Source organism: Pseudomonas sp. NPDC089554 (assembly GCF_050280645.1).
In the GTDB taxonomy this organism is placed as follows: Bacteria; Pseudomonadota; Gammaproteobacteria; order Pseudomonadales; family Pseudomonadaceae; genus Aquipseudomonas.
This window is the reverse complement of record NZ_JBNNVR010000002.1, coordinates 56272-111222: the sequence shown is the minus strand read 5'-3', so window position 1 is coordinate 111222 and position 54951 is coordinate 56272. Positions and strand designations below refer to the sequence as shown.

At 63.2% G+C, this 54951-nt stretch carries 55 protein-coding genes, 1 tRNA gene and 3 pseudogenes (2 of these 59 cut by a window edge); 34 read left to right on the top strand and 25 right to left on the bottom strand.

Annotated elements, in window-relative coordinates; genetic code table 11:
* The 6 genes from ACQKPE_RS01395 to ACQKPE_RS01370 all read left to right on the top strand — a co-directional run.
* A protein-coding gene (locus ACQKPE_RS01395) for a sugar ABC transporter ATP-binding protein (RefSeq protein ID WP_427662981.1) crosses the window boundary here: on the top strand, positions 1-469 show its final stretch. The gene continues 1085 nt to the left of window position 1, outside the view; only the last 469 of its 1554 coding nucleotides appear in the window; its start codon lies off the left edge, out of view; the stop codon is at positions 467-469.
* Positions 466-1461: an ABC transporter permease gene (locus ACQKPE_RS01390; protein WP_427662980.1), complete on the top strand. Its 996-nt coding sequence runs from the start codon at positions 466-468 to the stop codon at positions 1459-1461. The genes ACQKPE_RS01395 and ACQKPE_RS01390 overlap by 4 nt, the downstream gene beginning before the upstream one ends.
* Before the next feature lie 4 nt (positions 1462-1465).
* A complete protein-coding gene (locus ACQKPE_RS01385) occupies positions 1466-2488 on the top strand; it encodes a LacI family DNA-binding transcriptional regulator (RefSeq protein ID WP_427662979.1) in 1023 nt (340 codons plus the stop codon).
* Between the two features lie 9 nt (positions 2489-2497).
* A complete protein-coding gene (rbsK, locus tag ACQKPE_RS01380) occupies positions 2498-3406 on the top strand; it encodes a ribokinase (protein WP_427662978.1) in 909 nt (302 codons plus the stop codon).
* Positions 3403-3807: a D-ribose pyranase gene (rbsD, locus tag ACQKPE_RS01375; RefSeq protein ID WP_427662977.1), complete on the top strand. Its 405-nt coding sequence runs from the start codon at positions 3403-3405 to the stop codon at positions 3805-3807. Before rbsK ends, rbsD begins: the two co-directional genes overlap by 4 nt.
* A 72-nt stretch (positions 3808-3879) precedes the next feature.
* Positions 3880-4899, top strand: a complete 1020-nt coding sequence (locus tag ACQKPE_RS01370; RefSeq protein WP_427662976.1) for a nucleoside hydrolase — start codon at positions 3880-3882, stop codon at positions 4897-4899.
* On the opposite strand, the gene ACQKPE_RS01365 is transcribed toward ACQKPE_RS01370, so the two are convergent.
* Positions 4871-5083, bottom strand: a complete 213-nt coding sequence (locus ACQKPE_RS01365; RefSeq protein ID WP_427662975.1) for a hypothetical protein — start codon at positions 5081-5083, stop codon at positions 4871-4873. The two genes, ACQKPE_RS01370 and ACQKPE_RS01365, sit on opposite strands and share 29 nt — an antisense overlap.
* Positions 5084-5370: 287 nt before the next feature.
* Between ACQKPE_RS01365 and ACQKPE_RS01360 the strand changes: the two genes are divergently transcribed.
* A complete protein-coding gene (locus tag ACQKPE_RS01360) occupies positions 5371-5694 on the top strand; it encodes an I78 family peptidase inhibitor (protein ID WP_427662974.1) in 324 nt (107 codons plus the stop codon).
* 76 nt (positions 5695-5770) lie between these two features.
* Here the strand turns inward: ACQKPE_RS01360 and ACQKPE_RS01355 are convergent, their stop codons facing one another.
* On the bottom strand, positions 5771-5983 hold the full coding sequence (locus tag ACQKPE_RS01355; protein ID WP_003179963.1) for a cold-shock protein: 213 nt from the start codon (positions 5981-5983) through the stop codon (positions 5771-5773).
* A 161-nt stretch (positions 5984-6144) separates the two neighbouring features.
* Positions 6145-6447 (bottom strand): hypothetical protein, encoded by a 303-nt coding sequence (locus ACQKPE_RS01350; RefSeq protein ID WP_427662973.1) that lies wholly within the window; start codon positions 6445-6447, stop codon positions 6145-6147.
* Between the two features lie 323 nt (positions 6448-6770).
* On the opposite strand from ACQKPE_RS01350, the gene thrS reads away from it, so the two are divergent.
* The 9 genes from thrS to ACQKPE_RS01305 all read left to right on the top strand — a co-directional run bounded on the left by thrS (position 6771) and on the right by ACQKPE_RS01305 (position 14247).
* Positions 6771-8693, top strand: coding sequence for a threonine--tRNA ligase (thrS, locus tag ACQKPE_RS01345; RefSeq protein WP_427662972.1), 1923 nt, complete (start codon positions 6771-6773; stop codon positions 8691-8693).
* Positions 8693-9244, top strand: coding sequence for a translation initiation factor IF-3 (gene infC, locus ACQKPE_RS01340; RefSeq protein WP_427662971.1), 552 nt, complete (start codon positions 8693-8695; stop codon positions 9242-9244). The genes thrS and infC overlap by 1 nt, the downstream gene beginning before the upstream one ends.
* A 61-nt stretch (positions 9245-9305) precedes the next feature.
* Positions 9306-9500, top strand: coding sequence for a 50S ribosomal protein L35 (gene rpmI, locus ACQKPE_RS01335; RefSeq protein WP_009394045.1), 195 nt, complete (start codon positions 9306-9308; stop codon positions 9498-9500).
* A gap of 28 nt (positions 9501-9528) precedes the next feature.
* Positions 9529-9885 carry a 50S ribosomal protein L20 gene (gene rplT / locus ACQKPE_RS01330; protein ID WP_003250671.1) on the top strand — a complete coding sequence of 119 codons (357 nt, stop codon included), beginning with the start codon at positions 9529-9531 and terminating at the stop codon, positions 9883-9885.
* A 110-nt stretch (positions 9886-9995) separates the two neighbouring features.
* Positions 9996-11012 (top strand): phenylalanine--tRNA ligase subunit alpha, encoded by a 1017-nt coding sequence (gene pheS, locus ACQKPE_RS01325; RefSeq protein ID WP_375097789.1) that lies wholly within the window; start codon positions 9996-9998, stop codon positions 11010-11012.
* Positions 11013-11044: 32 nt separating this feature from the next.
* Positions 11045-13426 carry a phenylalanine--tRNA ligase subunit beta gene (gene pheT, locus ACQKPE_RS01320; RefSeq protein WP_427662970.1) on the top strand — a complete coding sequence of 794 codons (2382 nt, stop codon included), beginning with the start codon at positions 11045-11047 and terminating at the stop codon, positions 13424-13426.
* A gap of 4 nt (positions 13427-13430) precedes the next feature.
* The gene (ihfA, locus tag ACQKPE_RS01315) at positions 13431-13733 is read left to right on the top strand and encodes an integration host factor subunit alpha (protein ID WP_009394049.1); all 303 of its coding nucleotides are present in this window, start codon (positions 13431-13433) and stop codon (positions 13731-13733) included.
* Complete coding sequence (locus ACQKPE_RS01310; protein ID WP_043213594.1) at positions 13714-14070, top strand: MerR family transcriptional regulator; 357 nt, start codon at positions 13714-13716, stop codon at positions 14068-14070. The genes ihfA and ACQKPE_RS01310 overlap by 20 nt, the downstream gene beginning before the upstream one ends.
* Before the next feature lie 100 nt (positions 14071-14170).
* A tRNA-Pro gene (locus ACQKPE_RS01305) sits at positions 14171-14247 on the top strand.
* Between the two features lie 245 nt (positions 14248-14492).
* Here the strand turns inward: ACQKPE_RS01305 and ACQKPE_RS01300 are convergent.
* Positions 14493-14897, bottom strand: coding sequence for a hypothetical protein (locus ACQKPE_RS01300; RefSeq protein WP_427662969.1), 405 nt, complete (start codon positions 14895-14897; stop codon positions 14493-14495).
* 437 nt (positions 14898-15334) lie between these two features.
* Between ACQKPE_RS01300 and ACQKPE_RS01295 the strand changes: the two genes are divergently transcribed.
* Both ACQKPE_RS01295 and ACQKPE_RS01290 read left to right on the top strand, forming a co-directional pair.
* Positions 15335-15571, top strand: coding sequence for a hypothetical protein (locus tag ACQKPE_RS01295; protein ID WP_427662968.1), 237 nt, complete (start codon positions 15335-15337; stop codon positions 15569-15571).
* A 51-nt stretch (positions 15572-15622) separates the two neighbouring features.
* A complete protein-coding gene (locus ACQKPE_RS01290) occupies positions 15623-15925 on the top strand; it encodes a DUF3077 domain-containing protein (RefSeq protein WP_427662967.1) in 303 nt (100 codons plus the stop codon).
* A gap of 266 nt (positions 15926-16191) precedes the next feature.
* Here the strand turns inward: ACQKPE_RS01290 and ACQKPE_RS01285 are convergent, their stop codons facing one another.
* Genes ACQKPE_RS01285 through ACQKPE_RS01275 form a run of 3 tightly spaced genes read right to left on the bottom strand, consistent with a single transcriptional unit; the run spans position 16192 to position 19030 of the window.
* A complete protein-coding gene (locus tag ACQKPE_RS01285; protein WP_427662966.1) occupies positions 16192-17595 on the bottom strand; it encodes a sensor histidine kinase in 1404 nt (467 codons plus the stop codon).
* On the bottom strand, positions 17522-18208 hold the full coding sequence (locus ACQKPE_RS01280) for a response regulator transcription factor (RefSeq protein ID WP_427662965.1): 687 nt from the start codon (positions 18206-18208) through the stop codon (positions 17522-17524). The genes ACQKPE_RS01285 and ACQKPE_RS01280 overlap by 74 nt, the downstream gene beginning before the upstream one ends.
* A 6-nt stretch (positions 18209-18214) precedes the next feature.
* Positions 18215-19030 (bottom strand): MipA/OmpV family protein, encoded by an 816-nt coding sequence (locus ACQKPE_RS01275; protein ID WP_427662964.1) that lies wholly within the window; start codon positions 19028-19030, stop codon positions 18215-18217.
* 156 nt (positions 19031-19186) lie between these two features.
* Here ACQKPE_RS01275 and ACQKPE_RS01270 point away from each other — a divergent pair, with 156 nt between their 5' ends.
* The 4 genes from ACQKPE_RS01270 (at position 19187) to ACQKPE_RS01255 (ending at position 27616) form a co-directional block, all read left to right on the top strand.
* Positions 19187-20368, top strand: a complete 1182-nt coding sequence (locus ACQKPE_RS01270) for an efflux RND transporter periplasmic adaptor subunit (protein WP_427662963.1) — start codon at positions 19187-19189, stop codon at positions 20366-20368.
* A complete protein-coding gene (locus tag ACQKPE_RS01265; RefSeq protein ID WP_427662962.1) occupies positions 20365-23457 on the top strand; it encodes an efflux RND transporter permease subunit in 3093 nt (1030 codons plus the stop codon). Before ACQKPE_RS01270 ends, ACQKPE_RS01265 begins: the two co-directional genes overlap by 4 nt.
* Positions 23454-24434, top strand: coding sequence for an aspartyl/asparaginyl beta-hydroxylase domain-containing protein (locus tag ACQKPE_RS01260; protein WP_427662961.1), 981 nt, complete (start codon positions 23454-23456; stop codon positions 24432-24434). The genes ACQKPE_RS01265 and ACQKPE_RS01260 overlap by 4 nt, the downstream gene beginning before the upstream one ends.
* 182 nt (positions 24435-24616) lie before the next feature.
* Positions 24617-27616 carry a type III effector HrpK domain-containing protein gene (locus ACQKPE_RS01255; protein ID WP_427662960.1) on the top strand — a complete coding sequence of 1000 codons (3000 nt, stop codon included), beginning with the start codon at positions 24617-24619 and terminating at the stop codon, positions 27614-27616.
* Positions 27617-27692: 76 nt separating this feature from the next.
* On the opposite strand, the gene ACQKPE_RS01250 is transcribed toward ACQKPE_RS01255, so the two are convergent.
* Positions 27693-28298 carry a TetR/AcrR family transcriptional regulator gene (locus ACQKPE_RS01250; RefSeq protein ID WP_427662959.1) on the bottom strand — a complete coding sequence of 202 codons (606 nt, stop codon included), beginning with the start codon at positions 28296-28298 and terminating at the stop codon, positions 27693-27695.
* Between the two features lie 243 nt (positions 28299-28541).
* Here ACQKPE_RS01250 and ACQKPE_RS01245 point away from each other — a divergent pair.
* Together ACQKPE_RS01245 and ACQKPE_RS01240 are read left to right on the top strand one after the other, a co-directional pair.
* A pseudogene (locus ACQKPE_RS01245) lies at positions 28542-29363 on the top strand (cache domain-containing protein); the annotation flags it as partial.
* Between the two features lie 363 nt (positions 29364-29726).
* Positions 29727-30221: pseudogene (locus ACQKPE_RS01240) on the top strand (methyl-accepting chemotaxis protein); the annotation flags it as partial.
* 28 nt (positions 30222-30249) lie between these two features.
* On the opposite strand, the gene ACQKPE_RS01235 reads toward ACQKPE_RS01240, so the two are convergent.
* From ACQKPE_RS01235 to ACQKPE_RS01225, 3 genes are read right to left on the bottom strand one after another with little or no spacing between them, the layout of a single operon-like run.
* Positions 30250-30966, bottom strand: a complete 717-nt coding sequence (locus tag ACQKPE_RS01235; RefSeq protein WP_427662958.1) for an HNH endonuclease — start codon at positions 30964-30966, stop codon at positions 30250-30252.
* A complete protein-coding gene (locus tag ACQKPE_RS01230) occupies positions 30963-33251 on the bottom strand; it encodes an AAA family ATPase (RefSeq protein ID WP_427662957.1) in 2289 nt (762 codons plus the stop codon). The genes ACQKPE_RS01235 and ACQKPE_RS01230 overlap by 4 nt, the downstream gene beginning before the upstream one ends.
* A 49-nt stretch (positions 33252-33300) precedes the next feature.
* The gene (locus tag ACQKPE_RS01225; protein ID WP_427662956.1) at positions 33301-34254 is read right to left on the bottom strand and encodes a GlxA family transcriptional regulator; all 954 of its coding nucleotides are present in this window, start codon (positions 34252-34254) and stop codon (positions 33301-33303) included.
* A gap of 390 nt (positions 34255-34644) precedes the next feature.
* On the opposite strand from ACQKPE_RS01225, the gene ACQKPE_RS01220 reads away from it, so the two are divergent.
* Together ACQKPE_RS01220 and codA are read left to right on the top strand one after the other, a co-directional pair.
* Positions 34645-34935 carry a DUF3077 domain-containing protein gene (locus tag ACQKPE_RS01220; RefSeq protein ID WP_427662955.1) on the top strand — a complete coding sequence of 97 codons (291 nt, stop codon included), beginning with the start codon at positions 34645-34647 and terminating at the stop codon, positions 34933-34935.
* 103 nt (positions 34936-35038) lie between these two features.
* The gene (codA, locus tag ACQKPE_RS01215) at positions 35039-36277 is read left to right on the top strand and encodes a cytosine deaminase (protein ID WP_427662954.1); all 1239 of its coding nucleotides are present in this window, start codon (positions 35039-35041) and stop codon (positions 36275-36277) included.
* 13 nt (positions 36278-36290) lie between these two features.
* Here the strand turns inward: codA and ACQKPE_RS01210 are convergent, their stop codons facing one another.
* Positions 36291-36773, bottom strand: coding sequence for an Lrp/AsnC family transcriptional regulator (locus tag ACQKPE_RS01210; RefSeq protein ID WP_427662953.1), 483 nt, complete (start codon positions 36771-36773; stop codon positions 36291-36293).
* Positions 36774-36918: 145 nt separating this feature from the next.
* On the opposite strand from ACQKPE_RS01210, the gene ACQKPE_RS01205 reads away from it, so the two are divergent.
* From ACQKPE_RS01205 to ACQKPE_RS01195, 3 genes are all read left to right on the top strand, one after another.
* Positions 36919-37551 carry a LysE family translocator gene (locus ACQKPE_RS01205; RefSeq protein ID WP_427662952.1) on the top strand — a complete coding sequence of 211 codons (633 nt, stop codon included), beginning with the start codon at positions 36919-36921 and terminating at the stop codon, positions 37549-37551.
* A gap of 55 nt (positions 37552-37606) precedes the next feature.
* Positions 37607-38350 carry a sulfite exporter TauE/SafE family protein gene (locus ACQKPE_RS01200; RefSeq protein WP_427662951.1) on the top strand — a complete coding sequence of 248 codons (744 nt, stop codon included), beginning with the start codon at positions 37607-37609 and terminating at the stop codon, positions 38348-38350.
* Positions 38351-38427: 77 nt separating this feature from the next.
* On the top strand, positions 38428-39150 hold the full coding sequence (locus tag ACQKPE_RS01195) for a hypothetical protein (RefSeq protein ID WP_427663030.1): 723 nt from the start codon (positions 38428-38430) through the stop codon (positions 39148-39150).
* Between the two features lies 1 nt (position 39151).
* Here the strand turns inward: ACQKPE_RS01195 and ACQKPE_RS01190 are convergent.
* The 5 genes and pseudogenes from ACQKPE_RS01190 to ACQKPE_RS01170 all read right to left on the bottom strand — a co-directional run.
* Positions 39152-39607: pseudogene (locus tag ACQKPE_RS01190) on the bottom strand (SDR family oxidoreductase); the annotation flags it as partial.
* Between the two features lie 102 nt (positions 39608-39709).
* Positions 39710-40645 (bottom strand): cyclase family protein, encoded by a 936-nt coding sequence (locus tag ACQKPE_RS01185; RefSeq protein WP_427662950.1) that lies wholly within the window; start codon positions 40643-40645, stop codon positions 39710-39712.
* Between the two features lie 125 nt (positions 40646-40770).
* On the bottom strand, positions 40771-41757 hold the full coding sequence (locus tag ACQKPE_RS01180) for a zinc-binding dehydrogenase (protein ID WP_427662949.1): 987 nt from the start codon (positions 41755-41757) through the stop codon (positions 40771-40773).
* A 112-nt stretch (positions 41758-41869) separates the two neighbouring features.
* Positions 41870-42277 (bottom strand): SRPBCC family protein, encoded by a 408-nt coding sequence (locus tag ACQKPE_RS01175; protein ID WP_427663029.1) that lies wholly within the window; start codon positions 42275-42277, stop codon positions 41870-41872.
* Between the two features lie 72 nt (positions 42278-42349).
* The gene (locus ACQKPE_RS01170; protein WP_427662948.1) at positions 42350-43780 is read right to left on the bottom strand and encodes a PLP-dependent aminotransferase family protein; all 1431 of its coding nucleotides are present in this window, start codon (positions 43778-43780) and stop codon (positions 42350-42352) included.
* A 339-nt stretch (positions 43781-44119) separates the two neighbouring features.
* Here ACQKPE_RS01170 and ACQKPE_RS01165 point away from each other — a divergent pair, with 339 nt between their 5' ends.
* Complete coding sequence (locus ACQKPE_RS01165) at positions 44120-45532, top strand: amino acid permease (protein ID WP_427662947.1); 1413 nt, start codon at positions 44120-44122, stop codon at positions 45530-45532.
* Positions 45533-45592: 60 nt separating this feature from the next.
* Here the strand turns inward: ACQKPE_RS01165 and ACQKPE_RS01160 are convergent, their stop codons facing one another.
* The 8 genes from ACQKPE_RS01160 to ACQKPE_RS01125 form a co-directional block, all read right to left on the bottom strand.
* The gene (locus tag ACQKPE_RS01160) at positions 45593-45976 is read right to left on the bottom strand and encodes a tautomerase family protein (RefSeq protein ID WP_427662946.1); all 384 of its coding nucleotides are present in this window, start codon (positions 45974-45976) and stop codon (positions 45593-45595) included.
* 102 nt (positions 45977-46078) lie between these two features.
* Positions 46079-46540: a GNAT family N-acetyltransferase gene (locus tag ACQKPE_RS01155; RefSeq protein ID WP_427663028.1), complete on the bottom strand. Its 462-nt coding sequence runs from the start codon at positions 46538-46540 to the stop codon at positions 46079-46081.
* Between the two features lie 81 nt (positions 46541-46621).
* Positions 46622-46792: a hypothetical protein gene (locus ACQKPE_RS01150; protein WP_427662945.1), complete on the bottom strand. Its 171-nt coding sequence runs from the start codon at positions 46790-46792 to the stop codon at positions 46622-46624.
* A gap of 105 nt (positions 46793-46897) precedes the next feature.
* A complete protein-coding gene (locus tag ACQKPE_RS01145; RefSeq protein ID WP_427662944.1) occupies positions 46898-48172 on the bottom strand; it encodes a hypothetical protein in 1275 nt (424 codons plus the stop codon).
* 129 nt (positions 48173-48301) lie between these two features.
* Positions 48302-48706, bottom strand: a complete 405-nt coding sequence (locus ACQKPE_RS01140; protein ID WP_427662943.1) for an ACT domain-containing protein — start codon at positions 48704-48706, stop codon at positions 48302-48304.
* A gap of 103 nt (positions 48707-48809) precedes the next feature.
* Positions 48810-49481 (bottom strand): phytanoyl-CoA dioxygenase family protein, encoded by a 672-nt coding sequence (locus ACQKPE_RS01135; protein ID WP_427662942.1) that lies wholly within the window; start codon positions 49479-49481, stop codon positions 48810-48812.
* A gap of 66 nt (positions 49482-49547) precedes the next feature.
* On the bottom strand, positions 49548-50159 hold the full coding sequence (locus ACQKPE_RS01130) for a hypothetical protein (RefSeq protein WP_427662941.1): 612 nt from the start codon (positions 50157-50159) through the stop codon (positions 49548-49550).
* Between the two features lie 111 nt (positions 50160-50270).
* A complete protein-coding gene (locus ACQKPE_RS01125; RefSeq protein WP_427662940.1) occupies positions 50271-51278 on the bottom strand; it encodes a GlxA family transcriptional regulator in 1008 nt (335 codons plus the stop codon).
* Positions 51279-51538: 260 nt separating this feature from the next.
* On the opposite strand from ACQKPE_RS01125, the gene atzF reads away from it, so the two are divergent.
* The 4 genes from atzF to ACQKPE_RS01105 all read left to right on the top strand — a co-directional run.
* Complete coding sequence (gene atzF, locus ACQKPE_RS01120) at positions 51539-53341, top strand: allophanate hydrolase (RefSeq protein WP_427662939.1); 1803 nt, start codon at positions 51539-51541, stop codon at positions 53339-53341.
* Positions 53342-53391: 50 nt separating this feature from the next.
* Positions 53392-54114, top strand: coding sequence for a GntR family transcriptional regulator (locus ACQKPE_RS01115; protein ID WP_427662938.1), 723 nt, complete (start codon positions 53392-53394; stop codon positions 54112-54114).
* Positions 54115-54190: 76 nt separating this feature from the next.
* Positions 54191-54403, top strand: a complete 213-nt coding sequence (locus ACQKPE_RS01110; protein WP_427662937.1) for a PLDc N-terminal domain-containing protein — start codon at positions 54191-54193, stop codon at positions 54401-54403.
* Positions 54404-54520: 117 nt separating this feature from the next.
* Positions 54521-54951 carry the 5' portion of a GNAT family N-acetyltransferase gene (locus tag ACQKPE_RS01105; RefSeq protein WP_427662936.1) on the top strand. It continues 73 nt past the right edge of the window, so the window shows 431 of its 504 coding nt (coding positions 1-431); its start codon is at positions 54521-54523; its stop codon lies beyond the right edge, outside the window.

Here is a 54951-nt window from a genome sequence, read left to right as displayed (position 1 = left end):
CCTGGGTGCGGTGTCCCGCGCCGGGGTGCTCGACGCCGAGGCCGAGCAGGCCCTGGCCGAGCGGCAGATCAACGCCATGCGCATTCGCAGCGCTGGCGCCAGCCAGGCGGTTGGCGAGCTGTCGGGCGGCAACCAGCAGAAGGTGGTGATTGGCCGCTGGCTGGAGCGCAACTGCCAGGTGCTGATGTTCGACGAGCCTACCCGTGGCATCGACGTGGGCGCCAAGTTCGACATCTATGGCCTGCTGGCCGAGCTGGCTCGCCAGGGCAAGGCCTTGCTGGTGGTGTCCAGCGACCTGCGCGAACTCATGCTGATCTGCGACCGCATCGCCGTGCTCTCCGCAGGCCAGTTGATCGACACCTTCGACCGCGATACCTGGAGCCAGGACCAGATCCTCGCCGCCGCCTTCGCCGGTTACCAGAAACGTGACGCACTGCTGCACGAAGCAGCTCCCAGGATGGACGTATGAAAACCCCTTCCCTCGACACCGCCGGCAGCCGCCCGGCACGCCGCAGCGGCACCTACTACGGCCTGGGTACCTACCTGGGCCTGGCCGGGGCGCTGCTGGCGATGATCGTGCTGTTCTCGTTCCTGAGCAGCCATTTCTGGTCGTACAACACCTTCAGCACCCTGGCCAACCAGATCCCCGACCTGATGGTGCTGGCGGTGGGCATGACCTTCGTGCTGATCATCGGCGGTATCGACCTGTCGGTCGGCTCGGTGCTGGCCCTGGCGGCGTCCACTGTGAGCGTCGCGATTCTCGGCTGGGGCTGGAGCGTACTGCCCGCCGCGCTGCTGGGCATGGCCATCGCGGCATTGGCCGGCAGCATTACCGGCAGCGTCACCGTGGCCTGGCGCATTCCGTCGTTCATTGTCTCGCTGGGCGTGCTGGAAATGGCCCGGGGCCTGGCCTACCAGTTCACCGACTCGCGCACCGCCTACATCGGCGATGCCTTCGCCTGGTTCTCCAACCCCATCGCCTTTGGTATCTCGCCTGCGTTTCTCATTGCCCTGGCGGTGATCGTCCTCGCCCAACTGGTGCTGACGCGGACCGTGTTCGGCCGCTACCTGATCGGCATCGGCACCAACGAAGAGGCGGTGCGCCTGGCCGGTATCGACCCGCGCCCCTACAAGATCGGTGTGTTCGCCCTGATGGGGCTGCTCGCGGGCCTGGCTGCGCTGTTCCAGATTTCGCGCCTGGAGGCTGCCGACCCCAATGCCGGGTCCGGCATGGAGCTGCAAGTGATCGCCGCCGTGGTAATCGGCGGCACCAGCCTCATGGGTGGGCGCGGCTCGATCATCAGCACCTTCTTCGGCGTGCTGATCATTTCCGTGCTGGCCGCAGGCCTGGCGCAGATCGGCGCTTCCGAACCCACCAAGCGCATCATCACCGGGGCGGTCATCGTCATCGCCGTGGTGCTCGACACCTACCGTAGCCGGCGCGCGAGCCGGCGGACCTGACATCATGGCTACCATCAAAGACGTTGCGGCACTCGCAGGCATTTCCTACACCACGGTTTCCCATGTGCTGAACAAGACCCGGCCAGTCAGCGAGCGGGTGCGCCAGAAAGTGGAGGCAGCCATCGCCGAACTGGACTACGTGCCCAGTGCCGTGGCCCGTTCGCTCAAGGCGCGCAGTACCGCGACCATTGGCCTACTGGTGCCCAACAGCGTCAACCCGTACTTCGCCGAGTTGGCGCGGGGCATCGAGGATGGCTGCGAGCGCAACGGCTATTGCGTGATCCTGTGCAACTCCGACGACGACCCGAAGAAGCAGCGCAGCTACCTGCGCGTGCTGCTGGAAAAGCGTGTCGACGGGCTGATCGTCGCCTCGGTGGGTGAAGACCGCGACCTGCTTGAAAGCCTGAGCAATGTGCGCACCCCCATGGTCATCGTCGACCGCGCCCTGGACGGCGTGAACGCCGACCTGGTGCGCATCGACCACCAGCAGGGCGCCTACCTGGCGACCCGCCACCTGCTCGAACTGGGGCACCGCGATATCGCCTGCATCGGTGGGCCGATCGACACCGGCGTCAGCCAGCTGCGCGTGGCCGGTTTCCGCCGCGCCATGGCCGAAGCCAATGTGACGGTGGCCAACGACCGCGTGCTGCACAGCGATTTCACCAGCCCCGGCGGCCATGCCGCTGCGGCGCGCCTGCTCGAGGGCGAGCAGCGGCCTACGGCGATTTTTGCGGGTAACGACATGATCGGTTTCGGCGTATTGCGCGCTGCTGCCGAACGCAATATCGACGTGCCTGGCCAGCTGTCGGTGATCGGCTTCGACGACATCGAACTCAGCCGCTACATCTACCCGCCGTTGACCACGGTCGGCCAGTCGATTCGCGAGCTGGGCGAGAGCGCTGCGCAATTGTTGCTGTCGCGCATCGCCGCCCCCCAGGGTGGTACCGAGCAACGCATCGTCGCGCCGCGCATCGTGCTGCGCGAATCCACCGGGCCACGCCCGGACCTGTTCACTGATTACCGCTAAGGAATACCCATGCATGCCAAGGTCGTAGTGGTCGGTAGCCTCAACATGGACCTCGTGGCCCGTGCCGATCGCTTGCCGCGAGGCGGCGAGACGCTCGCCGGCGACAGTTTCTTCACTGTGCCCGGCGGCAAGGGCGCCAACCAGGCGGTGGCCGCTGCGCGCCTGGGCGCCAGTGTGGCGATGGTCGGCAACGTCGGTGACGATGCCTATGGCCTGCAGTTGCGCCGGGCGCTGGAGGTGGAGGGCATCGATTGCCAGGCAGTGACGGCCTGTGCAGGGGTGTCCAGTGGTGTGGCACTGATCGTGGTGGATGCCGCCAGCCAGAACTCCATCGTCATCATTCCGGGGGGCAATGGCCTGCTCAGCCCTGAAAGCGTGCAGCGTTTCGATGCCTTGTTGCAGAACGCCGAAGTGGTCATCTGCCAGCTGGAAGTGCCGCCCGCTACCGTCGCCTGGGTACTGGCCCGAGGTCGTGAGCTGGGCAAGACAGTCATCCTCAACCCTGCGCCGGCCAGTGGCCCGCTACCAGCGGACTGGTTCGCCCATATCGACTACCTGATCCCCAACGAAAGCGAGGCCGAGGCGCTGACCGGGCTGTCGGTGAACGACCTTGAGAGTGCCCGCAAGGCCGCAGAACAACTGCGCCAGTTGGGTGCCGGCAAGGTGATCGTAACCTTGGGCGCCCAGGGTGCGCTGTTTGTCAGCGAGGATGGCAGCCAGCATTTCCCAGCCACGCCGGTGAAGCCGCTGGACACCACCGCTGCTGGCGACACCTTCGTGGGCGGCTTTGCCGCTAGCCTGGCGCGCGGGCTGGAGGAGGGCGAGGCGATCGTCTGCGGGCAGCGCGCCGCTGCGATTTCCGTTACCCGGGCTGGCGCCCAACCCTCGATTCCCTACCTGGCGGAGTTGGCCGAATGAAGAAGACCGCACTGCTCAATATTGCCCTGTCGCGCACCATCGCCGGGCTTGGCCATGGCGACATCCTGGTGATCGGCGATGCCGGGCTGCCGGTGCCGCCGGGCGTTGAATTGATCGACCTGGCCGTGACGCCGGGTATTCCCGACTTCGCCAGTGTGCTGCGCGTGGTGCTGGCCGAGATGCAGGTGGAACGGCATGTGCTGGCCGAGGAGATCTTCCAGGCCGGGCCGCCGGGGCTCGCTGAGGTCGAGGCCTTGCATGGCCAGGGCCTGCTGGGCCAGCGCCAGCGTTTGCGCCATACCGAGTTCAAGGTGCTGAGCCAAAGGGCCAAGGCGGTGGTGCGCACGGGGGAGTGCCAGCCTTACAGCAATATCGCATTGGTGGCGGGCGTCACCTTTTAGCTCAAGTGGCCGCTCCCACAGGAGGGAAGTTGCCCTTTCGTTTATCAATCACAAGGCAACAAGGAGTGTTGAATGCTGATCCAAACCGCCAAACGTTTGCTGCAAGGAGCCATCCTCATGTCTACCCTCGCAGCCGCCGCCATCCACGCCGCCCCCCGTGACCTGATCATCGACACCGACCCCGGTGCCGACGATGTGGTCGCGCTGTTCCTGGCCATGGCGTCGCCCGATGAGTTGAAGATCCGCGCCATCACCACCGTGGCCGGCAACGTTCGTCTCGACAAGACCTCACGCAACGCCCGCCTGGCGCGGGAATGGGCGGGGCGCGAGGATATCCCGGTGTACGCCGGTGCTGGCCGCCCGCTGGTGCGCACGCCTATCTACGCCGCCGACGTGCATGGCGAAGAAGGCCTGACCGGCGTGCCTGTGCACGAGCCCAAGCAGGGGCTAGCCAAGGGCAATGCCGTGCAGTATCTGGTCGACACCCTCGCCAACGCCGAGCCGCACAGCGTCACCCTCGCCATGCTCGGCCCGCAGACCAACCTGGCCCTGGCGCTGATCCAGCAGCCGGACATCGTCAAGGGCATCAAGGAAGTGGTGATCATGGGGGGCGCGCATTTCAATGGCGGCAATATCACTCCGGTTGCCGAGTTCAACCTGTACGCCGACCCGCATGCTGCCGAAGTGGTGCTGGGCAGTGGCGTCAAGCTCACCTACCTGCCGCTGGACGTGACCCACAAGGTCATCACCAGTGATGCGCGCCTCAAGCAGCTGGCGGCCGTTGGAAATGGCGCGAGCCAGAAGGTGGTGGACATCCTCAATGCCTACATCAAGTACGACATGGACAAGTACGGCATGACCGGCGGCCCGGTGCACGACGCCACCGTCATCGCCTACCTGCTCAAGCCTGAGTTGTTCAGCGGCAAGCAGATCCACATGACCGTCGACAGCCGCGAAGGCCCGACCTTCGCCCAGACCGTGGCCGACTGGTACGGCGTGCTCAAGCAGCCGGCCAACGTGATGTGGATCGAGAACGGCGATGCCCAGGGCTTCTTCGACCTGCTCAGTACGCGCTTGGCTCGATTGAAGTAGCCTCGTGTGACGCGTAGCGCTCGAACACCTGGTCGATGAAGCTGCGCGCTGCCTCGTTGCCGCGGTCGCGCACCAGCAGGTCGATGGCGATCAGAAGCAGTTCCTCGGGGGTGCCAGGGCTGTAGGCGCTCTGGCCCTCGGCCCATTTGACCTTGATGTCGGCGTCGATGCTGTGGTTGCTCATGGAGGGTACTCGCTGCGGGGCCGGATGTCGGTCGAACACCGCTCCTGGCGTTCGCAGGGGAGGCAAGGCGCGCTCCACATCTTCGAAGTAAATCATGCCTTTGCGTCGGTTGCCCTGCGACTTAAGAATAAGCAGCGCCGGTGGCCTAACCATCGGTGCGGTGCAAAATTCCGACACGATTGCCTTTGGCCTCGCCGTGCTGGATCAGGCAGACTTGAGCGGTTTTGCAACAAACTGTTGGTGGAACGGTCGGATAAGACAGTTCCCGAAATCGATTAGGAGGATTCATGTTCCGTACCCGCGCTTCCCTGGCGACCCTGCTGGTGGCTGCTGTCCTGGCTGGTTGCAGCACTGGCGGCTCTTCGGGTGGCGATAAAGCCGCGCCGCAAGCCCCGGTCGCCAACGATGGCCGCTGCAATGCCAGCGGCGCCGATTTCGCCATCGGCAAGCCGGGCACCCCGGAGCTGCTGGAGCAGGCGCGCAAGGCTACGGGCGCGCAAATGGCGCGTATTCTTCACCCGCATGACGTGGTGACCCTGGAGTACCGCTCTGATCGCCTGAACCTGAATGTCGACGAGCAGGGCAAGGTGAGCCGCGTCAACTGCGGTTGAACTGGCCACGCAGCGCTGAACCCCGCCCATAAAAAAACCCGCCTGTGAAGGCGGGTTTTTTACAGCTTTATCCGAATTACTCCGGACGAACCTGCGCAGCCTGCATGCCTTTCTGGCCTTTTTCAGCCACGAAGGAAACAGTCTGGCCTTCTTTCAGGCTCTTGAAGCCGTCGGATTCGATGGCCTTGAAGTGAACGAAGAGGTCGTCGCCGCCGCCTTGTGGGGTGATGAAGCCGAAGCCTTTCTCATCGTTGAACCATTTGACGGTGCCGGTTTGGCGATTGGACATGAGGTGAATCTCCAGAAACGTTATTTATTCGATGTGCGATGTCGCCGAGGCTTCGTGCACCCGTGACATCATAGTCTAATTCTTCGTACATAGCGCTCTTTACCTTAGCCATATAGTGATCCAGAGCAAAGAAGGCGCTGTCGTTTAGGCTCGTCGGGTCATCATTTTGGCTTGCAGGCGGCCTGCACAGCGGCTTGCGCGCGCTGCATCAGCTTGGCGTCAACGCCGTCCTTGCTGTCCAGGTCCAGGATCTCCTTATCGGTGAAATTCTTTTTGATGGCTTGCGCGCCGCAATCGCAGTGCTTTTTCGCAGTCGCTGCGTCCACGCCTTGGCCGCTGGCTACCTGCGTGCATTGGGTCATGTAGGCGGCCTCCTTCCCTGGGGGGAAGTTGCCCGCGTTGGCCGCCAGTGGCAGCAGCAAGGCCCCGACAGCGGCCAGGGGCAGAAGAGACTGAAGTCGCATAACCAGACACTCCTTGGGTTAGGTCTCATCAAGAGTAGGATGCTTCAGAAGGTCTGATAGGAATTTTCCCGCACAAGTTCACCGCAGCGGCGTAATTTCCAAATATTTCTGCGTGCTCTACAGCCCGCGTGCTAGCATGCTCGGCTTGCGGTTCACCCTTGCTGCCGCATTTTCCCAGTCACTCTGGTTCGTCCCTGCATGGCCGAAAGGCTTCTGCCACTGTGAGGCAGGCTTTCCTCCGGGAAAGGCAGGTCGGATCTTGTACTGGCTCATCCCAACCCACGTGACCTTTGGTAGGGGTCACCACTAGGAGAGGAGGCGCCATGCCCATTATTACTCTTCCCGATGGCAGTCAACGCACGTTCGACCAGCCAGTATCCGTAGCCGAAGTCGCTGCCTCCATTGGCGCAGGCCTGGCCAAGGCCACCCTGGCCGGCAAGGTCGACGGCAAGCTGGTCGACGCTTGCGACAAGATCGACCACGACGCCACCCTGCAGATCATCACTCCTAAAGATGAAGAAGGGCTGGAGATCATCCGTCACTCGTGCGCCCACTTGATCGGCCACGCCGTGAAGCAGCTGTACCCGACCGCCAAGATGGTGATCGGCCCGGTGATCGACGAAGGCTTCTATTACGACATCGCCTACGAGCGTCCTTTCACCCCGGATGACCTCACCGCCATCGAGCAGCGCATGCAACAGCTGATCGAGAAGGACTACGACGTCATCAAGAAAATGACCCCGCGCGCCGAGGTCATCGACGTGTTCACCTCCCGTGGCGAAGACTACAAGCTGCGCCTGGTCGAGGACATGCCGAACGAGCAGGCCATGGGCCTGTACTATCACGAAGAATACGTCGACATGTGCCGCGGCCCGCACGTGCCGAACACCCGCTTCCTCAAGGCATTCAAGCTGACCAAGCTGTCCGGCGCCTACTGGCGCGGCGATGCCAAGAACGAGCAGCTGCAGCGCGTCTACGGCACTGCATGGGCCGACAAGAAGCAACTGGCCGCCTATATCCAGCGCATCGAAGAAGCCGAAAAGCGCGACCACCGCAAGATCGGCAAGCAGCTCGACCTCTTCCACCTCCAGGAAGAAGCCCCGGGCATGGTGTTCTGGCACGCCAACGGCTGGACCATCTACCAGGTGCTCGAGCAGTACATGCGCAAGGTCCAGCGCGAGAACGGCTACCTCGAGATCAAGACCCCGCAGGTCGTCGACCGCATCCTCTGGGAGCGCTCCGGCCACTGGTCGAACTACGCCGAGAACATGTTCACCACGTCCTCGGAAAGCCGCGACTTTGCAGTGAAGCCGATGAACTGCCCATGCCACGTGCAGGTGTTCAACCAGGGCCTGAAGTCGTACCGCGACCTGCCGCTGCGCCTGGCCGAGTTCGGCGCCTGCCACCGCAACGAGCCGTCTGGCGCGCTGCACGGTATCATGCGTGTACGTGGCTTCGTGCAGGACGACGCGCACATCTTCTGCACCGAAGAACAGGTGAAGAAGGAAGCCGCCGACTTCATCAAGCTGACCCTCGACGTCTATAAAGACTTCGGTTTCACCGACGTTGCCATGAAGCTCTCCACCCGTCCGGCCAAGCGTGTCGGTTCCGAAGAGCTGTGGGACCGCGCCGAAGGTGCCCTGGCCGACGCCCTGAACGAGTCGGGCCTGGAGTGGGAATACCAGCCGGGCGAGGGTGCGTTCTACGGTCCGAAGATCGAGTTCACCCTGCGCGACTGCCTCGGCCGTAACTGGCAGTGCGGTACCCTGCAGTACGACCCGAACCTGCCAGAGCGGCTCGATGCCAGCTATATCGCCGAAGATAACAACCGTAAGCGCCCGGTCATGCTGCACCGCGCCATCCTCGGTTCGTTCGAGCGCTTCATCGGCATGCTGATCGAGCACTACGCCGGCGTGTTCCCGGCTTGGCTGGCGCCGACCCAGGCGGTGATCATGAACATCACCGACAAACAGGCCGATTTCGCCCTCGAGGTGGAAAAATCCCTGAACGGTAGCGGTTTCCGTGCCAAGTCCGACTTGAGAAATGAGAAGATCGGCTTTAAAATCCGCGAGCATACTTTGCTGAGGGTCCCGTACCTTTTGGTTATAGGGGACCGCGAAGTCGAAACGCAAACCGTCGCTGTGCGCACTCGCGAAGGCGCCGACCTGGGCTCGATGCCGGTCGCGCAGTTCGCTGAGCTGCTTTCGCAAGCGGTTTCCCGGCGTGGTCGCCAAGAATCGGAGTAATGACTATTAAGCGTGAAATGAGAAACGATAAACGAACTGCCCCGAAGGCCCCGATCAACGAGAATATCTCGGCACGCGAGGTTCGTTTAATTGGCGCCGATGGCGAGCAGGTTGGCATCGTCTCGATTGATGAAGCGCTGCGCATCGCTGATGAAGCGAAGCTGGATCTGGTGGAAATCTCCGCTGACGCCGTCCCACCTGTCTGCAAGGTGATGGACTACGGCAAGCACCTCTTCGAGAAGAAGAAGCAAGCCAACGAAGCGAAGAAGAACCAGAAGCAGATCCAGATCAAAGAAATCAAGTTTCGTCCAGGGACGGAAGAAGGGGATTACCAGGTAAAACTACGCAACCTGGTACGTTTCCTTACCGATGGGGACAAGGCCAAGATCTCTCTGAGATTCCGCGGCCGTGAGATGGCCCACCAGGAGCTGGGGATGGAGCTGTTGAAGCGGGTTGAAGCTGACCTGACCGAATACGGCACCGTCGAACAGCATCCTAAGATGGAAGGACGCCAGCTTATGATGGTCATCGCTCCCAAAAAGAAGAAGTAATCTCCCGGGCACGGCAGGCCTGATGATTATTGTGTAATTTTATCGAATGCGGAGTTCCAACATGCCAAAAATGAAAACCAAGAGCGGTGCTGCGAAGCGTTTCCTGAAAACCGCTTCCGGCTTCAAGCACAAGCACGCTTTCAAGAGCCACATCCTGACCAAAATGTCGACCAAGCGTAAGCGTCAACTGCGTGGTAGCAGCCTGCTGCACCCGTCTGACGTTGCAAAAGTCGAGCGCATGCTGCGCGTACGTTAATTCTGGTCAAAGATAGAGGAAGTTACTCATGGCTCGTGTAAAGCGTGGCGTCATCGCTCGTAAGCGTCACAAGAAAATTCTGAAACTGGCTAAAGGCTATTACGGCGCACGCTCGCGCGTATTCCGTGTTGCCAAGCAGGCGGTCATCAAGGCAGGCCAATACGCCTACCGCGACCGTCGCCAGAAGAAGCGTCAGTTCCGCGCTCTGTGGATCGCTCGTATCAACGCCGGTGCGCGCACCAACGGCCTGTCCTACAGCCGTCTGATTGCTGGCCTGAAAAAAGCGTCGATCGAAATCGACCGCAAGGTTCTGGCTGACCTGGCAGTGAACGAAAAAGCGGCGTTTGCTGCGATTGTCGAGAAAGCTAAAGCCGTCCTGGCTTAAGTACCCGCGACAATCATCCGGCGGTGCTCTGCGCCGCTGGGTGTAAAACGTCATCGATAGGGGAAGAGCCTTCAAAGCTCTTCCCCTATTTTCGTATCTGGAGTCTGTACATGGAAAACCTGGACGCGCTGGTCTCCCAAGCCCTCGAGGCCGTGGAACGCGCTGAAGACATCACTACCCTGGAACAGATCCGGGTCCAATTCCTCGGCAAGAAAGGCGAGCTGACCCAGGTGATGAAGACCCTGGGCAACCTGCCAGCCGACGAGCGCCCCAAGGTCGGTGCGCTGATCAACGACGCCAAGGAGCGCGTCACCGACGTGCTCAACGCACGCAAGGCCGCCTTTGAAGAGGCCGAGCTGAACGCTCGCCTGGCCGCCGAATGCATCGACGTGACCCTGCCCGGTCGCGGCCAGGCCACCGGTGGCCTGCACCCGATCACCCGTACCCTCGAGCGCATCGAGCAGTTCTTCACCCACATCGGCTACGGCATCGCCGAAGGTCCTGAGGTGGAAGACGACTACCACAACTTCGAAGCGCTCAACATCCCCGGCCACCACCCGGCCCGGGCGATGCACGACACCTTCTATTTCAATGCCAACATGCTGCTGCGCACCCACACCTCGCCGGTGCAGGTACGGACCATGGAGTCCAGCCAGCCGCCCATTCGCATTGTCTGCCCGGGCCGCGTCTACCGCTGCGACTCGGATATCACCCACTCGCCGATGTTCCACCAGATCGAAGGCCTGCTGGTCGACCGCGACATCAACTTCGCCGACCTCAAGGGCACCATCGAAGAGTTCCTGCGGGTGTTCTTCGAGAAAGAACTGGCGGTGCGTTTCCGTCCTTCGTTCTTCCCCTTCACCGAGCCATCGGCGGAAGTCGACATGGAGTGCGTGATGTGCTCCGGCAAAGGCTGCCGCGTGTGCAAGCAAACCGGCTGGCTGGAAGTGATGGGCTGCGGCATGGTGCACCCGAACGTGCTGCGCATGTCTGGCATCGACCCGGAAGAATTCCAGGGCTTCGCCTTCGGCATGGGCGTCGAGCGCCTGGCCATGCTGCGCTATGGCGTCAACGATTTGCGTCTGTTCTTCGACAACGACCTGCGGTTCCTCGCGCAATTCCGCTAGGCCACGATCGACGCACTTTCTAGGAGAACAGCATGAAATTCAGTGAACAGTGGCTGCGCGGTTGGGTAAACCCGCAAGTCTCCCGTGACGACCTGGTCGCCCGCCTGTCCATGGCCGGCCTGGAAGTCGACAGCGTCACCCCGGCTGCCGGCCAGTTCAGCGGCATCGTGGTGGGCGAGATCCTCGCCACCGAGCAACACCCGGACGCCGACAAGCTGCGCGTCTGCCAGGTCAGCAACGGCCAGGAAACCTTCCAGGTGGTCTGCGGCGCGCCGAATGCACGCCCAGGCATCAAGATCCCGTTCGCCATGATCGGTGCCGAACTGCCAGGCGACTTCAAGATCAAGAAGGCCAAGCTGCGCGGCGTCGAGTCCTTCGGCATGCTGTGCTCGGCGGCCGAACTGCAGATCAGCGAAGAGAACGACGGCCTGCTGGAACTGGCTGCCGACGCCCCCGTGGGTGAAGACATTCGCCAGTACCTGAATCTGGACGACGCCAGCATCGAGATCGGCCTGACCCCGAACCGTGGCGACTGCCTGTCCATCGCAGGCCTTGCCCGTGACGTCGGCGCCCTGTACGACGCCCCGGTCACCCGCCCAGTGGTGCCTGCCGTACCCGCCGCCCATGACGAAGTGCGTCCGGTCGAAGTGTCGGCTCCGGCCGCCTGCCCACGTTACCTGGGCCGCGTAATCCGCAACGTCGACCTGAGCAAGCCGACCCCGCTGTGGATGGTCGAGCGCCTGCGCCGCAGCGATGTGCGCAGCATCGACGCCGCCGTCGACATCACCAACTACGTGATGCTCGAGCTGGGCCAGCCGATGCACGCCTTCGACCTCGCTGAAATCAACGGCGGCATCCGCGTGCGCATGGCCGAGGAGGGCGAGAAGCTCGTCCTGCTGGACGGTCAGGAAGTGGCGTTGCGTAGCGACACCCTGGTCATCGCCGACCACGCCCGCGCCCTGGCTATCGCCGGCGTGATGGGTGGCGAGCACAGCGGCGTGAATACCGAGAAGACCCGCGACCTGTTCCTGGAAAGCGCCTTCTTCGAGCCGGTTTCCGTCGCCGGTAAAGCCCGTTCCTACGGCCTGCACACCGATGCCTCGCACCGATACGAGCGCGGCGTGGACGCCCAGTTAGCTCGCGAAGCCATGGAGCGCGCCACCGCCCTGGTGCTGGAGATCGTCGGCGGCGAAGCCGGCCCGGTCATCGAAGCCGTCAGCGAAGCCCATCTGCCCAAGGTTGCTCCGGTGACCCTGCGCGCCGAACGCATCACCCAGATGCTCGGCATGGAGATGGACACCGCCCAGGTCGAGCAACTGCTCAACGCCCTCGACCTGAAAACCACGGCCAGTGGGGCAGGGCAGTGGACCGTTGAGGTGCCAAGCCACCGCTTCGACATCAGCCTGGAAGTCGACCTGATCGAAGAGCTGGCCCGCCTGTACGGCTACAACCGCCTGCCAGTGCGCTACCCACAAGTCCGCCTGGCGCCGAAGGCCCGCCCGGAAGCCCGTGGCGAGCTGCCGACCCTGCGTCGCCTGCTGGTCGCCCGCGGCTACCAGGAAGCCATCACCTACAGCTTCATCGACCCGAAACTGTTCGAGCTGTTCAGCCCCGGCGTACAGCCGCTGTTGCTGGCCAACCCGATCTCCAGCGACATGGCCGCGATGCGCGTGTCCTTGTGGCCGGGCCTGGTCAAGGCGCTGCAACACAACCTCAACCGCCAGCAAGACCGCGTACGCCTGTTCGAAAGCGGCCTGCGTTTCGTCGGCCAGCTGGGCGACCTCAAGCAGCAGCCGATGATCGCCGGCGTGATCACCGGCAGCCGCCTGCCTGAGGCCTGGGCCAACGGCCGCGACGCCGTCGACTTCTTCGACGTCAAGGCAGACGTGGAAGCCCTGCTGGGCTACTCCGGCGCCCTGGCCGAGTTTACCTTCACCGCAGGCCAACACCCCGCCCTGCACCCCGGCCAAACCGCCCGCATCGAGCGCGACGGCCAGGAAGTCGGCTACCTCGGCGCCCTGCACCCAGAGCTGGCCAAGGCCCTGGGCCTGGAGCGTCCGGTGTTCGTCTTCGAGCTGGTACTGGGTGAAGTGGTACAAGGCCGCCTGCCGAAATTCAGCGAGCTTTCCAAGTTCCCGGAAACCAGGCGTGACTTGGCGTTGATCGCAGGTCGTGATGTAGCTTCTAGCTCCGTGCTTGAAGTAATTCGTGACAATGCAGGCGAATGGCTCACAGACCTCAGGCTGTTTGACGTCTACCAGGGTAAAGGTATTGATCCTGATAGAAAAAGCCTGGCCGTCGGCTTGACCTGGCAGCATCCATCGCGCACTCTTAACGACGATGAGGTGAACACTACCCTGCAAAATATCCTCACCTCGCTTGAACAAAGGTTGAACACCACGTTAAGGAAATAACGGTATGGGTGCTCTGACGAAAGCTGAGATGGCCGAAAGGCTGTACGAGGAGCTGGGGCTCAACAAGCGCGAGGCCAAGGAGCTGGTCGAGTTGTTTTTCGAAGAAATTCGACACGCGCTTGAAGATAACGAGCAGGTCAAGTTGTCCGGTTTCGGCAACTTCGACCTTCGCGACAAACGCCAGCGGCCGGGCCGCAACCCCAAGACAGGGGAAGAAATCCCGATCACCGCACGGCGCGTCGTCACCTTTCGTCCAGGGCAGAAACTGAAAGCCCGGGTTGAGGCCTATGCTGGAACCAAGCCATAACGACGAGCTGCCCCCCATCCCGGGCAAGCGCTACTTCACCATCGGTGAAGTTAGCGAACTCTGCGCGGTGAAACCGCACGTGTTGCGGTACTGGGAACAGGAGTTCCCGCAGCTCAACCCAGTCAAGCGACGTGGGAATCGGCGGTATTACCAGCGCCAAGACGTGCTGATGATCCGCCAGATCCGCGCATTGTTGTACGACCAAGGCTTCACCATCGGCGGGGCGCGTTTGCGGCTCTCCAGTGATGAGGCCAAGGATGACACCACCCAGTACAAGCAGCTGATTCGGCAGATGATTGCGGAGTTAGAGGATGTGTTGGTGGTGTTGAAGAAGTGACCAAGGCCTGAGGAAAATGGAATTTTTTTAAAAAAAGCTTCCATTATTCAAAAGGTTAGGGTAGATTCTTCACCGTTCTCAGCGGTAACGAGAATGATGTCGGGGCGTAGCGCAGCCCGGTAGCGCACTTGCATGGGGTGCAAGGGGTCGAGTGTTCGAATCACTCCGTCCCGACCAAAAAAACCCTAAAAAATCCAGCCATCGCAAGATGGCTGGATTTTTTTTTGCCATTCAATGCATGATGAGTTTTCGTCTCGAAGCCTGCTTGGCTAGGTGAAAGGCACTTTCCTTTAGCTGCGACCCTTATACCGTTTAGACGTGATTTTAGATCTCACCCCCACTATTACGTGTTGAAGCGGGGCGTCTCAACACGTAGGACCTCAACCTACTCCACCTAAGTCTTGAGTGATGTTAGAATGCCGTCATCGTGTGGAGAGGTGTGAGAGAATAGATAAAGTTTCCAAGAGCACCACATTATTGCTCTTCGGTCTGCAAAGAGTTCTGCAAAGGATCTGATATGTCGTTTTCTCTGGATGAAAAGATAGTAAGCCAAATAGCTTCGCTACACCGGCCAGCTCAACGACAACAAAGCCACGCTTGCGCAAATAGCTATTTGTTGGATGCCCGCCTGAGAAATCGCTCACAGGAGTGCCGGTTGCGAGAGAGACAATTTTCTTTGCAGGGTACAGGGCATCACCCACCTGTATCGCATATCGATGGGCGCGGTTACCTTCCCACCCCAGCCATTCGCGTCTCCCTCGAAAATCACGGTCAAACGCCTGCAAAGCTTGATCTATTCGCTCCTTCGAAACGGCTTTGATTGACACAGGATGCATCCTATTTCGGCAATGGCTGTAGGAAATTTCCCTATGTTCGCCAATGCCTCGTAGCGTTTCAAGCGCTCATAACCAGATGCTACCGCCCGGAGCGAGAAAGCCAGGGCTATGCCTTGGCTGGTCTGGACTGACTCAGATTTTCCTTCTTCTATGTAGTACGTTTCCGAAACATACTCCTACCGCCTTTCAGCCATTGCAGCCGTCCTATCTGCCATCTAGTCTCGCCCAGTCGCTACCGACTCAGCGACACGGCTTTGACAGGCCGTTGCCGATGAAAGGATTACACGTACGCGCTTATGGCGGCGGTACGTGGGGCACTTCGTGTGCGCCGGGTTCCTTCATCCTCGGTCTGTCAACCCACGTACGGCTGCCACCCTTCTGTTTGACAGCAGAGTTTTGGCGGCTCCATCTGATGAAGGAGTATCACCATGCTAAAGATCGTCCCCGACCCACCATTACTCGCCTCAATCTCCCTCCACATCCTCGAAGACCTCCTGGTCCAGCTCTCCGAGCACCTGCTCTGCGCTCACTCCATCGCCCACCAAGCCATCCAACTCGATCCGCGTCCCCCAGGCCATCACCTGACCATGGCCACTCTCCACGAGCTGGACAGCGCTCGCTCCCTACTAGAACAAGCCCTGGCCCACGCCCAACCCCGCGACTGAGCCCACCTCAAACCAGGCGCTGCCCGGGGCAGTAGCCACAGGAGAAGCATCATGGACAAGGAAACTCCACTCATCCCCGCCATCACCACCACCGGCGTAGGTGCCTTCGGCGGTACCGACCGCCCCGGCACGGCCCACCCGCTGTTCCGCGTCGTGGAAGGCCATTCGCTACACTACGCCCTCGAACAAGCCACCTTGCTGATGTGCGCCGTGCACAGTCTTTGCGACCTGGCCCTGGACGAGGTGGACGATTCGCCGACGCTGCTAACTGCCGTGCGCTACCTTAGTGGCATGGCCAAGGCTCTGACTCAGGATGTGAACCATGGGCTGATGATTCAAGCCCCTCGCGAGTAAAACCCAGCGGCGAGCTCGAGTGAGGTGGGTGGTGGTCAATGCCAGTCAGTAACGGCACGAGCACGTTGATGGGGCTGCTTTGCAGCCCTTCGCGGCGGTTCGGCGCCCCGACAAGCCCGCTCAGGTAGCGCGCCGCGCTTGAAAGCGGTGGAGAGTTTGTGGGCTGGCGGGCGCTGGGCCGCTACAACATGGCTCAATTGTTAGTGGTGCAAAAAGGCCGTTTCAGATGCGACTTCTGAAACGGCCTCGGAAGCTATGCGCTTCAATCAACTCGCATGCGACAGCCAAAAGCGCAACCCAGGCTCCGCCCGCTCAGCCTCTATCCGCCACCCATGCGCCAAGGCAATCTCCTTGCAGATCGCCAACCCCAACCCCGCCCCAAGGTCTCGACGATGGGGCGCCCGCCAGAACCGCTCGAACAACAGCGGCAGTTGCTCGACCTCCACCCCAGGCCCCTGGTCACGCACGCTCAACGAAGCAGCCTGTATTTCCACACTGACGACCGAGCGTGGCGGCGCATGCTGGATGGCGTTCTCCAGCAAGTTCTTCAGCAACGTGAACAGCGCCCCCCGGTCTGCATTCCATGCCACATCCTCTGTGGCGCAAACCACGAGATGCACATTGGCCGCCTCACTGGCACGCCGCAGATACGCCACCACTTCCTCAGCCACATCCTGCGGCCGCACACGGCTGAAGAGGTAGTTGTTCACCTCACTGGCTTCTGCCAGCAACAACAACTGCTGCACCTGCCGACTCATATATTCGACATCACTCAACAGCGCATCCCGCTGCCCACCAGGGCTATCCCTGAGCTCGATCTGCGCCCGAATCAACGCCAGCGGCGTCTTCAGCTCATGCGCCGCGTTGCCCAGAAACTCCTGCTGCACCCGATAACCATGCTCCAGCCGATCCAACGCCTGGTTGAAGCTACGAACCAACGGAGCAATCTCCGAAGGCACCGCCTCGGTGCTCAGCCGCGAACGCAAGGACCGGGGCGAAATAGCCATGGCCGACGCCGAAACCTCCTGCAACGGCTGAAGGGTAAAGCGCAAGATGATGTAGGCAAACACCGCAAAGGTCAGCAACGACACCAGGCTGAACAAGAGAATGCCGTCACTCACCAGCGGCAGGGCAACGCGGTGCAGAAGCGCCATGAACCGCGTGCTGACCATCACTTGCAGGTACCAGGTCCTGTCGCCATGAACGATAGGCTCGGTCGCGCCGTAGAACCGTCCGCCCTGGTGTTCGAACTCGAAGCGGGCGCGCTCCAGGCGCTGAAGTTCGCCGTCCACAGGCCATATCCGCGCATCGGTATCCGAGCGCAACACCACAGCGCCGGTATCGTCGAGCACGCGGTAGGCGCCTTCGTTTTCCAGGTCGAACGCCCAGCCGACGAATTCCATGTCGTCCAGCTGAAAGCCAACCGGCCGGCCTGTGTCGTCGAAGCGCATTTCCCTGGCCATGGCATCCGGCAGGTCGTTGAAGTCCCAGCGTTGCAGCAGGCCGTCCTGCAACACCCAGGTGGCGGCCAGCACCAGCAGGGTCACGCTGAGCAGCATGCCGGCCAGGTACGCCAGGAGGATCTTCAGCCTCAGGCTATTGGTCTGAATCTTTTTCACGAAGCGCATAGCCAAGCCCCCGGATATTGACGATGCGTTGGCAGGAACCAATGGCCAGCAGCTTGCGGCGGATGCGATGCAGGGCCACGTCCAGGGCATTCGGCGTGACGGCTTCGCTCAGGCCCCAGGCGGCGGCCTCCAGGGTGGCGCGGCGTACCACTTCCTCTGGCTTGCGCAGCAACAACAGCATGATGTGCATTTCTGCGGGGGCGAGGGTGATGCTTTCGTCGGCGCAGCACAGCGCACCGGCGTCCGGGCGTAGGGTGAGGTCGCCGTGGGCCAGGTGCAGGGTGCGAAACTCCACGGGGCGGCGCAGCAGGGCTTTGACCCTTGCGACCATTTCGTCCATGGCGAACGGCTTGGGCAGGTAGTCGTCGGCGCCGGCGTCCAGGCCCTGCACGCGGTCGTGCAGGGCATCGCGGGCGGTCAGCACCAGGCAGGGCAGGCCGATACCGGCACTGCGCAGGCGGGCCAGCAGGGTCAGGCCATCGCCGTCGGGTAGGCCGCGGTCGAGGATGATGGCCTGGTAGGGCACCTGCTGGATGGCCGCCCAGGCGGTGTCGATGCGGCTGACCACATCGACGGCGATGCCCGCTGCCGACAGGCCCTTGCAGGTCAGTTGGGCCAGGCGGTCGTGGTCTTCGATCAGGAGTATTCGGCTCATGCTCGCTCAGAAACGGTAGATATAACCGAAGGTCACGTTGTTCTGGCTCGACCGGTCCACCAGCGGGCTGTCCTTGATACCGCTGGACAGGCTGGACGCCTCCACATCCATGAACATCGAATGGTGTTTGTCGAGCATGTACACGCTGCGCACGCCGATTTCGGCATTCACGCCGGACTTGCCGTCATACGCCGCGCGGTCGAAACGGGCTTCATCCTGGCGTACGCCGAAATAGTAATCGACGTATTTTTTATCGTACCAGTTGGCCCCCAGGCGCGGCGTGATCATCACGTCGTTGCCGATGTGCCAGGTGCGCTCCAGGCCCAGGCTGACGCGCTGGCCCTTGCTGTTGCCGGACACATCGCCCAGCCATTCGGCGCTGAGGTCCGCCCAATCGTTCTTCCACGTCACCCGTCCGCCGCCCCAGAAGCCGCTCTTGCGCTCGCGCATGCCTTCGAGAATGCGGGCGTCGTCATCTTCGTAGCCGCTGCCATCGAACTCGCCGACCAGGCTGAAATCGAGCTGCTGTGAGTCGCTGAGTTCAAGGCTGGGCAGCTTGAAGGCGATGCCGGGGCCGACGATTTCGATGTAGTCGTTCTCGTACTGGATCAGCGGCAGCACGTCGGTTTCCCGGTCGCGTCCCTTGTACGGGGTCTTCTCGCTTTTCACGCCCACCCCAAGCGCCCAGGAAGAGCCGCCGTCGCGGCCTTGCTCGGCGGCGGCGTGGGGGCTGTACCACTGTGCGACGGCCAGCAGGCTGAGCCCTGCCAGGCTGAGGGCGCTGGTCGACAAGCGTGGCGTGTTTGCATCGAGGCGGGGCATGGGCCGGTTCCTTGCTGAGTGATGGAGCCGCCATGCTCGGTGTCCTCGACTTACCCAACACTTACCCGCACCAAGGGTTTTTCCGCACGGCCGGTAAGTATCCAGAAAGCCACGAGGCGACACAGTCCCCCCACTGCAAACGAACAGGAGGGGCACATGTTGCCAATCGCGCCATCACCCCATGCATTACCCGTGGCCAGGCGCCCAGCCTTGAGGGTGACGGGGCGTCGTCAGCGGCTTGCATTGGCGTTGGTGCTCTTGGCCTGCGCCGGTGTGGGCATCGTCGCTCTGCTGGCTGAGCCGCAGGCGCCTGCGCCAGGGCCTGCGTTGGCCGAAGCGGGTCAGCCTGCGCTCAGCGTGGCGGTGACGCATTTACAGACCACGACCCTGCCAACGCGGGTGTTCGCCAATGGCGATATCGGCGCGTGGCAAGAGGCGAGCATCGGCACCGAGGCGAATGGCCTGCGCCTGGTAGAGGTGGCGGTGAATGTCGGCGACCGGGTCAAGCGCGGCCAGGTGCTGGCGCGCTTTGCGTCGCAGACGATAGAAGCGGAGCTGGCCCACAGCCGCGCAACGGCCGAAGAAGCCCAGGAAGTGCTGGTCGAGGCGAGCGCCAATGGCCAGCGCGCCCGCACCCTACAGGAAAGTGGTGCGCTGTCGGCGCAGCAGATCCAGCAGTACCTCAGCGCTGAACGCACGGCGCAAGCGCGCCTCGATGCGGCCAGGGCGATGGTGCGTACCCAGCAACTGCGCCTGGCGCAAACCCAGGTACTGGCCCCGGACGATGGGGTGATTTCCGCACGCACCGCCACCTTGGGCGCCGTGCTGCCAGCAGGCCAGGAGCTGTTCCGGCTGATCCGCGGCGGCCGCATCGAATGGCGCGCGCAGGTGTCGGCGGCGGACCTGGTGCGTCTGCAACCGGGGCAGCCCGCCAGGGTAACCGGCGCAGGGGGCGAGATAGTCGAAGGGCGGCTGCGCATCCTCTCGCCGATGGTCGACCCCCAGACGCGCAATGGCCTGGTCTATGTCGACCTGCCGCCCAGCGCAGGGCTGCGCGCCGGCATGTTCGCCCGTGGCGAGTTCGACCTGGGCAGCCGGCAGGCGCAGACCTTGCCACAGCGCGCCGTGCAGATGCGTGATGGCTTCGACTATGTGCTGCGCATCGGGGCGGATTCACGGGTGACCCAGTCCAAGGTCAGCACCGGGCAGCGCGCAGGCGAGCGGGTGGAAATCCTCGACGGGCTGAGCGCCGAGGACCGTGTGGTGGCTTCTGGCGCGGCGTTCCTGGGCGAGGGCGATCGGGTGCAGGTCGTTGCCGATGGCGGGAGTGCGCAATGAACTTTAATGCCTCGGCCTGGGCCATTCGCAACCCGGTGCCAGTGATTCTGCTGTTCGTGTTGTTGAGCGTGCTTGGGCTGATGGCCTTCTCGGCCCTGAAAGTGCAGAACTTCCCGGATATCGACATCCCCACGGTGACCGTGTCCGCCTCACTACCAGGGGCCTCGCCGGCGCAGCTGGAAAACGAAGTGGTGCGGCACATCGAGGACTCCCTGGCCACCTTGCAGGGCATCAAGCATATCCAGAGCCGCCTGACCGATGGTGAGGTCGACATCACTGTCGAGTTTCGCCTCGACAAGCCTACCCAGGAGGCGGTGGACGATGTGCGCGACGCGGTGTCCCGGGTACGGGGTGACCTGCCTGGCGACCTGCGTGACCCGGTGATCAAGAAGGTCGAACTGGCTGGCCTGCCGATCCTGACCTACAGCATTGCCTCGCTGGGCATGGACGACGAGGCGTTGTCCTGGTTCGTCGACAACCAGGTCAGCAAGGCGCTGCTGGCGGTGCCGGGGGTGGGCAGTGTCGCGCGGGTCGGCGGGGTCAGTCGTGAGGTGCGGGTCAGCCTCGACCCTGCGCGGCTGCTGGCGCTGAACACCACGGCGGCCGATATTTCCCGGCAGTTGCGCCAGGTTCAGCAAGAGGCTTCAGGTGGGCGGGTCAGCCTTGGGCGTTCGGAGCAGTCGGTGCGTACCCTTGCGACCGTGCACACGGCGCAGGAAATCGCCGCGCTGGAATTGGTGCTCAGCGATGGCCGGCGAATTCGCCTGGACCAGGTCGCCACAGTCAGCGACACGGTGGCTGAGCCCCGTTCGGCGGCGTTTCTCGATGGCGCTGCGGTGGTGGGCTTCGAAATCGTCCGGGCCAGGGGGTATGGTGAGCTAGAAGTCGCAGAGGGCGTGCGCAAGGCACTGGATTCGATACGCAACCGCCATCCGGGCGTCAGCATCAGCGAGGTGTTCAACCTCGTCGACCCGGTGGCCGAAAGCTATTCGAGCTCCATGCGCCTGCTGTACGAAGGCGGCGTGCTGGCTGTGCTGGTGGTGTTGCTGTTCCTGCGTGATGGGCGGGCCACGTTGGTGGCTGCGGTGGCCTTGCCGCTGTCGGTGATACCCACCTTCGCGCTGATGCACCTGATGGGCTTCACGCTCAATATCGTGACTTTGCTGTCGCTATCGCTGGTGGTCGGGGTGTTGGTCGACGACGCCATCGTCGAGATCGAGAACATCGAGCGCCACCTGCGCCTGGGCAAGACGCCGTTCCAGGCATCCTTGGACGCCACGGCCGAGATTGGCCTGGCAGTGGTGGCGACAACTTTCACGCTGATCGCCGTGTTCCTGCCGACAGCCTTCATGAGCGGCACGGCAGGCAAGTTCTTCGTGCAGTTCGGCTGGACGGCGGCGGTGGCGGTGTTCTTCTCGCTGGTGGTGGCCCGCCTGCTCACGCCGATGATGTCGGCCTACTTGCTGCGTGCGCCGCAGCGTGCTGCACCCCGTGAGCCGGTCTGGCTACCGCTTTACCTGCGTTGCGCCAGTGCCTGCCTGCGTCATCGCGGCATCACCGCTGTGTTGTCCCTGCTGTTGTTCATCGGCGGGCTTGGGTTGGCGCAGCTGTTGCCCGGTACGTTCATTCCCGCCGATGACGATGCACAAACCCAGGTCACCCTGACCCTGCCGCCGGGCAGCGAGCTGCGCGACAGCATCGCCCTGGCCGAGCAGGCACGCCAGGTGCTGCGGCAGAACCCGCAGGTGCTGCGGGTCTACACCGCCATCGGCAGCGGCAGTGCAGGTGGCGACCCGCATGACCCGGCCGCTGCCAGCGATATGCGCAAGGCGGTGCTCACCCTGAGCCTGGTTCATCGTGACGAACGCGGCGGGGTACGCAAGCAGGCGATCGAGCAGCAGTTGCGCGATGCCTTGAGGGTGCTGCCTGGTGTTCGCGTGAAGGTCGGCATGGGCGATTCGGACGACAGCTACGAGCTGGTGTTGTCCGGTGAGGACAGCCAGCTGCTGGCGCGTCACGCCCGCCAGGTCGAGCGCGAGTTGCGCAGTATCACCGGTATCGGCGCGGTGACCTCCAGCGCCAGCCTGGTACGGCCGGAATTGCAGGTCAGCCCCGACTTCGCCCGGGCCGCCGACCTGGGCGTGACCTCGGCGACCATCGCCGAGACCTTGCGAATCGCCACCTTGGGCGACTACGAACATGAGCTAGCCAAGCTGAACCTGAGCGATCGCCAGGTGCCGGTGATGGTCAGGCTCGACGAAGCAGGGCGCCACGACCTGCAAACCCTGAAGCGCCTGCCGGTGCCCGGCGCCCAGGGCCCGGTGGTGCTGGAGAACGTCGCCACCCTGAAGATCGCCAGCGGCCCGACGGAAATTTCCCGGCTGAACCGCCAGCGCAACGTCAATTTCGATGTGCAACTCAATGGCCTGCCCATGAGCGAGGTGGAGCAGGCGGTGATGGCCTTGCCGAGCATCCGCCAACTGCCTGCGGGCATCGGCCTTGGCGTGCTGGGCGACGCCGAGGCGATGCAGGAAATGCTCAGCGGCTTCGCCATGGCCATGCTCACCGGTGTGCTGTGCATCTACATGGTGCTGGTGTTGCTGCTCAGGGGCTTCATGCAGCCGGTGACCATCCTCGCCGCACTGGTGTTGTCGGTGCCTGGGGCGATCCTCGCGCTGTTCCTCACCGGGTCGTCGTTGTCGATGCCGGCGATGATCGGGCTGATCATGCTGATGGGCATCGCCACCAAGAACTCGATCCTGCTGGTCGACTACATCGTCATCGCCCGCCAGGTGCACGGCCTCGCGCGCACTGCCGCGATCCTCGATGCCTGCCGCAAGCGGGCCCAGCCCATCGTGATGACCACCCTGGCCATGGGCGCCGGGATGTTCCCGGTGGCCCTGGGCTGGGTCGGTGACCCGAGTTTTCGCGCGCCGATGGCCATTGTGGTGATCGGCGGGCTCATCACCTCGACCTTTCTCAGCCTGCTGGTCATTCCGGTCATCTACAGCCTGGTGGACGACGGCGTGCAGTGGGCTTTCCGGCGCTTTGCCAGCGCGTCGTCACAACCCTCGGAGCACTCTGCATGACAGTCGGTTTCAGTACCTTGGCCCTGGTGGCCATCGCGTTGTATTCGGCGGGCGCCATGGCCTATGTCTACCGCTGGCGTGGCCGCACGCGCTACGCCAGCCTCTCGCAATACCTGCGCAAGAGCTGGCCGGTGTTCGCGCCGTTGAACTGCCTGATGTACCTGGGTACGCGGCAGTCGGGGCGCCGCGCGGTGCTGGAGGCCGACTACCTGGAAGGCATCCAGGTGATCCGCGACAACTGGCGGGTCATCCGCGACGAAGCGCTGGCGCTGTATGTCAGCGGCGCGTTCGAGGCGATCAAGGCGCCGGGCTCGGTGGGGTATTACGACGTGGGTTTTCGCACCTTCTACAAACGTGGCTGGAGCAAGTTCTACCTGAAGTGGTATGGCACCACGCACCTGTCCGCACGGCGTTTGTGCCCTAAGACCCTGGGGCTGCTCGAGCAGGTGCCCGGTGTGCGCGGGGCGATGTTCTCGGTGCTGCCGCCAGGCGCAGCACTGAGCCTGCACGCCGACCCCATGGCCTGCTGCTTGCGCTACCACCTGGGGCTTTTGACGCCCAATTCTGCGCTGTGCAGCATCACGGTCGACGGGGTGTCGTGCGCCTGGTTCGATGGCCAGGATTTCGTGTTCGACGAAACCTACCCGCACCATGCACGCAACGATACCGGCGGGCCCCGGCTGATTCTGATGTGCGATGTCGACCGCCCGATGAATGGGCTGGGGAGGGTGGTCCAGCCGATCTACCGGCTGATCGCCAAGGCGACCTTGGTGCCCAATACCCCGGAGGATACGCGGGGGTTGTTCAGTGCCTTGTTCTGCAAGCTCGCGCCGCTGCGGCAGAAATCGTTGAGTGTGCGAGAAGGGCGGCCACGTACCTACAGGCTGGTGAAGTGGGCGATCAATGTGGTGTTGCTTGGCACCTTGATGGCTGTGGTGTTCGCGCCGTTCTACGTGGTGGAGGTCGCGCTTTTTTGAGCCCGTGTCGCCGCCAGCCACGCTTTCACAACGTTTCACAAGCGACGCCAGCCCAGCAACGCCGGGCCCTTGAACGGCGGTACGGCGCAACCCCGGTTGCGCCTGTCATCGGTCGGTCATCTGCATCCCTTCCCCTGTAGGCCACTTCACTTCATCAGCGCTACACACAGGGAGAGTCGCGTATGTCCACGTCGGTTTCCAACGCCCCCGAGGTCAAGTCTGCCCCCAAGAAAGACGCCCAGGCCGAATGGGGCAGCGCCGTCGACCGCGCCAAGGCCAGGGATGCGGGCATCGAGTGGCAGCGCCCTAGCGACGATAACCGCTCGGCCCAGCAGATCATCGACGACAACCCGCTGCTGAAGAACCTGGGCAACCAGAGCGGCGTGAAGGACAAGCTCAAGGAGCGGGTCGGCGATTTCGAGCGCGATGCCGACGCCGCCTACCGCGCTGTCCAGGTGCTGAACCATGTCGAGCGCTTCGACGAGTCCGGCGCGCGGCTGGTCGGCGACGATATCAACAACGACAAGATCAACGGCTTCAGCAAGGACGGTGATGCCTACTATGGCACCGAGGCCGGGCGTCTGCAGGACTTTGGCAAGTACGGCTGGGGCAACCTCAAGGGCGAGCTCCAGCATGTGAGCGCGGTGAGCGACGACGCCGCCGCCCGTGAGCAGGCCGAAGCAGCGGGTATTCAGTGGCAGCTTCCGGAGGGCGACAAGCGTTCTGCCCAGGACATCATCGACGCCAACCCGCTGCTCAAGAACCTCGGCAACCAGAGCTTCGTCAAAGACATGCTCAAGGAGCGCGTTGGCGACTTCGAGCATGACGCCGATGCCGCCCACCGCGCCATCCAGGTGCTCGACCGGGTGGTGGGCTTCGATGGCGATGGCAAGGCGCGTAGCGGGGAGGGCGTGGCCAACTCGAGCATCGACGGCTTCACCAAAAGCGGTGAGGCCAAGCACGACACCGAGGCCGGGCGTTTGCAGGATTTCGGCAAGTATGGCTTCGAGTCATTGCCCAAGGCCCAGGCCCCAGACCAGCTCGAAGGCTACAAAAGCTACCTCGAGGCCAACCCCGACGCCGACGCGGGCTCCAAGCAGACCGCGCAGTACGCGGCGATCGTGCAGGCCAGGTTCGACTCCATTGCCGGCAAGACCGGCGCTGGCAGCACACTGACCCAGCAGAACATCAAGGACTACCTGCGCGACAACCCGCAGTTGAGCAAGCAGGAACAGGAAGCGCTGAACTTCTTCAGCCAGCCAGGCGCCTTCAAGCTGCTCGACACCGCCGCCAAACCGCTGGCCGGCAGCGCCGATGGCAAGGTCAGCCGCGAGGACGTGAGCAGCTGGCTCAGCGCCTCGACGCCCAAGGATGCGCAGGGCCTGACCGACCTGCTGACCACCGTCGCGGCGGGCAATGTCACCAGCAAGGTGGACACCAGCAAGCTGGATGACGACGTGTTCAAGAACCCGGGCAACTACAGCGCTGAGCAAAAGGCCGCGGTGCTGCTCGACTTGCAGGAGGCGCAGAAGCTGGTGGTCGGTGGCGCCAATGCGGGCATGTGGGGCGACGACTACGGCAAGGTGGCCATCGCCAACCGCTCCGGCGCGGTGTGGGAGCCGGAGAAGCTGATGCAGGACATCAGCGAGCACATTTCCATCCTGCAGAACGATAAGCCTACCGCCGAGTACCTGAAAGAAGCGGGCGACGAGGCGATCAAGACCTTGTTCGAGCAAAGCCCAGGCCTGAAGGACGCGGTTACCAAGACCTATGAAGACCAGGTGGCGTCCGGCAAGGCGCTGGACAAGGCCTGGGAGGCCGCCACCGTCGATGGCAAGACCGACCAGACCGCCGCGCTCACCCAGTTCTACGCCACCGCATCGAGCCTGCAATCGATGCTGGGCATCGACGACCCGAAAGCGATCCAGACGGTGGTGAGCAAGTCTGCCCATGGCGACGATTTCAAGAGCTTCTACAAGGACCAACTGGCCAGCGGCGACCGTCTTCGCGAGCTGATGAAGGAGCACACCCCCGAGCAGGCGGTGTCGGCCTTCAGCATGGAGGCGGCGCTGTACAACGCGGCTTTGGACCCAGAGTTCACCGCGCAGTACGACAAGCAGTTCAACGACAACTTCTCCAGCATCGTCCAGGAAAACCTGTTCAAGGACGCCAGCTTCGACGACCTGAAAACCGCCTTCGGCAAGGACGGCACCGACGAGCTGGACGAAGACAAGGTGCGCAAGCTGGTCGACCAGATGCGCAGCGAAAGCCCCGAGCTGCTGATGAACCAGGACGGCAGCGTGGCCACCACCGACCAGGTCATTGCGGGGTTCCGTGGCAATTGGGACATGCTGCGCCAGGGCACCAAGGCGCTGGACAAGTTCGACAAGCTGGAGAAATTCGACCCCAATGGCTCGGCCAAGGGCGCCTACGGCAGTGGGGTGTTGCACGGGGTGAGCGGGCTGTTCCTGTCGGGGGTGACCATCGCGCGCGGGGTGCAGAACGGCAACAAGCTCACCGACCGCAATATCGTCGATATCGCCACCGGCTCGGTGCAGACCGCCACGGTCTTGATCGAAGGCGGTACCAAGGGCTACCAGACGCACCTGGAAAAGGCCATCAGCAATGGCGAGCAGTCGCTCAAGGACATCAAGGACGGCAAGCTGCCGGGCGATCTGCTCGACCAGATCAAGGGCAACGTCAAGGACAGCAAGAACGCCGCTGTGATTGCAAAGAACTTCGAAGAAGCGGCCAAGGGGATTGGCGGGCTGGCGGGGGTTGCGGCAGGGGCCTACGGGATCTTCGACGGGGTCGGGGCCATTCGCCGGGGCGATACCTTGACCGGGGGCTTCAGCATCACGGCCGGTTCCCTGGCCGTGCTGGCCGGCGGCGCCTCGGCCTTGGAGGGTGGCTTGGGGCTCTTGGGCGCGAACCTGCCGCGCTTTCTCCCGGCGCTGGCTGGCGCCGCTGGGGTGCTGGGCTTTCTCGGCGCGGGGGTGGCGGCGCTGGGGGCGTTCATTCCGGCGTTGGTCAAGGAAGGCCAGCAGCAGGAGAAGGCCAGCAAGTTCGGCGAGGTGCTGGGCGACTCGATCGAGCGGTATGGCATCGATGGGGTCAAGGACGGGACCATCAGCGACATTCCGGTCGAGGATTGGCCGGGTGGTGAGGAGTGGACGTCGTGATGGACCGGTAGCATGCGGTGTATGGCCAGGGCTTCGCCCTGGTTCGCGGGCGCAGCCCGTGCCATACGGCGAAACCTCAATGCCGCGCCTGCGGCTGCTCCACCCCGGGCCAGGTCATCAGCACCTGGTCCACCACAGTATTGAGGGTCTTGCGGCTGGCCCCCGCCTTGGCCTGCACGCCCATGCCCTGAATCACCACCATCACGTACGCCGCCAAGGCCACGCAGTCGGTGTCGCCTGGCAGGTCGCCCTCGCGGCGCGCCTGCTCCAGGCGGTGGCACAAGCCCAGTTGCATCACCGCGCGGCGTTCCACCAGCACCAGGCGAATGCGCTCGTTGTTGTCCGAGCAGGCCAGCGCGCCATTCAACCCCAGGCAACCAGGGTGCTCGCGGTGCAGCGTTTGCACCCGCGCGCATTCCCTGAGCATGCGGGTAACTACCGCCAAAGAGTTCGGCTCGTCGAGCGCCTCCGTCATATAGCCGACATACTTGGTGCCATATAGGTCAAGGGCCTTGCGGAACAGGGCTTCCTTGTTGCCGAATGCCGTATACAAACCTGGCCGCGCCACGCCCGTGGCCTTTGTCAAGTCTTCGAAGGATGTACCTTCGTAGCCTTTTTGCCAGAACACCTTTAGTGCAGCCTCCAAGGCTTCACGTTCATCGAATTGTCTGTGCCGTCCCACTCGTCAAACTGCCCCGCAAAAACGCCTGAAGGCGCCCAGTATAAAAGCATTGACGTCCAATAAACGTGAAAGTACCGTGCGATACCGTAACGCCCGTTACTCTATTTTTCGCCAGGATGGCGGTGTGGCAACACGGACCCCTCCCGCGGCCTGGTGATCCCAGGCGCGATGTTGGCCAAGTAGGCAGGTTTCACGGCATTTACCCGCAGTCGAACCGGGCTCTAATAACAAGGAACACACCCCATGCGCCTCACCCTCCGTACCAAGATTCTCCTGCTCAGCGTGATACCGGTGTTGCTGCTGGTGGCGCTGCTCAGCGGCCTGACCGTGGTGATCCTGCACAAGCTGGCCGACCAGCAGGCCCAGGAAACCCGCGAGCGCATGTACCAGGACCGCCGTGCGGTGCTGGAAAACTACGTGCAGATCGCCAACGCCGCCATCGCCGGCATCTACCAGGCCTCGGCCCCCGGCGACATGCGCGCCCGCGACGAGGCAGTGGCGCTGCTCAAGCGCATGAACTTCGGCAAGGGCGACTACTTCTTTGGCTACGACTCCAAGAGCGTGCGGGTGTTCTGGTCGGACAAGGACGTGCGCATCGGCGAGAGCTTCCGCGATTTTCGCGATGCCAACGGAGTGCAGGTGATCAACGAGCTGGTGCGGGTGGCGCGCGACGGCAGCCACTTCCTCGACTACGCCTTCCCGGTGCCGGGGCAGGACGCGCCGGTGCCCAAGCTCGGCTATGCGCAGTTCCTGGAAAAATGGGACCTGATGATTGGCACGGCGGTGAACCTCGACGACATCGCCGCCCAGGCGCAGGTGTCCGAAGAGCAGATGGCGGCGCGCATCGACACCCTGGTGCTCGGCATGGTGGGCCTGGCGTTGGTGCTGCTGCTGGTGGCCGGTGGCCTGGCCACCTGGATGGCCGCTGGCGTGGTGCGGCCGTTGCAGCATATCAAGGCCAACCTGGACGACATCGCCGCCGGCGAAGGCGACCTGACCCGCCGCCTGCCGGTCAATGGCAACGACGAGCTGGCGCAACTGGCCGGCTCGTTCAACCGCTTCGTCGAGAAGATCCACGGCCTGGTGCGCCAGATCGCCGAGATGACCGGCCAGCTCACTGAACTGGTGGGCCAGGTGTCGGCCCAGGCGCAGCGTTCCGAGCAGGCCATGTTGCAGCAGCGCCAGGAAACCGACCAGGTAGCCACGGCCATCAACCAGATGTCCGCCGCCGCCCAGGAAGTGGCCAAGAGCGCGCAGAACGCCGCCCAGGCCGCGCAGCAAACCGACAGTGAAGGGCAAACCGCCAAGGGTGTGGTGGATGGCAGCATCCAGCGCATTCACGCGCTGGTGGAAGACATCCGCAGCAGCGGCGTGTCGCTCGACAGCCTGCAACAGGACGTGCAGTCGATCGTCAGCGTGCTGGATGTGATCCGCTCGATTGCCGAGCAGACCAACCTGCTGGCGCTCAACGCCGCCATCGAGGCGGCCCGTGCCGGTGAGGCCGGGCGCGGCTTTGCGGTGGTGGCCGACGAGGTGCGGGCGCTGGCCAGCCGTACCCAGCAGAGCACCCAGGAAATCCAGGGCATGATCAACCGCCTGCAACAAGGCACCCAGGCGTCGGTGACCTCGATGCGCCGCTCCAGCGATGCCGGCGAGCTGACCAGCGAACAGGCCAACAAGGCCGGTGCGTCGCTGGATGCGATTGCCGAGTTGATCGCCACCATCAACGCGATGAACGCGCAGATCGCCAGCGCTGCCGAGGAGCAGACTGCGGTCGCCGAGGAGATCAACCGCAGCGTGCACCAGATCGCCACGGCGGTAGACAGCGTGGCCAGCGAGACCGAGCAGGGCGCGCGTACGGCGCGCAACCTGGCGGGGTTGGGGGATCGGTTGGGGGCGTTGGTGCGCCAGTTCCGGATTTGACTGTCCAAGGGGGCGCTTTGTGTGCCCCTTACTTCTCTTCGGGCAGCGCCCACCAGGCTTGGGCCTTGCCGCCATCTTTCAGGCGTTCCCCCAGTACCCCATCCAGCGCATTGCGAAACGCCTCCAGCTCAGGGCGAGGGTTGGTTTCGGGTTGCGCGTCGAGCTCATCGAGCGTGCGCAGCCACACTTTGAGCTTGGGGTAGCTGCGCCACAGGCTGCGCTTGGCTACCACACCGCTCAGCAATTCATTGCACAAGTGCCGACCCTGTGGCGTGAGGCCATGGTAGGTGACGAGCTCCTGGCGGTTGGTTTCCAGGCGAAGGAAGCGTATGTGCTCGTCGTACTTGTGGTAGCGCGGGTGGAAGAACAGCATCGTTTCGGGGGATGGGTAGCGCTTGTGTGGCTTGGGGTATTTGCCCCAGTCCGCAGCTTTCTTGACCGAGTTGCAGTCGACACAGACGATCGCCAGGTTGCGTGCGCGCAATGAGAAGCGTGGGTAGATGGCGCGCGGCAGCACATGTTCTATCGGTGCGGCGCTGGCATGGTTGAGCAGCCAGCGTTTGCAGTAGCAGCAACGGGGTTCCTGACGACGCTTGAGGCTTTTGCGTAGGCGCGCCTTGACGTCCTTGCTCACAGCGTCGTCTTGGCTGAGCTCACTCCACACATCTTCGGTGGTTTCCCTGGCCGTTTTGCGTAGCCTGAGCATCAGGTCCAGGCGGATGCGGCGTGTGATAGGTACTTTCATAGCGAGGCTTCTTCCCGCGCCAGGGTGAAGGTCTCGACGATGGCACGTTGCGCCTGTTCGATCAGGCCGGCGTCCTGGTGGTAGCGGGCGTCTTCGGTGATCCCTGAGTCGTCCATGATCGCTGTCATGTTCCGCAACTCTTCAAGCAGTGCATCCTGCTTTTCGGCCAAGCCGTCGAGCTCATCCCGGTTGGTCGTTCTGATGGCCTGCGCCACCAAAGCGGCGCAACGTTCGGCGACTTCGCGGTTGTGCGGTGTGTAGGTTTCGAAGCCTTCGAGCAGGATCGTTTCCACGGAATGGCGCTGGTCGGCTGAAATTGGCGCTAGGGCGCCATCCTTGGCGAGGAAGCAGTGGCTGAGGTTGTCCTGGGCGTTGGCGACCAGGGTGGGGGAGTGGGTGGCGATCAGGAACTGGCTGCCAGTGTGTTCGGCGATGCGGCTGAACAGGCTGGGAAGCAGTTGTTGCCAGTGGACGTGCAGGCTGATTTCCGGCTCGTCGATCAGTAGGACATTCCCAGGACCTGCGCTGGCGACGAGCTTGCCCAGAAGCAGGAGCACTTGCTGTTCGCCGGAGCTGAGTTGATTGAATGTCACCATTTGACCGCCATGCTGCCAGGACAGCGCAAGTGACTTGCCCTCAAGCGTGGCAGCAGCGTTCAATGCCGACTCTAGAGGCTGCGCCAGGAGCTCGGCCTCCTTTGAGGGAAGCAGATCACCTAGCTCTGAGTGCGCAACCAGGTACAGGCGGTGCTTCAAGCCTAGTGGATCCAGTAGGCTTTCGAACAACGACCCGTTTCCTTTCACGGTATAAGCCTCGGCGAGCAAACCGAGCAACTTCTGTTCGTTGGTCTTCGATGAGCCCTTGGCGGCTCGGTTACCCAGGTAGCGGTAATGCAGGCTTTTCTGTTGCGTGGGAAAACGGTCGGCAGGCGTACTGGCTATGGCGATGCACGTGCGCGACTGCTGCGGCAAGAGCGCTGCCATCGAGGCCAATAACAAGCTCTTGCCTGCACCGTTGTTGCCAATGATGTAGGCGCAGAACGGGGCTTGGCCTTGTCGCTCGAGCAGTTCCAGGAGTGAGGTTTTATCCAGCAGTGCGAGGTCGTCCACGGCAACGGCCGGGCGGGGTATCTGCCGGCCGGCCGTTAATCCTCGCAGGGTACTCTGTACGGACATGACCCTGCATAGCCCGTCGACATCCCGATAGCCCTCTGAGAAGTGCTGGCTGAACAGCCCCCGCAGTGCGCCCAGGCGATCCTGGGGAAACTGCCCAATACGGAACTTCTGGCGCGAGCCCCAGAGTTCGCTGACCGCCGATGCGAACCAGGCGAGTTGTTCATTGGAAACCGAACGGCTGGCCCTCGCGATATGGCGTGTATCGATGACCAGTGTCTGCCAGTCATGCAGCTTGGCGTACTTGTTCAGCAACCAGCCGCAGAAGCGCACCGGCTTTCCGCTCGTGTCGTAGCTGATGAAGTTGAAAATGACCTCGAGCAGGTCGTCGTTAAGCAGGCGGGATATCACGTTGCGCGGTAGATGCTTGGCGGTATCGGCGTTGGGCTTGAACACCACCAGTGTGCGTTCGCTCAGGGTTGACTCCATCAAGCGCTTGTCCAGTGTTTCGAACGAGCGCGCGCCAACGTTCTTGATGTCCAGGAGCGTGAGGCTGTCGTGTTCGTACTCCTGGCGCTTGTCATCGAGTTTGTGCAGTTCGATCTGACGTACCGCTAGCCGCAGGCGTAGCAGGTCATTCGTGCGAATAGTCTCCGGAGCGCTGTAGAACTGGCGGCCTCTGTCCAACTGATCGTTGACGACAAAAGGCTCCCCGGTTTCGCCATACAGGTCGATCAAACCATCCCGGCGTACCAGGCCATTGGCCAACGCTGCGGTGATCTGGGCATGGCGCCGATTGATGCCGGTCGCTGAAAGAATGCGGTAGAAGAGCGTGTCGAACACCGCGAGTAGCTCTTCATGGTTGAGTTCGCCAAGGTGCTCTTCCAGAAGGTAAAGCAGGTTGTCGGGGTCTAGGCTGTCCCGGGGTCTGAGCTTTTGGCTGCGACCGCAGTAGTTCATGAGTACGCTCGCGCGCGCATCCCCGCTTGTTGAGTCGCGCCATGGACTGTTCTCGACCACTTCGAGCCAGACATCGCTTTTCCAGTCAATCAGGTAGGTGGCAAGCCAGTACAACAGCAACTGCTGGAATTCCGAGTCGGTCATGTCGGCATCCAGTCGGCGAGCCGATGCATCGCTGAGCATTCGGTTCAGCAGGAAAACGCTTTCGTCCATGAGATAAAAAGTACCGGGTAAGTGGGAGGCGACGAATCATGGCCTAATGCTACTGCTGGATGCCCCTAGCCGCCTCGAACAGCGTATCCCTCATTTCCTGCGGCGGCTTGCCATAGGCCCGCAGAAACGCTTGGCGCAGCCGCTCACGGTCGCCGAACCCACTCTCGCGTGCCACCACCTCGACCGGGTGGCGGCTGGTTTCCATCATCACCCGCGCCGCCTCTACGCGCAGGGTCTCGACGGCCTTGGCCGGGGTCTTGCCGGTTTCTTCGCGGAACACCCGGCTGAACTGCCGGGGACTTAGGCGCGCCACGTCGGCCAGCGCTTCCACCGACAGGTCGCTGCGCAGGTTCTCGCGGGCGTAGGCCAGCGCCAGTTGCACGCGGTCGGATTTCGGGTCGATCTCCAGCAGCGCCGACAACTGCGATTGCTCGGCGCCACGGCGCTGGGCGATCACCAGCTTGCGGGCGACCTGGCGGGCCAGGTCAGGGCCCAGGTCGTTCTCGACCATCGCCAGGGCCAGGTCCACCCCGGCGCTCATGCCGGCGCCTGTCCAGAACTGGCCATCGACCACGAACAGGCGGTCTTCCTCCAGCTGCACATCGGGGAAGCGCTTGCGAAATTCCGGGGCGTGCAGCCAATGAGTGGCCGCACGGCGGCCCGCCAGCAGGCCGGCTTCGGCCAGCACGAACAGGCCAGTGCACAGTGCGGCGACGCGCCGCGATTGCTGGCTGGCCGTACGCAGGCTCGCCAGCAATCCCGGGCTGGGGTTGCCCAGGGTCAGGTAGCCACTGACGATAACCGTATCGTAGGCCGTGCTGCCGAGCGCCTCGGTATGCACCGCAAAACCCTGCGAAGTCATCACGGCGCCGCCTTGCTCGGACACCAGGGTGAAGCTGTAGAGCGCTTCGCCACGCAACAGGTTGGCGCATTCGAACACCGAGGCCACCGACAGGCTCAGGGACTGGAATTGTGGGTAGACCACCAAGGCGACCGTATGCATCGTTCATGTCCTGAATGGGTGTCAGCCGATTCTCACGGGGGTGTGCAGGCAGTGCAACATAGCGGTGACACCGTGGCCGTAATCCTTGCAGATATGGCGGGGCTGATGTGTATCGCTGAGGAGGATAAGGGTGCTTTTTATGTAGGAATATTGCCTGATCTTCCGATATCAGTGTAGGTCGTTTCCTAAAGGGAGATTTTCCACCTGGTAGACCGTTGTACCCATGGGCGGGCCATTCTAGTCTCCCTCTCGCTCGCCGCCTTCACTGTCACGGCCAGTCGGGTCACGGGCAGAAACCTGCGTAGGGTTCGCGTGGGTTGGTCGGGGTGGCCGGGGTGTTGATGGGCGGCGGGCTTCTTTTTTTCATACCCGTGCAGGCAAGGAGTGTGCATGAGCAAGGACGATCAACCGACCAATACACCAGGCTTGAAAGTCGTCAGCGTGGTAGGGCGTGCTCCCAAGGGCGCACCGCGTAACTGGGTCCAGGCGACCCCTGGGTTGCCGATGCGCGAAGTATTGCTGGAAACCTCTGTCATGCTGGGCTGCATCACCGCACTCACCTGGCAGGCCATCGACAGGCCTGCGGATGCCTCGATATTGCTGCGCGCCACCCACTACATGGGCGGCATGGCCAAGGCGATGATCGAGGGGCAACTGGTCGACTCAACCAAGAAGGATTGAAACCTCAACGTATTTGAACAGGAGGCGATGGGTCTGCTCGGCGAGCAGCGCAGCCGGTGTGTATAGTTCCTCGTGAGCAGTCCACACGGCCAGGAGTAGACCCATGAACGTCATCAATGCGCGCTTGCGCGGCAAGGACGGCCTCTATCGCATCGTGCTGGACGGCGAGCGCATTGCCGCCATCGACCTGCAACCCGGCCCCTTCACGCCGGCTCGCGACGATATCGACGCCGCGCAGAACCTGGTGACTCCCCCCTTCATCGAGCCGCACATCCACCTGGACGCTACCCTCACGGCTGGCGAGCCGCGCTGGAACATGAGCGGCACGCTGTTCGAAGGCATCGAGTGCTGGGCTGAGCGCAAGGCGCTGACCACCCATGAAGACATCAAGACCCGCGCGAAGAAGACCCTGGGCATGCTGGTCGACCATGGCATCCAGTTCGTGCGCACCCATGTCGATGTCACCGACCCGAACCTCACCGCGCTCAAGGCCATGGTCGAGGTGCGTGACGAGGTGCGTCATCTGGTCGACCTGCAGATCGTCGCTTTTCCCCAGGAAGGCATCGAGTCGTACGCCAATGGCCGCGGGCTGATGACTGAGGCGGTGGCCATCGGTGCCGATGTGGTCGGCGGCATTCCGCATTTCGAGAACACCCGCGAACATGGCGTGGCCTCGGTGGAGTTCCTGATGGACTTGGCCGAGCGCAGCGGCTGCCTGGTGGATGTGCACTGCGATGAAACCGACGACGCGCAGTCGCGTTTTCTCGAAGTGCTGGCCGAGCAGGCGCGGGTGCGTGGCATGGGCGCCCGGGTGACCGCCAGCCATACCGTGGCCATGGGCTCCTACGACAATGCCTACTGCTACAAGCTGTTCCGCTTGCTCAAGCAGGCAGACATCAATTTCGTCTCATGCCCGACCGAGAGCATTCACTTGCAAGGGCGTTTCGACACCTTCCCCAAGCGACGTGGCGTGACCCGGGTGGCCGAACTCGACCGCGCTGGCCTGAACGTGTGCTTCGGCCAGGACTCGATCGTCGACCCGTGGTACCCGCTGGGCAATGGCAACATCCTGCGCATTCTCGAGGCCGGGCTGCATATCTGCCACATGCTCGGCTACGAGGATATCCAGCGCTCGCTGGACCTGGTCACTGTCAACAGTGCACGCACGCTGAACCTGGGCGAGCGTTATGGCCTGGAAGTCGGGCGCCCGGCCAACCTGCTGGTGCTGTCGGCGCCGGACGACTACGAGATGATTCGTAGCCAGGGGCAGGCGCTGGTGTCGGTGCGTGGCGGCAAGGTGCTGATGCGTCGTACGCCGGCGCAGGTGCAACGTTTCGCCTGAGCGCGTTGGGCTTTCAGGTCGCGGCTTGCGGCAGGTGCCCCAGCGGCAAGCCGGTCTGCTCCTTCACCGCAGCGATCGCGAAGTTGCTGCGGATATCGCTCACCCCCGGCACCTTCAGCAGCGACTCCATCAGGAACCGCTCATAGGCGCGCAGGTCCGGCACCACCACCTGCAACAGAAAATCCGACTCCCCCGACACTAGGTGGCACGACACCACTTCGTTGAGCTCGATCACCGCCTGGCGAAACGCGGTCGACGAAGCCTCGCTGTGCCGCTCCACCTTCACCCCGATGAACACGGTGAGCCCAAGCCCGATAGCGTCGCGATCGAGCTGGGCGTGATAGCCGCGAATCAGCCCGGCTTCTTCCAGCAGGCGTACCCGGCGCAGGCACGGGGAGGGCGACAGGCCCACTTCCTCGGCCAGTTGCACGTTGGTCAGGCGGCCGTCGCGTTGCAGAGCGGCGAGGATACGGCGGTCGAGATTGTCCAGTTTCATGATTGGCATAAACCAGGTCAGTAATCGTTATGGATGGCACGATATGCCAATAATATTGGTATGTGTAGCGTAATACGCAACGCGTGCAGATGGGCTACTGGGTAAGCTTTTTACCTATGTAAACCCACCTGCAAGCGAGGCGAACATGGCAAACCTAGAGTTGTTTATCGGTGCATTGGTCGTGGCGTACCTGGTCCCGGGGCCGGACATGATCCTGGTGTTGCAGATTTCCAGCACCCAGGGCCGGCGCTTTGCCTTGGCCACCGCCATCGGGCTGGGGGTGGCCCGTGCGGCACACGTCGCCTTGGCCGCACTGGGCCTGGCGGTCCTGTTGCAGAATGTCGGCTGGGCGTTCGAGGTGGTGCGGGCGATTGGCGTGGCGTACCTCGTATGGCTGGGCATCCGTATCGCCCGGGCGCCGAGCCTGGTGCCAACGGTCGACGGTGCGCTGGCGATTCCGCGGCGTGCCTATCACGCAGCAGCCTGGCGCGGCCTGCTGACCAACATCAGCAACCCCAAGGCGTTGCTGTTCTGCTCGGTGCTGATGCCGCAGTTCATCGAGACCGGTGCGGGCGATGTGGCAGGGCAGTTCCTGCTGCTTGGGGTGGTGCTGGTGCTGGTGGGCCTGGTGTTCGATGTGTTCTATGCCATGGTCGGCGCGGCACTCGGCTACTGGATGGCCCGTCGCCCGCGGATGCAACTGATGCAGCGCTGGACTTTCGCTACCCTGCTGATCGGCTTCGGGCTGCGCCTGGCACTGATTGGCCGCCCCCAGTGATGGCGCCGCTGGCATTGGTCTAGAATGCCGGTTCGCCTCGCTGCACGGACTGCTCATGGACCCTCTCTACCTCATTGCCCTGGGGGCCGTTGTCGCCGGTTTCGTCCAGGGCCTTTCCGGTTTTGCCTTCGGCATGGTGGCCATGTCGTTCTGGGCCTGGGGCCTTGAGCCTCGCGTGGCTGCCGTGCTAACGGTGTTCGGCAGCCTGACCGGCCAGCTGATCGCGCTGTTCTGCGTACGCCGAGGGTTTCGCTGGGCCTTGCTGTGGCCCTTCGTGATCGGCGGGTTGCTGGGCATTCCACTGGGCGTGTGGGTGCTGCCGTACCTGGACATGCTCTGGTTCAAGGCGGTGTTCGGTACGCTGCTGGTGCTGTGGTGCCCGCTGATGCTGGCGGCACCCAGGCTACCGAGGCTGCGCGGCGGGCGCCTGGCCGACGGCACGGTCGGGTTGCTGGGCGGTGTGCTGGGCGGCATCGGCGGGTTCACCGGCACCGTGCCGACGCTATGGTGCACGCTGCGCGGCTTCGATCGCGATACCCAGCGCGCGGTGATCCAGAACTTCAACCTGTCGATGCTGCTGGTGACTATGCTCACCTACCTGGGCACGGGGCTGGTGACCGTCGAGCTACTGCCGTCGTTCGCCGTGGTGGCCCTGGCGATGGCCGTGCCGACCTTGTTGGGCACGCGCTTGTACCTCGGCATCAGCGAACAGGCCTTCCGCCGTGTGGTGCTGGGGCTGCTGACCCTGTCCGGGGTCGCCATGCTGCTGGCTTCGCTGCCGGTGTTGCTGACGCGCTGAGTGCTTGCCTGTGGCCCTTGAACTTGGCACGCTTGCCCCGGTCTGTGACCGCCATGCAGAAACAAGGAACCCTCAAGGTGAGTTGGGAAAAAGTCGGGAAAGCCCTTGCGGGCGTGCTGGTCGTTGCGGTGGCCGCAGTGTCGCTGCATGCGCTGTGGCGTGACGCGGGAAGGTTGCAGGCCAGCCTGTCCTACGAGTACCTGACCTACCCAAGCCAGTTCAGCGAACGCATCAGCCAGGCCAACGACCAGCTCAAGTACGAGCGCCTGCAAGCTGGTATAGAAGCCATCGCCCAGGGTGCGCTGGCCCGCGAGCAGGTGGAGCGGCTGGTGGGTCTGGCCCAGGCGCCCTATATGCAGTTGTTCGCCAAGCCCTTCGAGGCGGGCCTGGTGGACCACCGCACGGGGCTGGTCATCAGCCTGCACAACCACGGCGACACGCCGGTGAAGGATGTGCATATCCGCCTGCCGGTCAAGGGGCTGGTGCAGGTACGCGACGATGCCGGTAACGATACGATTCCCGATGACGCCACCAACTTGATCGACATTCCTGCCATCGCGCCGGGGGCGTCGAGCAAGGTGTGGGTGTACTTCGATGCGGACTACTCGCAAGTCCGGCAGGCCGGCATCAGCATCGTGCATGCCGATGGCGCTGCCGATGTGCAGGTGATGCGCCAGGTCGAGGGCTTCCAGGCTTGGGTGGCGCGCTATGCGCAGGTGCTGGTCGGGCTGCTGGGGGTGTCGCTGCTGGCCTTGCTGCTGCTGGCCTGGCGTTGGCCTGGGCGACGAGCAGCCCGCTGAATCAGAACGCTTCCGGGTAGGCCCCGCCATCGATCAGCAGGTTCTGCCCGGTCACGTACCCGGCCTGTGCGCTGCACAGGAATGCACAATACGCCCCGAACTCCTCGGCACTGCCGAAGCGCGCCGCAGGAATCGCTTGGCGGCGCGCCTGGGCGGTGGCTTGCACATCGCCAGTTGCGGCGCTCGCCGCTTGCAAGGTTTTCTGCAACCGCGCCGTGTCGAACGCCCCAGGTAGCAAGTTGTTCAGCGTCACGTTGCGCCCGGCCAGGCGCTGCTGGCGCGCAAGCCCAGCGATGAAACCGGTGAGGCCGCTGCGGGCACCGTTGGACAACCCGAGCACTTCGATGGGCGCCTTGACCGCGCCAGAGGTGATGTTGATCACCCGCCCGAAGCCGCGCTCGGCCATGCCATCGACCACCGCCTTGATCAGCTCGATGGGCGCGAGCATGTTGGCATCAGGTCCTGGCTGGCCGCGCAGACGATGGCCCAGCGGCCTTTGATACCTAGATCCATGTAGGGCTCCGGTTGTTTTGGTTAAGTGCTTGGCGCATAAGTCTTTTTAGCGAATCGCCACGGGGTTGATGTTCACCTGTGTGGAGCCTTTGTACAACGGTTGGCCCAGCACGAACATGAATTCGAACGCTTTGTCGCGCACCAGCGCGCGGGTGTCGATCAGTTCCAGGTTATAGATGCCGCGCTTGGCCAGCATGAACTGGTTGACCGGGAATTCTTCGCCGCTGGGGTTGGGGTACACCTCCGAGGCCCAGGTATCGCCACCGAAGGCGACGATGCCCTGGTCGGCCAGCCACTGGGCGGCAGGCAGGTCGATACCAGGTTCGGTGGCGAGGAACTGCGCGTTGTCCTTGCCGATCAGCTCCAACCAACCCGTGTTGAACAGCACCACATCGCCCTTGCGTAGGATGAGCCCCTGCTTCGTCAGCACCGCCTTGAGGTCATCCACGCTGAACACGGTACCGCCAGGGACGATGGCCTTGCCGTAGTGGGCGGTCATGTCCAGCACCACGCCCCGGGTGACCATGGGCGGCACCTTCTCGACCCCTAGCTTGGTCACGCCCTCGACGGTGACGAAGTCGGCGGCGTGGTTGCCGTTGTAGTAGACATTGTCGATACCGATATGGCCGATGCCGTTGAGCTGAGTGCCGACGCCGGTCCAGCCGTTGACCAGTTCATCGTTGAAGGTGAACCGATTGCGGCCCAGGGTCTGCCCGGCCTGCTCGCCCGGTTGGATGTTGTAGAGGTGGAAGCTGCGGTGCCGGAAGGCTGGCAGGTCCTTGCTCACCGGCACGGCCAGGGGGTAGGTCTTGCCGGTCTTGATCAGCTGCGCGGCCTGCTTGACCACATCGGGGGTGAGCAGGTTGGCGGCACCGATCTCGTCCTGGCTGCCGTAGGGCGATTGTTGCCAGTCGGCGGCCAGGGTGGTGTGGGTGGTGGCGGTAAGGGCGGCGGCGAGTAGCAGGGGTTTGAAGGGGGTCATTAGTATCTCCTGGAGGTTGAAGGCTTCGGGAGATTCTGGGCAGAGGCTTCGGTGGGAAAAAGGCTTCTGCCGGACAAGGAGTTTTGCGCGCCAGGCAAGGGCCGTTTCGCAGGGCACGCAGTGCCTCAGGGCAAGAGAGCCACCCATTTCCCGCCTTGGTTACCTTCCTTGAGTTTATTGAGCGCCTGCGGCAATTCGGCAAAGTCGAACGCCTGACGTTGCGGTGCCACCAACCGCCCATCGGCCATCTGCTGCAACAACTGTTGCCCCTGGGCTTTCAGCTGCTGGCGGTCGAGCAACTGCCCATGGGCATGAATGCTGTTGAGCGCCACTTCATGCAGCGATATCGCGGTGCTGAACGCGGGCAGTGGGGCGCTTTCCTGGCGATCCTGGATACACACCAAGTGGCCGTTGTAGCCCAATAGCGAGGCGAGGCCGCTGGCGTGGGCGCCGCTGACTGTGTCGAACAGTGCATGCAGCGGGCGTTCCCCGAGGGCTGTTTGCAACTGGGCCTGCCAGTCGTGGGCCCGGTAGTCGAACACGCCGACCACACCCAGCGCTCTCAGGGTTGCATGATGGCGCGGGCTCGCCGTGGCCCAGACCTGCAGGCCACGCTGTAACGCAAGCTGCGCGAGATAGAAACCCACCGCGCCCCCGGCGCCGACCACCAGCACATCGCGGCTGGCGCCCTCCGGTATCTTGGCCAGCGCCTGCCAGGCCGTCAGGGCCGGGCAGGGGAGTGCTGCGGCGGCGGCATCTTCCAGGTGCGCGGGCACTGCCATCACCAGACTGGCGTCGACCAGGCAGTATTCGGCGAAGCTGCCATCGCGTGCCAGGGACTGGTGATAGGCCACTCGGCTGCCCAAGGGCAGGCCGACGCCTTCACCGGTGGCAGCCACTACGCCCATGCCATCCACACCGGGCACTGTGCCTTGCTGCCAGGCCGGGTGGCCCCACTCGCAGATCTTCCAGTCCACCGGGTTGAGGGCGATGGCGCGGTTGGCGATCAGCACTTCGCCGGGGCCGGGTGTAGGCAGGGGTTTGCGGATGGGGCGCAGGCCGTCGAGGCCGGCGCCTGGGGTCCAGCCCCAGGCCAGGTAGTCGTGCGACATGGAGGGCTCCTTGGTGGGAAAGCGTCTGGTCCCAGCCTAGCGGTTCGCTGGCTGGGGAAACAGGCGGTTTCAGGCCAAGGTGTGTTGATTGCAGGTCAACAATGCGCGGTGGTCAGCCCAAGGCTTTGGCAAGATCCTGCATACCGCCTTCGTAGACGCCTTGGAACAGCGCGTGCGCCTCGTCCTCGCTGATGCCGGCCGGGGTGAACTCGCCAAACCACTCCACCAGGCTGCCCTGGCCATCGGCGCTGACACGCACGGTGGCGAGGTAGCTGCTGATCGGGAAGGGGCTCTGCTCGATCGAGTAGGTGCAGGTACGCGCTTGTTCATCGAAGGCTTGCATGCGCTCGACGATGGTATTGCCGTCAGCAGCTTTCAAGGTGCGCAGGCGACCGCCTTCGCTGAGGGTGCTTTCGACGATGAACGGCAGCCATTGCGGCAAGTTATCGAAACCGCCGACCAGGGCCCAGACACGGTCAGGGCTGTGGGTGGTTTTCAGGGAGGCGTGGGCACGGGCCATGGGGAACTTCCAGGTGATTTGAGGTGCTGGCATCGTAGACGCGTTGGGCGTTGCGGTCGAGGCTTCGTGGCTTCAGCCCAGCCCGCCACCCCGACGCACATGCTTGACCAGCACCTTCTCGAGCAACTCCCACATTGCTGGGTTCACACTGAACGCCACGTTGAAACGCATCCACCCAGTAGGCCGGGCATCGACCATGAACAACTGCCCAGGCCCGAGCATGATGCCTTGCGCCAGCGCATCGTCGAGCAGCGCGGCGCTGTCTGGAATGGCGGGGTGGCGGGTCCAGATGTACATGCCTTCGTGCGACTCGATGAACAGCTCGAAGCCCAGCCGGTGCAGGTGCCGGCCCACTTCCTGGTGGGCCTCGGCCAGGCGCTGGCGCAGGCGCTTGAGGTGCTTGCGCCAACGGCCATCGATGACCGCCGAATACACCACCCGCTCCATCACCTGCGAAGTGGTCAGGCCCGAGCGCATCTTCAGGTGCAGCAACTGCTGCATCAGGCCTGGCTCGGCCATTAGGTAGCCGACCCGCACGTTCGGCGAAATGCTTTTCGAATAACTGCCCACGTAGACCACCTGTTGCAGGTGGTCGAGGCTGGCCAGACACGGCTGCGGCTCGGCGATCATGTCGGCGTAGAGGTTGTTTTCCACCAGCCGGAAACCGTGGCGCGACGCCAATTGCAGCAGGCGGTGCAACTGTGCCAGCGGGGTGCGCGAGCAGGTTGGGCTGTGCAGGTGCGGCTGGGTGAAGAACAGGGTTGGGCGGTGGTGATTTAGCAGGTGTTCGAGGTGGTCCAGGTCGTAGCCGGCCGGGGTGCGGGGCACGCCCACCAGGGTCGCGCCCTGGAAACGCAGGATGCTCATCAGGTTGGGGTAGCCGGGGTCGTCCACCAGCACCACGTCGCCCGGCCTCACCAGGGTGCGTACCGCCAGGTCCAGGGCCTGGCTGGCGCCGTGGGTAAGCATCAGTTGCGCCGGGTTGACGACGATCGACAGCTCCTGTTGCAGGTTCTGCGCGGTCAGCGCACGCAGCTCGGACAGGCCCATCGGGTCGCCGTAGCCGGACAACTCCAAGGGACTGCCGGCCACCTGGCGCAGGCCGCGGCGCAGGCCGTCCTCGTACATCCAGTCGTTGGGCAACCAGCCGCAGCCGGGTTTGTACGGCAGCTGGCGGGTTTCGAAGATCTGCTGCAAGTACCACTCGGAATTGAACGCGGGGCGGGCGCTGTCGGCTTCCGGGCTGGGGCTGTCGAGCAGCTCGCCCAGCGCGCGGCTGACGAAGAAGCCGGCATTGCCACGGCTGACCAGCAGCCCCTGGGCCACCAGGCGGTCGTATGCCTCGACCACGGTGAAGGTGCTGACCGAGTAGGTCGCGGCGAAGGCGCGGATCGAGGGCACCTTGGCGCCGGGCTTGAGGGTCTGGTTGTCGATGAGTTCGCGCAACCCGTCGATGATCTGGTTGACCAGCGGGGTCGGCGCGTCGGGATGTAGTTGCAGCATGGGGGCCTTCAGGTGTGCGTAACGCCAAGCACCTGCGGGGTGTCTCGGGTGTATTGCATGGGCGGCCTGTACAGTGCAGTGCGGATTTCACACCACTGTGCATGGCTCTCTGTGTCCGACATTTTTACATTAGGTGACATATATCGCCAGTTCAGTTCGCCCGAGCGGTCCGTCTCGGGCGCGTTCAGCAGGCCGCCACGGATGGCCTGCGTGTGTCTCGCACACCTCCTGCCCGCATAGCGCTGATGTAAAGGTGAGGCCGATGGCTGCGCGTTGTCGCAGGACGTCGGGGTTTCACAGTTTTTCCTTGGATAAAAAGAAGCACGGGGTACACAACTGATGGACGCAACATCTACATCCACCACCGCCGCGAAAAGCGAGCCCGAGAGCCAGCTCAACGCGGCGCTCAAGTCGCGGCACCTGACGATGATGTCGATCGCCGGGGTCATCGGCGGCGCCTTGTTCGTCGGCTCCGGCAGCGTGATTCATAGCGCCGGCCCTGCGGCGGTGCTGGCGTACCTGGCCGGCGGCATCCTGGTGGTGCTGATCATGCGCATGCTGGGCGAAATGGCCACCTCCTCTCCGGACACTGGCTCCTTCTCCACTTACGCCGACCGCGCCATCGGCCGTTGGGCCGGCTTCACCATCGGCTGGCTGTACTGGTGGTACTGGGTCATTCTCATGGCCTGGGAAGCCTACGTGGCGGGCAAGATCCTGCATGGCTGGTTTCCCGGTGTGAGCGTCAACGTGTTCGTGTTGGCCACCACCCTGGTGTTGATTACCGTCAACTTCTTCAACGTCAAGCACTATGGCGAGTTCGAGTTCTGGTTCGCGCTGATCAAGGTGGTGGCGATCGTCTGCTTCCTGATCGTGTGTACTGCGGCGGTGTTCAATATCTGGCAGTTCGGCGAGGTGCGCGGTATCGGTCACCTCACGTCCGAGGGCTTCATGCCCAATGGCATCACCACGGTGGTGGGGGCGTTGCTGGGGGTGATGTTCGCCTTCCTCGGCGCCGAGATCGTCACCATCGCGGCCTCCGAGTCCAAGGACCCGGCCGGGCAGATCGTCAAGGCCACCAACTCGGTGGTATGGCGGGTGTGCCTGTTCTACGTCGGTTCGATCTTCCTGATCGTCTGCCTGGTGCCGTGGAACGACCCGCACCTGGGTGAGTCCGGCTACGGCGCCTACCGCCGCACTCTGGAGCTGTTGGGCGTGCCCTATGCCGAGCTGCTGATGAACTTCGTGGTGCTGACCTCGGTGAGCAGTTGCCTGATTTCCGGTCACTACACCGCTTCGCGCATGCTCTTCTCCCTGGGCCAGCGGGGTGACGCGCCGTCGTTCTTCAAGATCACCCGCACCGGAACTGGTGTGCCGGTGTACGCGATCATGGGGTCGTGCGCAGTGGCGGTGCTCTGTGCGCTGATCAACTTCAGCGAGACCCTGCGCCCGAAAGACGTGCTGGAAACCCTGATGAACACCACCGGCATGATCGCCTTGCTGGTGTACCTGGTCATCGCCTTCTCGCAACTGCGCATGCGCCGCAAGTTGCTGGCCGAGGGCAAGGAGATCCGCCTGAAGATGTGGCTGTTCCCGTGGCTGACCTACCTGGTGATCGCCTTCATCGTGGTGTGCCTGGTGGTGATGGCGTTCATGCCTGACTACCAGATCCTGGTGATTTCCACCGGCATCGCCGCTGCCGTGGTGGTGGCGATGGGCGTGGTGCACCAGGCGCGTACCAGCAAGCAGCGCTGATTCCTATGCAACAAGCCCGCTCATGGGGTCGATAACGACCCCGAGGAGCGGGCTTTTTCGTCACAGGGCGTACTGGGCGATACCGTTGCCGAATGACCAGTTCTCTTTCTTCACTTCCACCAGGTTGATGAAGACATCCTCCGGCCTGACCTGCACCTCACTCGCCAGCCCTTCGGCGATGGTCTTGTACAGCAACTTCTTCTGATCGAGCGTGCGCCCTTCGCTCAAGGTGATCTGGATGAACACCTGCTCGTCGGAGCGGGCGATACCCAGGTACTGCGGGTCGTACACCAGGCGTTCGCCATCGTGCTCGGTCAACACCTGGAAGTTGTCGTGCTCTGGCACGTTGATCGCGCTGCGCAAGGCCCCATAGACCACCTTGCCGATGGTTTGCAGGTGGTTGGGGTCGGGGTGTCGCCGGATATCGATACGCACGAGCGGCATGGCGGTCTCCTGGAGAGGGGGCAACGACAAGTTACGAACAATAGGATAGCTACCCTAAGTCCGAATTCCGCGATGCGTTGATCGCCCAGGCCTTCGCCGAAATCACTCCACCTCTTCCTTGTAAAGACGCATGCCGCGCGCCTTGTAGTTGGCCAGTGCCGCAGGGTGGTCCAGCGAGCAGGTGTGCACCCACACGCGGCGGGTCCCTGGCCAGGCCCAGGCCTGGGTGATCGCCTGGCTGAGCAGCACACCGCCAAACCCTTGGTCGATGAATTGCGGGGCCAGGCCGAAGTAGCGAATCTCCACATCGCTGCCATCGGGGCGGTACAGCTCGAAGTAGCCGGCGATGGCGCCGCGATGGTAGGCCACCCAGGTGCGGTGGCCTTCCAGCTCGACCACGGCCTGCCACTGGGCATCGCTCCAGCTGTTGAGGTCGGTCCAGTTCCAGACCGAGCCCACCAGCTGATAGAGGAAGCGGTTGAGTTGCGGCTGCGGGATTTCGCATTCGACGATGTGTAGGTCGTCGCGAGGTGGCTTGGCCTTCAAGTCGTTGGCGCAGGTCATCTCCAGGTAGAAGGTTGTCACGGGGGCGGTCAAAGGTGTTGCTCCTGAAGGCGTTGATCCATGGGGGCTGGGCCGAGTGAGTCAGGCGATGAATGTTGAAGAAGGGGAAGGCGCAGGCGAGTCATCTTGGCGAAGCTCATGCAGCACTGCCACGGTGCAGACCCCCACCAGGCCGATGCTGGCCAGCACGATGTCGCCCAGTAGCGTGCCGACGACCAGAAGCAGCAGGCTCAGGCGTGAGAACGTTTTCATGGGGGCCTCCTAGGCGTGGTGAAGTCCTGAGTCAAGATAGTGCCCGATGTTTCGGGCCGTACCTAGAGACGCCTGGCAAATCTTCTACTTGCCAGGCACCAACGGCTACGATGGTCTTACTTTCTCCAGTACTTTCACCACCTGGTCCAGCCCGTCGAAGGTGGATGGTATCTCGCTGTCTCCACCCACGATGCCGCTAAAGATGACCTGCTCGAAACGCTCCAGCGTGCTGTTGTTAGTACCTTTGGCATCACGTGCGTACTCCGAGTACTTCATGACGAACTGGGTCAAGGCGATTCTCAGGTCGATCTGCAGCAATTGGGCTTTTACTGATCGGTAGCTGTGCAATACCACCTTGAAGAAGTAGAGCATGACTAGCTCGAAGCCGAAGAAGGCCAGTAGCGGTAGAATTTGCTTCAGGTATTTCGCTGTTGAGTCTTCGACATCTTTGGCCTTGGTGGCTGTGTCGATGGGCTTCGTTGTCGAGGGTGCCGCTTCATTGGTGGTGAGGGCAGTAGCAGAGGCATTCGGTGCAGCTGGAGGCGTGGCTGCGGGCCCTGCGAGTGTGGTGGCAACCGTTACTTGGGTATTGGCGCTTGAGTCACTGGAAAATAGACCTGCGACGACCTTGAGTCCCAGTGGAACGCTCATGATTACACCCAGACACACCAAGAATACTAGGGTGTTTCTTGCTTCCTTGATTTTCTGCGTGCGCATGACCCTGAATGCACGGTTGAGACCGAGGAAGTTGAAGCTCTTCTCGTACTTATCCAGTTGTTCTTTGAGTTGGGTAACCTCTTGATGTTTCTTCCCCAACACCTGATCCAGGTTTTCCTTGAAAACAACACCCTGGCTGATCGTACGTGGCAGCTCTGCCAAGGTGACCATGTCCTTGTGGTGCAGATAGCTTCGAATGATTCCGATGATCAAGCTCTGCCGTGCATTTCGATACATCAGCTGGCAGGTAAAGTCCTTGAAGTAAGTGTCATCCAGTGCGTCACTCCACCCCCGCAGCGTGGCCGGCGTACCATAGGGGGCACAAATTTGAATTTCCGTGACGAACAGGTAGCAATGCACAGCCAGCTGTTCCAAGGTCTGAGCGTCAGAGGCGTTGTCGGTGCAGAAAATTTGGAGTGCGTTCTTAAATTCTCCACCATAAACTTCAATGCAATACAGGCTGAGCTTATCGGCGGAATCTGAAAACTTCCAGAAGTAACCCAAGCTGACGAGCGTAAACTCCCTGAGCTTACGTTTCTTTTCATCCGTACCATCGCCGAGGCTGGCTTTTAACTTTTCTTCGGCCACTTGAAGCTGTTGGATCAGGTTCGAGAAAAAAATCGGTGCAGATTTATCCGCACGCTCTTCCACTTGTTCGCTCATCAAGCACACATCCTTGCATCAATCGATTTGTACAGCCGCGAGGGCACCTCGCGATCAGTTGGGTGGCATTATGATATTGCGCCGGCTCGAATTGGAAGGATTGGCCGATAGCCTATATTACGGGTCCTATCAGGCTCCCCCCCTCTTAGCTAGCCCCTGCAACACCGCCATCGCCCGCTGTGCATCCTGCACCGCCACGAAGATGTGATCGTGGTAATAGGCGGCAATTACATTGCAACTGATGCCCGCATTCCCAAGTGCAGTAGCGAACGCGGCGGTCAAACCCACGGCCTCCAGCGACGAATGGATGGTCAGGGTGATCCACGCGGCGAGGTAGTCGTAGTGCAGGCCAAGTGCCTGGGCCTCGCTGCGTTCGAGGATTACCGTCAGGCCTTCCTGCTCGCGGAAGCTGCCGACTGGCGCCGCGCCTTGCAGCACGGCGAGGTCAGGGACAGTGCAGAACACGTACTCACCTGGGTTCAGCGACGGGCGCATGCCGGACAGCAGTTTCTCGATGGATGTTTCGCCAGACATGCCGGGTTCCTTATGGGGGAGTCAAAGACAGCGCCATTGTTCCCGATTCCGCCTTTCGTGTGGTTAAACCTGCTGATGACGAATAAGTAACGCTAATGAGCCGTCATGCACCGGCAAGGCTTGGCGGCTCGAAGCGCTCGGACAGGTCCATCCGCACATTGCGCAGGCTCGCGGTCTGCGCATGCTGGGCGTGCAGTTGCTCGCTGCAGTAGCTGACCAGCAGCGAGCGGCGCCGAGCACCGCTGACGTTCAGGCTGGCGGCATGGACCAGGTCGGCATCGAATACCAGGATATCGCCCGCCAGGCCGGACATCGATATTGACCGCGCTTCGTCGATGTCGGTGTCCGGCGCGTTTACCGGGTATCGATGGCTGCCGGGCACCAGGCGGGTCGCGCCGTTGGCCGGGCCGTAGTCATCAAGGAAGATGATCGCCAGGGCGGTGTCGCCGGGGCGTTCGCTGCACAGGTCCCGGTGCAGGGCCTGGTGGCCATGGGCTGGCAGCGGTTCGCGACCTTCCACCTGGGACAGGAAAAAGCGCTCGCCGATCAGTTCGCCCACCACCGCCAGCAGCTCGGGCAGACGGCACAGCGCCTGTACCTGCGGCGCCAGGTCCAACGCTGCGTGACGCCAGCCCGCGCCCCGTGGCACTGGCCATTGCGAATTGGCCAGCACCCCATCATCGAACGTGCTGCGCAGGGCTGGCAGCCAGTCGCCTGGCGTCGCTGCGCGCAGCAGGCTGTAGCCGTCTCGGTGCAGTAGGTGAGGGTCGATCATGCTGGGCGCGCCGTCCGTGCGGGGCCTTGATGGTGCCCCAGCCCGGCCGGCGCGCCAAGGGGCGGGTCAGGACACTGGGCCTTTGAGCAGCGCTTTGAGCGAGGCATCGAACTGGCGCAGGGCGTCGGCCTGGATCACTCGCTCTTCGGCCAGTTGGCGCAGCAGGTTGGCGTTGCCGACATCCTTGCGCGCCACGCCTTCGGCACGGCCGATGTAGGTCAGCTGGTCATCGAAGAAGCGCGCCACCACGCTGGCCTGGATCGCCTGGTCTTCGGCGCTGGCCAGTTGGCTCTGGGCATCGAGCAGCACGATCACGTCGGGGCGGTCGGCCAGCAGGGTGTCGAGGTCTTCGTAGAAGGTCACCTCGGTGAACGCCTGGCCCAGCGAGCGGGCCAGCCAGTCATAGGCCTGGTTGCCGGACAGGGTCGCGACCGGAGTGGCTTCGCCATTGGCCGCTGGCGCCTGGTCACGGTGGCGTTGCAGGTAGTCGAGCGTCGCGGCGGCGTTGCGCCCGAGCAGCACCGCTACCTGCTGCCCGTGGTTCAGGTTCACATTAGACAGCTCGGTGGCCGAGTAGAGGTGACCGGCGGGCTGTGCGCCGACCTGGCTGGCTTGTGTGGCGCAGCCACCGAGTGCGGCGAGCAGGGCCATCAGGGCGGCGATCATGCCGGTTTTCATGGTGGAGGCCTCGAGCAAGATTGGGATGTGGCTATCTTCCTCGCGCATACGGTGCAGTGGAACTTGAAGCTGAACATGATGGCTATTGATGGAATCAATGAGCCACGTACCTCACTCGCCCAAGCGTTGCTCACGCGACGGCGGGTAGCCGAAATAGGCGGCGTAGCACTTGCTGAAGTGCGACACCGAGACGAAACCGCAGGCTACCGCCACTTCCATCACCGACAGGTCTGAATACTGCAACAGGCGGCGGCTCTTGGTGATGCGCAGCTCCATGTAGTAGCGCCTTGGCGAGGTGCCCAGCTGGGCCTGGAACAAGCGGTCGATCTGGCGCCGCGAGCGCCCGCTGTAGGCGGCCAGCTGGTCGAGGCTCAGGGTTTCCTCCAGGTTGTTCTCCATCAACTCGACGATGGTGCGCAGTTGCAGGCTCATCGACTTCTTCGCCCCCGGCCCCACCTGGCGGTAGCGCGCGCCGGAGAACGAGAGGATTTCTTCCACGCCTTCGGCCAGCGCATCGCCATGCAGGCGCCGCACCAGGCCCAGCATCAATTCCATCGCGCCATTGGGGCTGGCGGCGCTGAGGCGGTCGCGGTCGAGGGTGAAGCTGGCCGGGGTAATGCGCGTCTGCGGGCTGCGCTCGGCGAGGCTTGCGCGCTGTTCGGGGTGGATGCTGCAACCATAGTCGCCCAGCACCCCGGCGCGGCCGAGGAACCAGGCACCGTTCCACAGCCCACCCAAGGCCATGCCCTGGGCGGCGCAGTCGGCCAGCAGGCGGTCGAGTTCGGGGTATTTCAGCGGTGTGCGCAGGCCGCCGCAGATCACCAGCAGGTCCGGGGCCTGCACGCTGTGCGCGCTCAGCGGCGTGGCGAACAGTTCCAGGCCCAGGTCGCTCAGTACCCGGTCACCAGACAGCGACAGCGCGGTGGAGGCGAAACTGTCGGCACGCAGCAGGTTGGCGGTAACCAGCACGTCCATGGCCACGGTAAAGCTGGCCATCGAGAAGTGCTCCAGCAACACGAAGTCGACCTGGTAGGGCGGCTGCGTTTGGCCCGCGCCGGGCTTGAGCCGCAGCATGTTGGTGGTGCTGGTCTTCTTGCTGAACTGACGTGGCGTGGGCACTGCGGACTCCGTTTCCTTCGCGGGCGCTGAGGAGTGTGCTGGGAGTCTTGGGGAAACACAATCGGTGCTGACAGGGGAGGGCGGTGGTGTATTGCACCGCGACGGGGCCCGCATAGGGCATCGGCCCGAAAAGTGCGCATCGAGGTCAGTGCGCCTGACCTCGATTAATGCTCAATTGATTGATTTATATATAAAGACCAAGAGTGGCATGGTCCTTGTTAGAGGCTTCATCAACTTGGATACAAGATGGAACTCAGACGATGCGCGCCTTCCCCCTCACCTTCACTGGCTGGCTCGATGCGTACCGCGCCGGTGCAACGCCCTCCGACCTGCTTGGCAGCCTGCTGGCCAGCCTCGACGACCAGGACACTGCCTGGATCAGCCGCGCCAGTGACGCACAATTGCGCGCCCAGCTGGACCGTCTGGCCGTGGCGCTGGCCGAGCACGGTGGCAACCTCGACGCCCTGCCGCTGTACGGAGTGCCGTTCGCCATCAAGGACAATATCGATGCCGCCGGTTGGGCGACCACCGCTGCCTGTCCTGCCTTCAGCCATATGGTCGATGCCAACGCCACGGTCGTGACGCGCTTGTGTGCAGCAGGAGCGGTACTGATCGGCAAGACCAACCTCGACCAGTTCGCCACCGGCCTGGTCGGCACTCGCTCGCCTTTTGGCGCCGTGCCCAACAGCTTCGACCCGGCCTATGTCAGCGGCGGCTCGAGCTCAGGCTCGGCCAGCGTGGTCGCCCGCGGCCTGGTGGCGTTCTCGCTCGGCACCGACACCGCGGGTTCCGGCCGTGTGCCGGCGGGCTTCAACAATATCGTCGGGCTCAAGCCAACCAAGGGCTGGCTGCCCAACACCGGCTTGGTACCCGCCTGCCGAACCATCGACTGCATCTCGATCTTCGCCCTGACCGTTGCCGATGCCCAGGCCGTGGCCCGCCTTGCCGGTGGCTTCGACGCCGCCGACCCGTACTCGCGCCGCAACCCGCAGCGTGCCCCGGTGGCCATCGGCAAGGCGCCGAAGCTGGCGGTGCCGGATGTGCTGGAGTTCTTCGGTGACCAGCAGAACCAGGCAGTGTTCGAGCAAGCCGTGGCCCAGCTGCGTGAGCAGGGCGCAAGCATTACCGCGATCGACTTCAGCCCCTTCCGCGAGCTGGCCGAAGAGCTGTACTACGGCCCTTGGGTCGCCGAGCGCACCGCGGCCACCGAAGGCGTGGCCGCCGAGCACATGGACCCGGTGGTGCGCGGTATCGTCGCCAACGGCCACCAATACAGCGCCTGCGACACCTTCAAGGCCGAGTACCGCCGCGCTGCCTTGGCACGTCGTATCGAAACCGCGCTGGAAGGCTTCGACGCCCTGGTGGTGCCGACGTCACCCACTCACCGCACCCAGGCGGAAATGGCCGAGGAGCCGGTGCTGTTCAACAGCCAGTTCGGTATCTACACCAACTTCACCAACCTCGCCGACCTCAGCGCCCTGGCACTACCGGCAGGCCTGCGCGATGACGGCCTGCCCAGCGGCATCACCTTGATCGCCCCGGCCTGGCACGACCAGGCCCTGGCCGACTTCGGCCAGCGCTGGCAAGCCGCTGTAGCTCTGCCGCTGGGCGCCACCGGGCAACCCTTGGGCGCGCTCGCGCCAGCGTTGCAATCAGGCGATTGCGTGCGGGTGGCGGTGGTCGGTGCGCACCTGACCGGGATGCCGCTCAACCATCAGCTCACCACCCGCAATGCAGTGCTGGTGGAGCAAACCTTCACCAGTACCGACTACCGCCTCTACGCCCTGGAAGGCACGGTGCCGCCCAAACCGGGCCTGGCCCGCGCCCAGGATGGCAGCGCGATCATCGTCGAGCTGTGGGACATCCCCGTGGCGCGCTTCGGCGAGTTCGTCGCCGAGATCCCGGCCCCACTTGGCATCGGCAACCTGCAACTGGCCGACGGACGCTGGGTCAAGGGCTTCATCTGCGAACCGCTGGCACTGGGCAATGCCCGCGACATCACCAGTTTCGGCGGCTGGCGCGCCTTCGTCGCAGCGCAGGCTGCCCGCCCGACCCAGGCTTGAGACCTACGCACGTTCAGTACCGCACGGGTTAGCGGTTGGAGGATGCCTGAATGCAAGTGATCGACCCCAAGCGCGGCGCCAAGCCCCGTCCGGAAAACCTGGTGGAGCAGATCTACGCCCAGCTCAAGGACGATATCTTCGAGTTCCGCCTGATTCCCGGCGACCGCTTCAGCGAGGGTGAGGTGGCTGAGCGCATGCAGGTCAGCCGCACCCCGGTGCGCCAGGCGCTGCACCGCCTGGAGCGCGAAGGTTACCTGGACGTGCTGTTTCGCAGCGGCTGGCAGGTGCGACCGTTCGATTTCAAGCACTTCGAGCAGCTGTACGACGTGCGTATCGTCTTCGAGTTGGAGGCGGTGCGCCGTCTCTGCCAGCGTCCCGAGGGCGAGCTGCCGGTGCCATTGGCAGCGCTGCGCGAAGTGTGGCATGTGCCGGCGCAGCAACGCCTGGAGGATGGCCGCGAAGTGTCGCGGCTGGACGAGCGTTTCCACTGCCAGCTGGTGGAGGCGGCGGGCAATACCGAGATGGCCCGGCTGCATGCGCAGGTGAGCGAGCAGATCCGCATCATCCGCCGCCTGGATTTCACCCAGGCGCAACGGGTGAACCTGACCTACGAGGAGCATGCCAGCATCCTCCAGGCGATCCTCGAGCGGCGCTGCGACGATGCCCAGCATCAGCTGCGCGCGCACATCGAGGTGAGCAAGGCTCAGGTGCACACCATCACCTTGCACATGCTGCAAAGCACCCGCGAGCAAGCGATGGCGGGCGGTGGTTGACCGGTCGCAGCAAGATCCAAATGAACCCTGACCGCCCCGCGCAACCCAACCCAGTACATGCCTACAGGAGAACGTCATGGAACTGGGACTTTTCTGGATCGCTATCGCCGCCGTGGTCATCCTGCTGGAGATCCTGGCGATCTGGCACATCATCGGCAGCGACCGACGGGCCGAGCGCAAGATGCTGTGGGTGGTGTTCGTGGTCTATGCACCTTTCCCTGGCCTGCTGTTCTGGGCCTGGCGTGGGCCGCGGGCCGTGAAGGGCAGGGCAGTGCTGGAAGAGAAGTGAAGGGGCTTGGGAAGGGCAGCGCACCCGCGGCGCTGCCTATCCGGTCGTCTGCCTGCCTCGGAAAATCCTGTCCGGACCGGTAGAATCCTGGGCCCTCATCGTCCTTGAGCCCAGCCGATGCCAGCCGCCACCCTGGAACTGTTGCCTACCCATCCCGAGCAAGCGGGCATCATCCGCAACCTCTACCAGTTCTACGCCTACGAGTCGTCCGACTGGGAGGCCGAGGACGTCGAGGTCGATGGCCGTTTCTATCTGCACGATGCGCACATGGACCGCTATTGGCAAAGCCCCGGCTGGAGCGCCAGCCTGGTGCTGGTCGATGGCATCATCGCCGGCTTCGTGCTGGTCGAGCGCAGCGAGCTGCCAGGCATCGACGCCCTGGAGCTGGCCGACCTGTTCATTCTCAAGCGCTACCGGCGTCAGGGCATCGGCCTTGCTGTCGCGGGGCAGCTCCTGTGCCAGGGCGAACATGACTGGCTGCTGCGCTGCTACCGCGAAGATGCCCCCGCCGTCGCCTTCTGCCAGGCGCTGGTCGCCGACCTGCCACG

Bases quoted from the DNA above. Each gene is read 5' to 3' on its own strand.
- pheT (WP_427662970.1), top strand. From the start codon at position 11,045: ATGAAATTCAGTGAACAGTGGCTGCGCGGTTGGGTAAACCCGCAAGTC.
- ACQKPE_RS01115 (WP_427662938.1), top strand. From the start codon at position 53,392: ATGCAAGTGATCGACCCCAAGCGCGGCGCCAAGCCCCGTCCGGAAAAC.
- ACQKPE_RS01235 (WP_427662958.1), bottom strand. From the start codon at position 30,966: ATGAAAGTACCTATCACACGCCGCATCCGCCTGGACCTGATGCTCAGG.
- ACQKPE_RS01255 (WP_427662960.1), top strand. From the start codon at position 24,617: ATGTCCACGTCGGTTTCCAACGCCCCCGAGGTCAAGTCTGCCCCCAAG.
- ACQKPE_RS01390 (WP_427662980.1), top strand. From the start codon at position 466: ATGAAAACCCCTTCCCTCGACACCGCCGGCAGCCGCCCGGCACGCCGC.
- ihfA (WP_009394049.1), top strand. From the start codon at position 13,431: ATGGGTGCTCTGACGAAAGCTGAGATGGCCGAAAGGCTGTACGAGGAG.
- rbsD (WP_427662977.1), top strand. From the start codon at position 3,403: ATGAAGAAGACCGCACTGCTCAATATTGCCCTGTCGCGCACCATCGCC.
- ACQKPE_RS01295 (WP_427662968.1), top strand. From the start codon at position 15,335: ATGCTAAAGATCGTCCCCGACCCACCATTACTCGCCTCAATCTCCCTC.
- ACQKPE_RS01220 (WP_427662955.1), top strand. From the start codon at position 34,645: ATGAGCAAGGACGATCAACCGACCAATACACCAGGCTTGAAAGTCGTC.
- ACQKPE_RS01170 (WP_427662948.1), bottom strand. From the start codon at position 43,780: ATGCTGCAACTACATCCCGACGCGCCGACCCCGCTGGTCAACCAGATC.
- ACQKPE_RS01355 (WP_003179963.1), bottom strand. From the start codon at position 5,983: ATGTCCAATCGCCAAACCGGCACCGTCAAATGGTTCAACGATGAGAAA.
- rbsK (WP_427662978.1), top strand. From the start codon at position 2,498: ATGCATGCCAAGGTCGTAGTGGTCGGTAGCCTCAACATGGACCTCGTG.
- ACQKPE_RS01205 (WP_427662952.1), top strand. From the start codon at position 36,919: ATGGCAAACCTAGAGTTGTTTATCGGTGCATTGGTCGTGGCGTACCTG.
- ACQKPE_RS01360 (WP_427662974.1), top strand. From the start codon at position 5,371: ATGTTCCGTACCCGCGCTTCCCTGGCGACCCTGCTGGTGGCTGCTGTC.
- ACQKPE_RS01270 (WP_427662963.1), top strand. From the start codon at position 19,187: ATGTTGCCAATCGCGCCATCACCCCATGCATTACCCGTGGCCAGGCGC.
- ACQKPE_RS01310 (WP_043213594.1), top strand. From the start codon at position 13,714: ATGCTGGAACCAAGCCATAACGACGAGCTGCCCCCCATCCCGGGCAAG.
- pheS (WP_375097789.1), top strand. From the start codon at position 9,996: ATGGAAAACCTGGACGCGCTGGTCTCCCAAGCCCTCGAGGCCGTGGAA.
- ACQKPE_RS01130 (WP_427662941.1), bottom strand. From the start codon at position 50,159: ATGAAAACCGGCATGATCGCCGCCCTGATGGCCCTGCTCGCCGCACTC.
- ACQKPE_RS01230 (WP_427662957.1), bottom strand. From the start codon at position 33,251: ATGGACGAAAGCGTTTTCCTGCTGAACCGAATGCTCAGCGATGCATCG.
- ACQKPE_RS01200 (WP_427662951.1), top strand. From the start codon at position 37,607: ATGGACCCTCTCTACCTCATTGCCCTGGGGGCCGTTGTCGCCGGTTTC.
- ACQKPE_RS01210 (WP_427662953.1), bottom strand. From the start codon at position 36,773: ATGAAACTGGACAATCTCGACCGCCGTATCCTCGCCGCTCTGCAACGC.
- ACQKPE_RS01350 (WP_427662973.1), bottom strand. From the start codon at position 6,447: ATGCGACTTCAGTCTCTTCTGCCCCTGGCCGCTGTCGGGGCCTTGCTG.
- ACQKPE_RS01110 (WP_427662937.1), top strand. From the start codon at position 54,191: ATGGAACTGGGACTTTTCTGGATCGCTATCGCCGCCGTGGTCATCCTG.
- ACQKPE_RS01385 (WP_427662979.1), top strand. From the start codon at position 1,466: ATGGCTACCATCAAAGACGTTGCGGCACTCGCAGGCATTTCCTACACC.
- ACQKPE_RS01290 (WP_427662967.1), top strand. From the start codon at position 15,623: ATGGACAAGGAAACTCCACTCATCCCCGCCATCACCACCACCGGCGTA.
- ACQKPE_RS01140 (WP_427662943.1), bottom strand. From the start codon at position 48,706: ATGTCTGGCGAAACATCCATCGAGAAACTGCTGTCCGGCATGCGCCCG.
- ACQKPE_RS01175 (WP_427663029.1), bottom strand. From the start codon at position 42,277: ATGGCCCGTGCCCACGCCTCCCTGAAAACCACCCACAGCCCTGACCGT.
- ACQKPE_RS01155 (WP_427663028.1), bottom strand. From the start codon at position 46,540: ATGACCTGCGCCAACGACTTGAAGGCCAAGCCACCTCGCGACGACCTA.
- ACQKPE_RS01275 (WP_427662964.1), bottom strand. From the start codon at position 19,030: ATGCCCCGCCTCGATGCAAACACGCCACGCTTGTCGACCAGCGCCCTC.
- ACQKPE_RS01225 (WP_427662956.1), bottom strand. From the start codon at position 34,254: ATGCATACGGTCGCCTTGGTGGTCTACCCACAATTCCAGTCCCTGAGC.
- ACQKPE_RS01260 (WP_427662961.1), top strand. From the start codon at position 23,454: ATGACAGTCGGTTTCAGTACCTTGGCCCTGGTGGCCATCGCGTTGTAT.
- ACQKPE_RS01280 (WP_427662965.1), bottom strand. From the start codon at position 18,208: ATGAGCCGAATACTCCTGATCGAAGACCACGACCGCCTGGCCCAACTG.
- ACQKPE_RS01365 (WP_427662975.1), bottom strand. From the start codon at position 5,083: ATGAGCAACCACAGCATCGACGCCGACATCAAGGTCAAATGGGCCGAG.
- rplT (WP_003250671.1), top strand. From the start codon at position 9,529: ATGGCTCGTGTAAAGCGTGGCGTCATCGCTCGTAAGCGTCACAAGAAA.
- ACQKPE_RS01180 (WP_427662949.1), bottom strand. From the start codon at position 41,757: ATGTCGCACGACTACCTGGCCTGGGGCTGGACCCCAGGCGCCGGCCTC.
- ACQKPE_RS01370 (WP_427662976.1), top strand. From the start codon at position 3,880: ATGCTGATCCAAACCGCCAAACGTTTGCTGCAAGGAGCCATCCTCATG.
- ACQKPE_RS01135 (WP_427662942.1), bottom strand. From the start codon at position 49,481: ATGATCGACCCTCACCTACTGCACCGAGACGGCTACAGCCTGCTGCGC.
- ACQKPE_RS01265 (WP_427662962.1), top strand. From the start codon at position 20,365: ATGAACTTTAATGCCTCGGCCTGGGCCATTCGCAACCCGGTGCCAGTG.
- ACQKPE_RS01165 (WP_427662947.1), top strand. From the start codon at position 44,120: ATGGACGCAACATCTACATCCACCACCGCCGCGAAAAGCGAGCCCGAG.
- infC (WP_427662971.1), top strand. From the start codon at position 8,693: ATGACTATTAAGCGTGAAATGAGAAACGATAAACGAACTGCCCCGAAG.
- ACQKPE_RS01185 (WP_427662950.1), bottom strand. From the start codon at position 40,645: ATGACCCCCTTCAAACCCCTGCTACTCGCCGCCGCCCTTACCGCCACC.
- thrS (WP_427662972.1), top strand. From the start codon at position 6,771: ATGCCCATTATTACTCTTCCCGATGGCAGTCAACGCACGTTCGACCAG.
- ACQKPE_RS01145 (WP_427662944.1), bottom strand. From the start codon at position 48,172: ATGAGCGAACAAGTGGAAGAGCGTGCGGATAAATCTGCACCGATTTTT.
- atzF (WP_427662939.1), top strand. From the start codon at position 51,539: ATGCGCGCCTTCCCCCTCACCTTCACTGGCTGGCTCGATGCGTACCGC.
- ACQKPE_RS01150 (WP_427662945.1), bottom strand. From the start codon at position 46,792: ATGAAAACGTTCTCACGCCTGAGCCTGCTGCTTCTGGTCGTCGGCACG.
- rpmI (WP_009394045.1), top strand. From the start codon at position 9,306: ATGCCAAAAATGAAAACCAAGAGCGGTGCTGCGAAGCGTTTCCTGAAA.
- ACQKPE_RS01160 (WP_427662946.1), bottom strand. From the start codon at position 45,976: ATGCCGCTCGTGCGTATCGATATCCGGCGACACCCCGACCCCAACCAC.
- codA (WP_427662954.1), top strand. From the start codon at position 35,039: ATGAACGTCATCAATGCGCGCTTGCGCGGCAAGGACGGCCTCTATCGC.